The following is a 56,483-nucleotide window of genomic DNA, read 5'->3' on the forward strand; positions in this document are numbered from 1 at the left end:
AGCTGGCCGAGCACGGCATCGCCTACGTGCCCTTCTTCCCCCTCGGCGGCTTCAGCCCGCTGCAGTCCTCGGCACTCACGGCCGTAGCCACCCGGTTGAACGCGACGCCCATGTCGGTCGCCCTGGCCTGGCTCCTGCAGCGGTCGCCGAACATCCTGCTGATCCCCGGCACCTCATCGGTGGCACACCTGCGCGAAAACGCCACCGGCGCGGGACTCCCGCTCTCCGACGACGATCTCGCCGAGCTCGACAAGATCGGCCGCTGACCCCACGGCGCTCACCAGCAGCTGGGGCCGGGTCGACCGGAGGCCGCGCGGGCAGCAGCGCCGCGAATTGATCCGCAGGTCGGTCGACCTGCCGGAAGAACGGGCACAGGTCTCCCAGCGATCGCAGAGCGTCGCAACTCCATGATCACGGAGACCTGTGCCCGCCTCACTGCCCGGTGCCCCACCCGCCTGTCTGCGCAGGCTCCAAGTCCGGCCCGGGTGCGCCGCCTTCCCCGTGGTGCACGTCCTGGGCGGCCGACGGGGCGGGGATCGGCCCGGTCGGGGCGAGGCGGGGGCGCAGCAGCGGGGTGAGGGCCCGGGCCAGGGCGCCGGAGAGGAACCAGAGGAGCTGGACCCACGGTGCCCACCACACCAGGAGCAGGGTCAGCGCCCAGTAGCCGGTGACCAGCCAGGAGATGACGCTGTCGAGGCGCCGGTCCGGCTCGAGGGCCGGGGAGGAGAGGACGTCGGGGCGGCCCGCCAGGGTCTGGATGCTCGAGCGGCAGATCATGAGGAGCAGGACCACCAGGCCGAACAGCAGCGCGGCCGCCGGGTTGCCCGGGTGGTGGCCCACGATCGCGGTGGCGTACGGCAGGAACCCGGTCAACAGCAGCAACGGGAGGTGGAGCAGGGTCATCGCGCCGTCGAGCCGGACGATCCGGTCGAGCGTGGTGTGGTGCTGGCGCCAGACGATCCACAGGACCAGGAAGGCCAGCAGGTAGGAGTAGAAGGCGCCGGACTCCTGGACCAGGAAGTGCCACAGGTGGGCGGCGACCTGGGACTTGGACCTGCCGTCGGCGGTGTCGAAGTCGTCCCCCTCGGGGTGTGGGATCTCGATGACCAGCAGGGTCATGGCGATGGCGAACACCGCGTCGGTGAAGAATCCGAGCCGCTCGGGGGTCTGCCCCGGTCGTGCTGCCTGGTCCATGTTGCTGCGTCCCTCGTGGTGGTGTGCGGTCGATGCTGGTGCTGGTGCTGCCGGTGGTCAGGCGGTGGGGAGGGTGCGGTCGAGCCAGTCGAAGGTGATCTGCTGGAAGCGGGCGGTGGCCCCCATGTGGCAGTGCTCGCCGGCGCCTTCGGCCTCGCGGAGGGTGACCAGGGTGTGCGGGCAGGTGAGGGCGGCGGCCACCTGCTGGGGCTGGCCGCGGAAGAACTGGTCGTTCTCGGCGTCCAGGACGAGGGTCGGGCAGGCGATCAGCGGGGCGACGCCTTCGAGGGTGTAGTCGGCGGTGCGGCGGATGTAGTCCGCGGGAGAGTCGGCGCCGAACGCCCACGCCCCGTTGCGCAGGGCCCAGCGGAGCTGGGTGCTGCCCTGCATGAGCAGGCCCGCGACCGGGTCGGCGAGGTCGTCGCGCCCGGCCTCGACCCACTCGCTCAGGAACGGCGGCATGATCCGGGTGTGGGCGTCGTGGTAGCTGTAGAGGCCGTCGTCCAGGACCAGCGCGGCCAGCCGGTGCTCGTGCGCGGCGGCGCGGGCGGTGAGGTAGCCGCCGAGGCTGTAGCCGAGCAGGGCGAGGCGGTCGGCGGCGATCTCGGAGCGGGTCAGCGCGTAGTCGACCACGGGGGTGACCACGGCCTCCCAGTCCGGCCGGAAGACCATCCCCTGCTCGCGCAGCGCCGCCCCCTGGCCGGGCCCGTCGTACGCCAGCACGTTGTAGCCGCGGCGCAGCGCGGCCGCGCCGATGACGAAGTACGCCTCCTCCAGGGTGGAGTCGAAACCGCTGGTGAAGATGACGGTGGGCCGCGGGGTGCCGGAGTCGTCGACCAGGAACAGGTAGCCGGGCAGGGTGGTGTCCCCGTACGGGATGCGGACGGCCTCGACGGGGGTGTCCAGCAGGACGGCGGCGGTGGCGAAGGTCTCGCGGGAGAGCGCGGAGAGCGCCTTGACCTCGGGGTCGTGGGCCGGGTCGTCGCGGCGGTAGAACTCGGCGGTGCGGTAGTAGTTCGAGGCGCGCAGCAGGGCCTCGCGGCCGCTGACCCGGTGGCCGGCGGCGAGGGAGCGGGTGCCGATGGCGTGGACGCGCTCCGCGGTGCGCTTCCACTCGCGCAGCCAGGCGTCCTCGTCGCCCTCGCCGACGCTGCGGACGGTGGCCAGGACCTCGCCGAGGTCGGCCCCGCCCTCGGTGGCGAAGCCGGCCGCGCGCAGGGTCTCGAAGGAGAACGACTCGTCCTCGAACATGAATCGCATGCTGCACCCTCGTCCGATTGTCGAGACGGAACGCTTCCGTCTCGTCTGAGGAGGACAGTACGCCCTGGCTAGTCGAGACGCAACCGTTCCGCCTGGTGTAGGTTCGGGTCATGGCCACCTCCCCCACACCCCCCGCATCCGCATCCGCATCCACAGCCGCACCGGCAGCAGGGCGCCGACCGCCCGGCGGGCCGGTGCTCCAGGACTCGGTGACCGAGGCGATCGCGGCGGCCTTCTTCGAGGAACTCGCCGCGGCCGGGTACGCGCGACTCTCCCTGGAGGCGGTGGCCAAGCGCGCCGGCGCGGGCAAGGCCGCCATCTACCGGCGCTGGCCGTCCAAGCTGGAGATGACCGTCGCCCTGGTGTCCGCGGCCGCCGTGGACACCCCCGAGACCGACACCGGCACCCTGCGCGGCGACGTGCTCGCCTTCCTGACGGAGGCTGCCGCCGCGCTGCGGCACCCGCTCCCCGCCAGGATCATCCCCGACCTGCTGGCCGAGAGCGGCCGCAACCCCGAGCTGCGGCAGGCCCTGCTCACGTCCGTCCGCGACACCCGCCGCGCCCGGGCCGCCCACGTGCTGGACCGCGCGGTCGAACGCGGCGAACTCCCCCCGGACGTGGACCGCGAACTCGCCCTCGACCTCGTCGCCGGGCCCCTGTACTGGCGTCTCCTCGTGGTCGGCACCCCCACCGCCCCCGACTACCTGGACCGCCTCACCGACAAACTCCTCGCCGCCTTCACCGCCTGACGGCCCGCCGCGCGACCGCGACGGTCGGCCTGCCGGTGCGGCCCCACGGCGGAGCCGCGCCGGCGGCGGGGCCGGTCAGCCCTCGGTCGGGGCGAGTTCGGCCATGTCGGACCAGCCGTCCACCGGCGCGTCCACGTAGATGATCTGCGGCTTGGTGGCGATCCGTGCCGGGAGTTCGGCCATCGCCGCCTTGAAGTGGTCGGAGTTCACGTGCGCCGCGCCGGCCTCGGGCGACGCGAAGGCCTCCAGCAACACGTACTGGTCCGGGTCGTCGACGCTGCGGGACCACTCGAAGAAGACGTTGCCGGGCTCGGCCCGGGTGGCCAGGGTGAACTCCTCGACCAGCGACACCCACCGGTCGCTGAACTCGGGCCTGGCGGTGAACTTGACGGTGATAAGAATCATGGATGCTCCTCGGGAGACGACGGCCGCGCCCCAGCCTGCCCGAACCCGGCCGCTCCCCCAAGTCCGGCGCGCGCCGCAGCCGTCGGGCCGACCCCGCGTCAGAGGTGCTCGGTGAGCCGGTCGGCCGCCCAGTCGCCCCACTCCTCGGCCGACCGCGAACCCCGGATCCCGAACTCCAGCGCCAGCCACCGGCAGACCTGGACCGGATCGCCCCGCCGCTCGGTGCCGTCGCGCGGTGCTGGCTGCTGCTCCCGGCGATCCGGTTCGCACCGAGCCTCGCCGACCGTCCGCGCGGGGCCGCCGCGGCCTGACCCCCGGGGATCCGGGACCGTTCGCATTCACTCCAACGAGTGAGCACGACGGCATGGGACGCGGCTGCGGCCGGTGGTCGCGGGTTACGTTTCCCCGCGAACCACCCCCACCGAACGCCGTAGTCACGGAAGGATGCTGACGACCATGGGCGCGTACAAGCAGCGGACCATCGAATTCTTCGACCTCCTCGACGCCAGCCGGAGCGGCTACATCGATCCGGAGGACCTCTCGCTCATCACGGCACGCAGCGGCTCGGACGCGCAGCTGACCCCGGTCATCTCCACGTTCTTCCGCGAGCTGCTGCGGGCCGCCGACCCGAACAAGGACGGCAAGGTGGGTAAGGAGGAAATGCTCGCCTACGTCGAGCGGGCGATCCTCGGGAAGGACGCCGACGCGATGCCGGAGTTCCTGCGCACGCTGGCGGCCGGCGCGTTCCAGGTGATGGACGCCGACGGGAACGGCAAGGTCGACAAGGCCGAGTTCGAGCGGTACCTCAAGGCCCGCAACGTCACCGACCCGGCCGCCGCGAACGAGTTCGCGAAGCTCGACCGCGACCGCGACGGCTCCCTCACCGCCGCCGACCTGCGCGCCGGGATCCACGTCTTCTTCACCGAGGTTGATCGGGACGTACCGCAGCAGTGGCTGATGGCTCTCTTCTCCTAGCCGACCGGCTCCCGGTCCGGCGGGGTGGTGGCGGCGGACCGTCCTCCACCACCCCGCCGCAGCTCATCCCCCGTGCGGCCTGGACAATATGACGGTATGAACCCCCAGTCCCCGCAGGGCGCCGCAGGCCGCCTGCTCCGTGCCGCCCGGTGGTACCCGCGCCGCGCCCCGCTCACCCTCGCCTACGTCTGCCTGCTGCTGGCCGGCCACGTCTGGATCGGGCACGGGCTGTCCGCCGACCGGGCCGCCGACCTGCTGAGGCACGTCAGCACCAACCTGGACAACCTCCAGGACCACCCGGTGACCGCCCTGCTCGGGAGCGTGCTGCTCTTCGACGGCACGCTCACGGACGTCGCCTCGCTCGACTTCGTGGGGACCTTCATCACCCTTGGCCTCGGCGTCTGCTGCTTCCTGGCCTGGGCCGAGCAGCGGTGGGGCAAGCTGCGCGCCGCGGCCGTCTTCCTCGGCGGGCACGTGGTGGCCACCCTGCTCACCGCGGTCGTGATCACCGTCGCGCTGCGGCAGGGCTGGTACCCGCAGGACGTACGGCAGGCCACCGACTACGGGGTCAGCTACGGCGCCCAGACCGTGCTGGCGATCGGCACCCTCGCCCTACCCCGCTGGGGCCGCCTCCCGTGGGTGCTGTTCGTCCTCGCCTGGCCCGTCGGCGGCGCCGAATGGCCGGGCCCGATACCGGACTTCACCACGATCGGGCACCTCGTGGCAGCGGCGCTCGGCTTCGCACTGCTGGCCGTCCCGGCATTCCGCCGCCCCCGCGGCCGGGCCGACGGAACCACCGCCACCACCGCCGAACCGGCGATGCCGGCACCCGAGGCCCGGACCTCCACCTCGGCCTGAACGCGACGGGTGCCCGGGCGCCGGGGCTCAAGGGCCCGTGCCACGGCTCAGATCGGCAGATTCCAGCTCGGACCGCCCTCGGCGCCCAGCCAGACCTGCTGACCTTCCCTGGACACGGTGATCCCGAATCCGTCCTGATGGGGCATGCCCGCGGCCTGCCAGGCCTCGACGGCGTCCTCGACCTGGTCCCACAGGCGGAGCGGGCCCCGTTGGACCACCGTCCAGCCGCCGCCGGGGTCGGGCATGGTGCGGGCCTGCGACCCGGTGGCCACGTCCGAGAGGATCTGCTGCCCGCCCGCACCCATCCGCTCGGCCGAGGGCGCTGCCAGTTGGGCGACCCAGCCGCCCGTCCACGTGCTGATGACCTCCGGGTCGATCCGGGTCGGCCGCTCGTCGCCGGGCAACAGCGACAGGCTCTGCCGGGGCGGGCGGTCGTGCGGGCGGGCCATCATGAAACTCGTCCAGCCGGGCAGGAACCGGCCCGTGGCACCACCGGGCTCGGTCACGGTGAGCAGCGCGAGCCCGAAGGCGTACGACCAGCCGGACAGCGTGACCAGGATCTTTCCGCCCGGCTTGACCTGGTGCAGCCACGGGGGCGGGACGTGGCGAACCGAACAGGTGGCGATCAGCCGGTCGTAGTCGTCGCCGTCCGGGTCGCCGAGCAGCCCGTCACCGATGATCAAGCGAGGCGCACAGCCGGCGGCCTTGATCGCAGCCGCGGCGGCCCCGCCGACCACGGGGTCGTATTCGACGCTGGTGATGGCGGCGCCCCCGAGGCGGTGCGCGCCGAGGGCGGTCGAGTACCCGGTGCCGGTGCCGATCTCCAACACCCGGTGCCCGGCGCCGGTGTCGAGCTGCTGCCACATGCGCAGCACCAGTGACGGCAGGGTGGACGAGGACGTCGGAGTTCCGGTCACGGTGCCCCCGGCCACGTCGTCGGGCCGGATGCGCCCGTCGAGTTGGGTGATCAGGGTTTCGTTGGAGTAGACCTGTTCCAGCCACCCGGCCTCACCTTTGCACACGGGGTGGTAGGCGGTCGGATTGCTCCCGGCCACCGGCAGGAAGAACGACCCGGCGAACAGCTCCCGGGGCACCGCCCTGGCCGCGTTCTCCCACGCCGGATCGGCGATCCTGTCGTCCCCGGTGAATCCGTCCACCAGGGCGGCGCGCAGCTGAGCCGATGTGCTCACGAGTCGGGGCCTTTCTCCAACCGGTCGGCAAGGGCGCGGGCGATGGCATCGGCGGCACCCGCGATCTCAACGAGCGGACCAGGACTCTCGTACCGATCAGCCACGCCGTACCGGGATGCCGTACCGCACGGTCAGGTCTGGTCGAGGCAGAGGCAGAAGGGGTGGCCGGCCGGGTCGAGGAGGACGCGGACGTGGTCCTGCGGCTGATGGTCCGCCAGGGTGGCGCCCAGGGCGAGTGCGTCGGCGACCGCCGGGCCGAGGTCGCCGACCTGGAAGTCGAGGTGCATCATCGGGCGCTGCGCGCCGTCGGCTGGCGGCCACACCGGCGCCCGGTAGCCCTCGGCCTGCTGGAAGACCAGGAACGGGCCCTGCGGGGAGGCCGCGACGACGGCCGTCCCCGGCTCCTGGTGCCCGAGGTGCCAGCCGAGCAGGTCGGCGTAGAACCTCGCCAACCCGCCCGGGTCCGGCGCCTCGATCGTCGTGCCCCACCACATGCCACCGGTTCGCGATCTCATCCGGCCAGCCTGCCCGACGGCCGCGCCGTCCGCCCGGGGAACCGACGCGCGGGCCTCAGCGCCCGAACTTGGCGACCGCCGCCGGGGTGACGGGCGTGAAGAGGTTGACGAGGTTGCCGTCGGGGTCGCGGAACAGCAGCGAGCGGTTGCCCCAGGGCATCGTGGTGGGCCCGGCCACGAGGTCGGTGACGAAGCCGTCCAGCTCCTGGTGGACGCGGTCCACGTCGTCGACCAGGAACTCGGTGATCACGCTGTGGTTGTCCGCCGGGCGGGCGGAGCCCGGGGCGAACAGCGGGACGGTGCGGGTGCCGGCGATCGCGAGGGTGGCGCCCGGGGTCCTGAGCTCGGCGAAGTCCTCGGTGGCCCAGTCCGCCGCCACCCCCGTGACCCGCTCGTAGAAGGCGACGAGGCGCGCGACGTCGCTGGTGATGATCCGGATCGAGACGAAGTTCACGGGAAGCTCCTGGGGAGTCGGTGTTTCTTACGCCTCGAAGGCTAGGACGAATACCGGACGGAATCGGTCCGGTATCGGCGTAGCCTTGTCCCATGACCCGTCCCACCGGCCGCGTGCTGACCCTCCTGGAGCTGCTGCAGTCCGGCGGCACCCGCACCGCAGCCGAACTCGCCGACCGGCTGGAGGTCGAGGAGCGCACCGTGCGGCGGTACGTCGACCAGCTGATCGACCTCGACGTGCCGGTGGAGTCGGTGCGCGGCCGCTACGGCGGCTACCGGCTCCGCCCCGGCTACCGCCTGCCCCCGCTGATGCTGAGCGACGACGAGGCGCTGGCCGTGCTGCTCGGCCTGGTCGCGGGCCCGGCGGCCGGAGCGACGCCGGCGCAGCGCACCGCGCGCGAGACGGCCTCGGCGAAGCTCCGCCGGGTGCTGCCCGAGCACCTCGGCCGGCGGCTCGACGCGCTCCTGGACGCCCTCGCCTTCACCGACCGGGCCGGCTCCCCGGTCGCCCTGGACGCCGGGGTCCTGCTCGGCCTCGCCGATGCGGTGCGCCACCGGCGGCCGGTCTCGATCGGCTACACCGACCGCGCGGGACGGCAGAGCCGGCGCACGCTGCACGCGTACGGGATCGTGGCGCACGGCGGGCGGTGGTACGTGACCGGCGCGGACGCCGCCAGCGGCGAGGACCGGACCTTCCGGCTCGACCGGATCGCGGACGCCAGGACGCTGCCCGGCCGCTTCGAGGTGCCCGCGGGCCCCGATCCGGCGGAGCGGGTGCTGTCCGGGTTCGCCACTGCCGCTTACCGGTACGAGGTGACCGTGCGGGTCCACGGAACGGTCGACCAGGTCCGCGCCCACCTGCCCGTCACCGTGGCGACCGTGACGGAGTGCGACCTCGCGGCGGGCCCGGACCGGGTGGACGAACGCTGGCTGCGGGTGGAGCTGCGCGCCGAGCGTCTCGACTGGCTGCCGGCGACGCTGGCCGCGCTCGACCGGCCGTTCGTCGTCGAGCGCCCGGACGAGCTGCGCGAGCGCGTCCTCGCACTGGCCGACCGCCTCCGGGCCGGGGCCGAGACCGGGGCCGGAGCCGGAGCCGGAGAAAGGGCCACGCCGAGCTGACCGCGACCGGCCCGGGGCGGCGCGGTCAGCAGCGGTCAGCAGTCGAAGACCGACCAGCAGATCGCGTTGCGCAGGCGCTGGTCGTCCAGGACGAGGGCGCGGATCGGCTCCGGGAGCCGGTCGCGCTGCCAGCCGCACTCCAGCCGGCCGGCCTCCACGGCCTCGCCCGCGGGCACCGCCGCCCGTACGGCCTTGATCGCGTACGCTGCCGCGCCCAGCTCGTGCGCGGCGACGTGCGCCACCACCGCGGCCTGCCCGGCGGCGAAGGCCGCGTGCCGGGCTGCCCCGCCCAACACCCGTGCCGCGGCCATGGCGTGGCCGCCGGCCGAGCGGGAGTCGGACATCCGGATCTCGCCCCGGGTCCACGCCCGGACCTGCTCGATCGCCTGCCGGGGCCGGGCGTCCTCGGGCCGCACCGCCTCGAACAGGTGCAGGACGTGCTCCGCGCAGTCGGCCGCCCAGCGGGCCAGCAGCCGGTGGTCGGGGTCCGTGAGGGTGCCCCCGCGGCGGATGGTGGTGAACCTCGGGTCGCGCTCCTTTGGCAAGATCACCGGCCCACGGTACGGCGCCGCCGCGCCCGCCCTCAAGCCCCGCCGGGCCCCCACGTCGAACCGGCCGATCCCGGGCCGCCGGTGGCCAGGCCGCCTGTCTCAGGCCCCCGCTGCCGCGCGCCGGGGCAGCAGCAGGCAGAGCGGGACGGCGGCGGCCGTGAGCGCCACCGACCACCCGAAGGCGGTGTCGAAGCCGGCGGCCACGGCGGCCGGGGTGCCGGCGGCGCCGACCGCGTGCTGGAGCAGGACGGCGAGGACGGCGACACCCACGGCGCCGCCGAGCTGCTGGGCGAGGCGGGTGATGATGCTGGCGTCCGGGATCTCCCGGTGCCCCAGCCCGGTGTAGGCGGCACCCATCGGCGCGATCATGGCGGCACCGAGGGCGATGCCGCGGGCGAACAGCGCTGCCATGAGCAGGAGTTCACTGCTGGTTGCGGTGACGAAGGCGAACGGCACGGTGGTCGCGGCCACCGCCGCGAACGCCACCAGCGCGACGGCCCGCGGCCCGAACCGGTCGGTGCAGCGGCCCGCCACACCGCGGGCGATCAGCGCGCCGACCCCCTGCGGGATGAGCAGCAGCCCGGCGCCGAGCGCGTCCTCACCGCGGACCTGCTGGAAGTACAGCGGCAGCAGCATCATCGATCCGAACAGGGCGAGACCGCCCAGCAGGAGCAGGGTGGCGGAGGCGGCCACCGTACGGCGGCTCAGCAGCCGGACGTCGACCAGCGCGGGGCCGGAGCGGCGGCGCAGCGCGCGGACGGCGAAGGCGGCGATCAGGACGGGTCCGCCGACCAGCGGGATCAGGGCGCCGGCACCGCCCGGGCCCGCGCCGCCGCCGATCCGGGAGAGGCCCTGGACCAGGGCCACGCACCCGGGGCCGAGCAGGAGCAGGCCGACGACGTCCAGCCGGGGCGCGGGGGCGCCGGGTGCGGGCCGGTCGTCGGGCAGGTTGCGCAGCGCGAGCCAGCCCCCGACGACGCAGAACGGGATGTTGACGAGGAACAGCCAGCGCCAGTCCGCCAGGTGCAGGATCAGGCCGCCGAGCACCGGGCCGAGGATCGGGCCGAGGGCGGTGGGCACGGTGATGACGGCCATCACCTTGCCGATGTTGCGGCCGCCGGCGGCCTGCACCAGCAGGGTTGCCATCAGCGGCATCATGATGCCGCCGGCGAGGCCCTGGACGACGCGGAAGGCGATCAGTGCGCCGGCGTCCCGGGCCAGCGCGCTGAGGACCGAGCCGAGCAGGAAGACGCCGAGTGCACTCACCCACAGGCGGCGGCCGCCGATCCGGGACTGCGCCCAGCCGGCGAGCGGGACGGTGACGAACACGGCCAGCAGGTAGGCGGTGCTCACCCACTGGACGGTGGCGAGCGGGGCGTGCAGGTCCCGGGCGAGGGCGTCGAGGGCGACGCCGACGATGGTCGAGTCGAAGACCACCGCGAGGCCGCCCACGATCAGGGTGATCGCCAGGCTCCGGACGGTGGGGTCAACCCGGTCGGGGTCCACCGCCGTCCGCGGGGCGCCGGTGGGGTTGAGCGTGGTCATGGGCTACCGCCTTAAGATACAGAGATCTATCTAACGGCAGTCAGCGTAGGGCGCTAGGATAAGAAAGGCAACTCTATCCAAGGAGGACGCATGGCCGAGCGACGCCGCGGGGCCGCACTGGAGAAGGCCCTCCTCGACGCAGCCTGGGAAGAACTCGCGGACCACGGCTACGCGCGGTTCACCATGGACGCCGTCGTGAAGCGGGCGGGCACCAGCCCACCGGTCCTCTACCGCCGCTGGTCGAACCGCGAGGAACTGGTCCGGGCGGCCATCGTCCACACCCTGCGCGAGGCCCGCCTCGACACGCCCGACACCGGAAGCCTGCGGGAGGACGTGCTGACCCTGATGCGCGAGATCAACGCCACCCGGGTCCAGCTCATCACCGTGATGAACATCCACCTCGCCGGCTACCGGCAGGAGACCGGCACCAGCCCCGCCGACCTGCTCGACCCGCTCGTCACGGGGCGCGCGGACGCGCTCGACCTGCTCTTCGACCGCGCCGTCGAACGCGGCGAGGCCGACCCCGAACGCCTCACCGCGCGGATCAGGTCGCTCCCCTTCGACCTGCTGCGCCTGGAGATCCTCACGACCTTCGCGCCCGTGCCCGACGCCGCGCTCCAGGAGATCGTGGACACGGTCTTCCTCCCCCTGGTGCACGGGCCGGGGGCGTGACGCCGTCCCCCCGCGTCACCCCCGGGGAGCGGTGAAGCGGTAGCCGGCGGCCAGCACCGCCGGCAGGTACCGGGTGAGGGCGCCCACCGTCTGCGAGCGGTTCCCGCCGCCGTCGTGGGTGAGCACGATCGCGCCCGGCTTCAGCTCCTTGGTGAGCCGCTGGGCGATCACGTCCGTACCGGGCTCCGCCCAGTCCTGCGGGTCGACCGACCAGCCCATCGGCCGCATCCCCAGCTCGGCGCCGACCTTGAGCGTGGTGGCGGACCAGTCGCCGCCCGGGGCGCGGAACCAGGTGGGCGCCTTGCCGGTGACCCCGTGCAGGAAATCGGAGGTGCGCCCCAGCTGCTCGCGCACCTTCTCCTCGGGCAGGCTGCGCAGGTCCGGGTGGCTCCAGGTGTGGTTGGCGACCAGGTGCCCGCGGGCCGCGATCTCCCGGACCAGCTCAGGGTGCGCGGCGGCGTTCTCGCCGATCAGGAAGAACGTCGCCCGGATGCCGTACTTCTCCAGCAGCGCCAGCACCTCGGGGGTCCAGCGCGGATCCGGGCCGTCGTCGACGGTGACGGCGACCACCTTCCGGTCGACGTCCAGCTCGTTCAGCGGCTGCATCTCGGCCGCCGTCAGGGGCCGTGGGGCGGCGGCGGGCTGGGCGGCCGCCGCGGCGGCGGGCGCCTCCGGTGGGGCGGGCGCCCCCGGCACCGCCGGCGCGCCGCCCGCGGCCTCGGCGGCCGGGTGGTCGGCGGGCTCCGCACCCGGCAGGGTCCCCCGCCAGCCCGCCGCCTCCAGCAGCGACAGGCCGGCCGTGACCAGCAGCAATCTTCGCGACAAAGTCTGACGATATGACAGCACTCTGGATGCATCCCCCGCCGCGGGCCGTCCGCCCCGACGACAACCCCGGCGGGTGTACGGCACCACTCAAAAGGGCCCGCCGCCGCGCGCGAACCGCTCGACGGGCTCATTGCCGGGCACCACGGCGGCCCGGACCCTTCCGTCAGTCGGAGCCGCCGCTCCTGCGGCGGGCCCGGCGTTCCCGGGCGAGGCGCTCGCGGCGCTGCTCGACCGGACTCTCCGGTATCAGGGCCGGCACCCGGTGCGACTGCCCGTCGGCGTCCACCGCCACGAACACCAGCCCGCCGCGGCGGACCGCCACCCGGCTCCCCGGAAGCAGCCGGCGGGCCCGGCCGGCGTCGTGCCCGCGGCTTCCCGGGTTGCCGGGAAGCACGGCGGCACCAGCGGGGCGGCGGGCTCAGCGAAGGGCGGCGACCGGCTCGGCGACGGTCCGCCAGGTACGGCGGTAGCCCTCGCGCAGTGCGCCGCCGACGAGGCCGAGGACCGCCGAGGCGGCCGCGATCAACGGGCCCGGGTCCTGCGTCGCCCCCAGCCGGGCGTGCGCGTCGAGCAGCGCGGCGCCGCGTTCCGGGTCCGCCGCCAGCAGCCGGCGCGGCAGCCACTTGCCACTGCCCGTCCAGGCCCGGTGGTGGTCGCAGAGCAGATCGACGGCGGTGCTGACGACGACCCCGGCGACGGCCAGGCGCTCGAACGCGTCGGTCGTGTCGCGCAGGTCGTCCAGAGCGTCCGTCAGCGCGTAGCGCTTGGTCTCCACCGTGTCCGGAGCGAGTCCGGCCGGGCCCCTGCGGAGGTCCTCCTCCGCCCGGGCCCGGGCGCGGGCAGCCTCGCCGTCCACGTCGACCAGGACCAGACCGGTGGCGTACATGCTCGGCATCACCGCGCGCCGGGTGGCGACGTCCACCGCGCAGAGGTCGCGCAGGCCGGCCCGGGTGTGCACGAAGAGCTCGACCACCCGCCCCTCGGAGCGGACCGTCTCCCGGTAGGTCTCGCCACCGTCGGCGACCAGCACGGCGATGTCCAGGTCGCTGCCGGCGGTGGCCCGCCCGGTCGCCGTGGACCCCGCCAGGATGGCGGCGAGGGCGTCGGGAAAGCGCTCGTGGACGAGGCGCCGGGCCTGGTCGATCGGATCGTGAGACATGCCGACCACCGTCCCACGGACCTCGGGGATCGTCACACCATTTTGGGGCGACGGCGGCGCCGGCGGGCGCGGTCGCCCGGCGTCCGGAGGGGCCCGGCGGGGAGCCCGGACAGGCGTGACGGTCCGTCAAGGGGTCGGCGCGGCAAGGGATCCCCACCTCGCCCCGGGGGTAGTGGCGGATTAATACGAATTTCGCGACTCCGGCGGATTCGTGCGGGCAGGAGTCACTTCCGTCACTTCCCGCACATAATCTCAACGTTTCGGGCCAATGGAATCCGGGCAGGACCGCCAAACAGCTTGACACCTTTATTGACTCACTGGTGTCATTACTCGTCGAGATTGAGGAGCAGGCATGTCAGACAAGGCCTTGGGCATCCGGGCCGCCCAGCTGCGACGGGCCGCCGGCCTGTCACAGGCCGAGCTCGCGGGCACCAAGCTTTCGCCGAGTTACATCTCGTTGCTCGAGGCGGGAAAGCGGACGCCCTCCCTCGATGTCGTCCAGTACCTCGCCGCCCGGCTGGGGTGTGAGCCGGCGGAGCTGCTCGGGACGGAGCCCGAGGCCGGTACCGAGGACCTCGAACTCGAGCTCAGGTACGCCGAGATGACGGCGCTGAACGGTGAGCCGGAGGCCGCGTTGGCGGCCTACGAGCAGGTCCAGGGTACCGTCGACCGGGAGGAGCGGCCCGCCCTGTGGCTCGCCGCCGAGAGTGGAATCGCCCACACCCTGGAGCGCCTCGGCCGGCTCGAGGAGGCGGTCGCCCGCTTCGAGGGGCTGCGCACCGCCGCGGCGCGCTCCCCGGACTTCGTCGCGGGACTGCCGATCGTGGTGGCGCTGTGCCGCTGCTACCGGGAGCTCGGCGACCTCTCGCACGCGATCGCCGTCGCCGAGGAGGCGGTGGAGGAGCTGGACCGGCTCGACCTGGCGCCCACCCGGCTCGGCGTGGAGCTGCTGTCGACCCTCGTCGGCATCCACTGCGAGCGCGGCGACCTGCACCGGGCGGGCTACCTCGCCGCGAAGGCGATCGAGCAGGCCGGCCGCGTGTCCGACCGCAAGGCGCTCGGCGCCGCGCTGTGGAACGCCAGTGTCACCATGCACCGCAGCGGCCGGACGGCGGATGCCATCGGCCTCATCGAGCAGGCGCTGGCGATCTATGCCGAGGGGGACGACGCCCGGGCACTGGCCCGGCTGCGGAACGCCTACGCCGCGGTGCTGCTGGAGTTCGAGGAGCCCGACGTGGCTCTGGCCGAGCGGCTGCTCACCCAGAGCGCGAGCGCGCTGTCCGACGTCGGCAGCGACATCGACGTCGCCTACTGCGAGACCGCCCTGGCCCGGGTCGCCCTGCGCAGCCGGCGCCCCGAGGACTGCGTCGAGCACGCCGAGCGGGCGCTGGGCCTGCTCGGCCCCGGGCACCGGCTGCAGAGCGCGCGGACCCTCCTGGTCCTCGCCGCCGCTCGGATCTTCCAGGGCGAGCACACCGCGGCCAGGGAGGCCTACGAGCGCAGCGCCCTGATGCTGGAGGCCTCGGAGGCCGGCCGCCAGGCAGCCTCCGCCTGGGCCGAGCTCGCGGAGATCCTTGAGGCCTCCGGCCAGCCGGAGCGCGCCATCTGGGCGTACCGGCAGGGCATGCGGTGCATGGGGCAGCAGAGCCGGATCCTCCCCAAAGTGAGCGTGCCGTACGGCGAGTGATCCGGCCGGATCCCCGGCACCACGAAGAGGCGGGGCCGTCTGCCAGCAGACGGCCCCGCCTCTTCGTGTGCGCGCCGACGCGGCGCGGCCGCTCAGCAGCAGAGCGGGATGTCACCGGTCGGCGGGACGCCCTGGACCGTCGACGCCGACGTCGACGCCGACTCCGCGAAGGCAGCCGGCGCGGGTGCCAGGAAAGCCGCGAGGGCCAGCAGGACGGCGGCGGCGAAAGACTTTCGAGACATAAATTCTCCCCGGTCGTATCTTTTATCGGAACCAGCCGGGACCGAATTTGATGAACTGATAGTGACAGTCTGCACCAGACCTGTCAAGATCCCCAGTCATCGAGCGGTTCGTCCGGATTGCCCGGCTATCGACGGGGATCAACCGGCCCGTAGGCCCGACCGACCCGCCGGATGCAGGGACAGAACGGGACAAAGCGGAGACTATGACTCTCAATATTGACTCTGATGACTGAGGATGGTCATTATTCGAAGGTCCAGGGTCTTCGGGTCACGCCTGAAGAGCGGAATCTCAATCTTCACGAAGGGTGGTTCGATGGGCGACGACCTCCGCATAGGACTGGTCGGTCTGGGCTGGTTCGGCGGTCTGCACCTGCAGACGTGGTCCGGGATCCCGAACGCCGTGGTCACCGGCGTGTACGACGCGGACCCCGCGCGCGCCGCGGGCCTGGGCGCCCCGAGCGCGCAGGACGGCTTCCACGTCCACACGGGCACCGAGCCCGAACCGGTGCTGGACCCCGGCACGAGGGTCTTCTCCTCCCTGGACGAGCTGCTCGCCTCCGGGATCGACGTGCTCGACGTGGTCGTCCCGGAAGGCAGTCACGCCGAGTGCGTCCGACGCGGCCTGGAGGCGGGCGTCGACGTCATCGTCGAGAAGCCGCTCGCCCTCGACCCCCGGGAGGCCCGCGAGCTGGTCGACCTGGCGGCCGAGCGCGGCCGCAACCTCTACGTCGGCCACATCCTGCGGTTCGATCCCCGGCAGGCGCTGCTCCGAGGGCAGTTGGAAGGACGGGAGCTGCGCCACATGACGCTGCGCCGGCTGTTCCAGCCCTCGGCCCTGGAGGTGTACGGCCGCGTCCACCCGCTGGACACCGCGATGATCCACGACATCGACCTCGCGATCTGGTACGCCGGCTCCCGCCCCGACCGGGTCACCGCCTTCGCGAGCTCCTGGCACGGCCGCGCGTACCCGGACGTCGTCGACCTGGTCCTGCACTGGGACGGCGGCCTGCGCGCCGTCATCGGCAACTCGTGGCACCTGGCCGGGAGTTGCCCGTACGGCTTCACCTTCGAGTGCACGATCCAGAGCGAGGGCGCCACCTTCACCGCGCGCAACGAGCCGGACCTGCACGTCTGGGACGAGCAGGGCGTCCGGGTGCCGGACCTCTTCTTCTGGCCGTACCACTCGGGCGCGCGCCAGGGCGCGCTGCGCGAGGAGCTGCAGCACTTCGCCGACTGCGCGCGGGCCGGCCTCCCGAGCGACCGGGTACCGCTGCGGGACGCCGTCCGCGTCGCCGAGGTGACGGCCGCCGCGCGGCGCAGCATCGAGAGCAACACGACGGTCGAGGTGGCGGCATGCTGACGACGAGGAGCGCTTCCGCCGGGTCCGGCACCGGCCCGCTGCCGGTGGACGCCGTGATGGCCGACCTGGTGGTGCGGCCGATCGAGGAGTTCGCCGGGCGCAGCGCGGGCGCGGGCCTGGTGCGCACGGCCTTCCTCACCGGCAGTTACGTGAGCGGGCACTGGAACCGCCGGGGGCCGAACCTCAACGTGTACTTCATCGCCGAGGCCGGCCGGGCGGCGGACCTGCGCCTGGAGACCGCCCGGCTGTGGACCGGCGTCCGCGCCGCGCTGGCACCGCACGGGCGCACCCTGCACGTGGACTGCCACCCGTTCACGCTGTCGATGCGGCCCGAGGTCCACCACGCCGGACGGACGATCACGGTCACCAGCAAGGTCCTCGAGGGCGAGCAGCAGGCGAACCGGTACCGGCTGCCCCCCACCATCGGACCGGGCTGGGCCGCCAACTTCCGCCTGATCACCGGCGCGGCCGAGGACCTCGACTGCCTGCGGGAGCACCCCCGGCGTGACACGGGGTGGATCCGTACGGTCCACCGTGCGCTGTCGCACTACCGCAACGTCCTCGACCACCTGCCGTGGGCGGTCGACTGGCAGCACGCGCCCGCGCCCCTGGCGGTGGAGTCCGCCCGGTACGCCGAGGAGGCGCTCAAGGACGCGCTGGCGCTGGCGCTGACCGCCGACGAGCTGCACGCCGGGAAGCACATCGTCATCCTCTCCGACTGGGCCGCCACGGCCCGGCCGTTCATCACGGAGCGGTTCGGCGCCGAGGGTCTGCGGGCGGCCGACCGGGTGGCCGAGCTCAAGCGGTGCGCCGAGCGGGCGGACGACCTGACCCCGGAGGAGGCGGTGCAGGCCTGGCGGTCGGCCCAGCGGGTGATGGCCTGGGCGTGGGCGCGGTTCGTCCCCGTGGCGGACGAGATCTGCCCGGACGCCGCGGACCTCGCACGGGTGGACGCGTTCCTGTGACGCCGACCAGCCGCGGGCCGGGGCACGGGCGCCTCCCGGCCGCGGGATTCGAACTGTGCCACGGCCCGCGGCTGGTCGGCCGGCCCGCGGGCGCACCCGCGCGACAGGCCCCGCCCGCTCCGGGGCTCGCCGCCTTCGCCGCCGAGGCCCGGGAACTGCTCGGCGCCGAGCGCGTGCTCACCGACCCGACCACCCTCGGCCTGCACTCCTACGACGCCTCGCTGGACAGCCGGCGGCCGGACGCCGTGGTGGTCCCGCGCTCCGGCGACGACCTGCGCGAGCTGGTGCTGGCGGCCGGGCGCGGCTCGGTGCCCTGGGTGGTGCGCGGGGCCGGTACCGGCTACAGCGGCGGGGCGCTGCCCGACGCGGGCGGCGCGGTGCTGCTGACCCGGGACCTGGACCGCATCCTCGCCGTCGACCCCGACCGGCGGCTGGTCCGCTGCGAGCCCGGCGTGGTGCTGGCCGACCTGCGGGAGGCGCTGGCGCCGTACGGGCTGCGCTACCTGCCGGACCCCTCGTCCTACCAGGTCTGCACCGTGGGCGGGAACGTCGCCGAGAACGCCGGCGGGCCGCACGCCCTGGCGGTCGGCCCGACCTCCAACTTCGTGGTCTCGCTCGACGTGGTCCTGCCCGACGGGAGCACCGCCGAGTTCGGCGAGGAGGACGTCTGGCGGGGCGGGCTGGACCTGCGCGGCCTGCTGGTCGGCTCGGAGGGCACCCTCGGCGCGGTCCGCGGCCTCACCCTGCGGGTCGCACCGGAACCGGAGTGCTCGCAGGTCCTGGTCGCGCGGTTCGACGAGCAGGACGCGGCCGCCGCCACCGTGGAGCGGGTGCTGGGCATCGGCCTGCTCCCGAGCGCCATCGACATGATCACCAGCGCGTACGTGCCGGGGGCGCCGGTGCTCGGGGACCCCTCGCTGCTGTTCATCGAGGTGGAGGGGACGGCCGGGGAGGTCCGCCACCAGGCCGCCGCCCTGACCGAGGCGGCGGCGCAGGCCGGCGGACGTTGCGAACTGCTGTCCAGCCGGGCCTTCATGGCGACCCGCGCCCGGCTGGTCAAGGAGAAGGTCCGCCGCATGGTCACCACCAGCGGGCGGCCGTGCTACTACCTGTTCGACGCGGTGGTGCCGCGCAGCCGGCTCACCACACTGATGGCCGCCCTGCGGCGCCGGGCGGACCAGCACGACCTGCCCATCCTCAACACGTTCCACGCGGCGGACGGCAACGTCCACCCGGCGCCGTTCTACGATCCGGCGGATCCCGACTACCGCACGAAGCTGCGGGGGTTCCTCGCCGACGTGCTGGCCGACTGCGCCGCGCTGGACGGCTCGCTCTCCGGGGAGCACGGAGTCGGGCTGGAGAAGGCGGAGTTCATGCCGCTGTTCCACAGCCCGCGCGAACTCCTGGTCATGCGGGGGATCAAGGACGCCTTCGACCCCGCCGGGCTGTGCAACCCGGGGAAGATCCTGCCGGAACCCGACCCGGAGCCTGCGCCGCGGCCGGCCGACCACGGCGCGGGCGCCGTACGCGGCGCCCGCCGGGCGGCCCCCGGCGGCTCCCCCGCGCTGCGCGTCCGTGCCGGGGACGGCGCCGTGGACATCGGCTCCCCCGAGGTGAGCTTCGCGGCGGTCGCGCACGCCCTGCGCGACACCGGACTGGAGCTGGTCCACGAACCGCTGGGCGGCGGACCGGAGTCGTCCGTCCTCACGGCGATCGACCGCGGCCGCCCGGCGCTGCGGGAGACCCTCGCGGTCCGCGCCCGCGATCTGGTCCTGTCGGCCGGCCTCGCGGTCGGGCGGCAGGAGGTCCTGACCGTCGGCGGGTCCTGCACCAAGGACGTCTCCGGCTACGAGCTGCGCAGGCTCGCATTCGGTGGCCGGGGCCGGATCGGCCGGCTGACCTCGGTCTCGCTGCGGCTCCTGCCCAGCCCGACCGACCGCCGCTCGCTGGAGGTCGAGGCGGCCGATCCCGGGCAGGCCGCCCTCCTCTGCCGCGAACTGCACCGCCTCGGCCTGCCGTTCACCGCGCTCGGCGTCCTCCTGGACCGGTCGGCCCGGGTCCTGGTGACCGGCCTCCTCGAGGTGCGCGGCGGGACCCTGGACGAGCACGCCGCCCGCCTGCGGACCGCGCTGCGCCACCACGGCTTCGAGCTGCGGGCCTGCTGGTCCCCCCTGGACTCCCCCGCGGTCACCGCCCTGGCCGGCGCGTCCGACCTGGAGCACCGGGCCGGTCAGCCCTGGCAGTCGGTGGAGGTGCTGCGGCGGCTGCACGACGCGGGCGGGCCGGCCTTCGCCTCCGTGGGCCCGGGCGCGCTGTGGTACCCCCGGGGCGTCGTGGCAGGACCCGACCGCCCCCCGTCCTGCGGCACGTCCTCCCTGGGGTCCAGGGTCGCGGCCGCCTTCGAGGTGTGATGTGACGATCGCCGGCACGACCCTGGACCGCTGCACCCGCTGCGGCCTCTGCCTGTCCTCCTGCCCGACCTACCTCGAGACCCGGATGGAGCACGACGGGCCGCGCGGACGGGTGTGGACCCTGCTCGCCGCGGTGCGGGACGGGGACGCACCCCCCACCGTGGACCCGACCTTCTGGGACTGCACCGGCTGCGGCCTGTGCGTCGCCCCCTGCCCGACCGGGGTCGACCTGCCGGCCGAGCTGGACAGCCTGTGGTCCGCGCTGAACCGCGGGGGCCCCGCGGCGGACCCGGGCCCGCCGCGGCCGCCCGCGAGCGCCGCCGAGCGCGGCCTCGAAGCCGTCCGCGCGCAAGCGGTCGCCCGCCTGCGCCGCCTCGACCCGGAGCTGCCCGAAGCGTCCGGCCCGACCGCGGGCGCGGGGCCCCTGATCGCCTTCAGCCCCTACCTCACCGCGCTGCGGCCGGACGCCCCGGCGCGGGCCCGGCGGCTGCTGACCGCGCTGGACGGTGGCGGCGGGCCGACCGAGGGTCACGAGGTGTGGGAGCGGTGGGCCGCCGCGGCCTGCGGGCTGCTCGCCGACGACGGGCGCCCGGCGGACGACCGCCGCGCCGTCGAGGCACTGCGCCGGGCCACGCCCGGCGGGTCGACCGTCGTCCTGCTCGACCTGGCGGCGAGCCGGCTCGCCGCCGTCCTCGCACCGGCGGGGGTGGAGGTCCTGCCGCTGCCCCGGTACCTGGCGCAGCGTCACCCCGGCCGGTGGAGGTTCGAGCCGGCCACCGGCACCGAACTGCTCGACACCGCCGTCCCCGAGGACGACTGGTACGCCCCCCTGCTCGACACCCTCCCCGAGGACCACCCGCGGCCCGTCCTCCTGCCGCGCCGGTACGCCGGTGTCGCGGGACGGGACCTCCAGCACCCCCGCACGGTCGCCTCGCTGCGCCGCCAGGCGGAGGGCAAGGGGCGGTGGCTGGACGGGCGCGGCCTGCTCACCGCGGATCCGCGGAGCCTGGCCCGGCACTCGACCGCGCGCTTCTACCTGGAAGGACTGCACCATGACTGACCTCGCCGTACCGGCGCCGAGCCCGGCGCCGACGGGCACCGTCCCCGCCCTGCCCGACGATCCGGTCGTCCGGCTGTGCGCCGAGCTCATCGCCGCCCCGAGCGCGAACCCGCCCGGCGACGAGGAGCCGGTCGCCGCCGTCGTCCAGGACCGCCTGGAGCGGGCCGGCTTCGCCGTCCGGCGGCGTTACGCCCGCCCGGGCCGGCCCAACGTGCTCGCCACCCTGGAGCGCGGCGAGGGCCCGCACCTGATCCTCCAGGCACACCTCGACACCAAGCCCGCCGCGCCGCCCGGGGCGGATCCGGTGGGCTGGAGCAGCGACCCGCTGGTCGCCCGGATCGCGGACGGGCTGCTCCACGGGCTCGGCGCCTGTGACACCAAGGGCGGTCTCGCCGCCATGGTGGTCGCGGCCGAGCGGCTGGCCCGGCGGGACGACTGGTCGGGCCGGCTGGAGGTGCAGGGGGTGGCGGACGAGGAGGACGGCTCCGGGCTCGGCGCCGCGTTCCTGCTGTCGGAGGGCCTGCTCACCGCCGACGCGGCCATCGTCAGCGAGCCCACCGGCTGCCTGCCGTCGGCCGCGCAGCTCGGCAACGCGTGGGCCGAGGTGACCGTCACCACCACCGGGGCGCACGCCGGCACGCCGTCGCGGGGCCAGGACGCCGTCGAGGTCGCCCGCCGCTTCATGGCGGAGGTCGACGCGCTGCTGACGCGGATGCCGACCGATCCCGCGTTCCCCCACCACCCCCGGCTGAACGTGGGCCACCTGGCGGCCCCCGGCCATCCGGGCACGCTGTCGAGCAGCTGCGTGCTGCGGTGCGACGTGCGGGTCCTTCCCTGGCAGCGGCACGACTCCGTGATGGAGGTCTACACCCGTGCCGCGTCCGCCGTCGCCGACGCCTGTCCCGGCAGTGCGCTGACCGTCCGGCCGTACCAGGGCGGCGGCTGCGAGTCGCACGCGGTGGCGGACGACCACCCCCTGGTCCGCGCCTTCGACCGGGCCTCGGCCGACCGGTCCGGCGAGCGCTGCTCGTTCGCCGGCGGCAGCGACGCCCGGTTCTTCGCCCGGGCGGGCACGCCCGCCGTGGTCCACGGACCCGGGCACCTCGACCAGGCGCACGCCCCCGACGAGTACGTGCCGGTCGGGCACCTCGTCCTGGCCGCCGACCAGCTCGAAGCGGTCGCGGTCGGCTTCCTCCAGTCAGTCGACCGGCGCCGAGCCGGCCGGTAACGCCCAGGGACAAGGAGTTCCTCCGCCATGATCAACCTCGAACTCATCCGGACCGACCCCGACGCGGTCAAGCGGGCGGCGCACGCCAAGCGGGTGGATATCGACATCGACCACCTCGTCGAGCTGGACCGGGAGGTCCGCCGGTCGACCGAGCAGCTCGACACCCTGCGGCACGGCCTGAAGCAGGCCTCCAAGCAGGTCGGCGCGGGCGGCGAGGGCCGGCAGGTCGCGAAGGAGCTGGGCGACCGGGTCCGCGCGGCCGAGCAGGCCAACCGGGAGCTGCGGGCCCGCTTCGACGCGCTGCTGGCACGGGTGCCCAACATCCTGGCGCCCGAGGTGCCCGAGGGCGACGACGACCGCGACAACCTGGAGGTGCGGACCTGGAGCACGCCGCGGACCTTCGACTTCCCGGTCCGCGACCACCTGGAGCTGATGCTCGGCCTGGGCATGGTCAACCTGGACGGGCCCCGGAAGTTCGCCGGCGGCCGGTCGTACGCGCTGACCGGACCGGGCGCGCTGCTGGAACTCGCGGTGCTGCGCTACGCCCTGGACACCGTGGTCGGCCGGGGCTTCACACCGGTCATCCCGCCGGTCATCGTGCGGGAACAGGCGCTCTTCGGTACCGGTTTCTTCCCCGGCAGCCGTGAGGAGACCTACCAGCTCCCGGCCGACGACCTGTACCTGGTGGGCACCAGCGAGGTCGGTCTGGTGGCCATGCACAGCGACTCGATCCTCGCCGAGGAGCAGCTGCCGCTGCGGTACGCCGGCTGGAGCACCTGCTTCCGGCGCGAGGCCGGCGCGGCGGGCCGGGACAGCCGGGGCCTGTACCGGGTCCACCAGTTCACCAAGGTCGAGCAGGTGGTCATCTGCCACGCGGACCCGGCCGTCTCGGAGCGCGAGCACTACGGTCTGCTCGACAACTCCGAGACGATCCTCCAGGGTCTGGGGCTGCCGTACCGGGTCGCGCTGGCGTGCTCCGGCGAGACCGGTCTCGGGCAGTACCGCAAGCACGAGGTCGAGACGTGGATGCCCGGCCGGGACAGCTACTCCGAGACGCACTCGTGCTCGACGCTCCTGGACTTCCAGGCCCGGCGCTCGCGGATCCGCTACCGGGCGGGTGCGCGCAACGAGTTCGCGTTCACCCTGAACAACACCGCGGTCGCCTCGCCGCGGATCCTGGTGGCCATCGTCGAGAACTACCAGAACGCCGACGGCTCGGTGACCGTGCCCGAGGTGCTGCGGCCGTACCTGAACGGGCTGGAGGTCATCACCCGGTGACGTCCGCGGCCGCCGTACCGCCCCTCGCACCGGTGCCCCTCGGGGCCACCGGTGTGCGGGTGTCCGAAGTGGCGCTCGGCACGCTGAACTTCGGCCTGCCCGGGCGACCGTCCGCCGCGGACGCCTGTTGCGGGCGGATCCTCGGCGCGTACCGGGAGGCCGGCGGCAGCGTGCTGGACACCGCCCCGACCTACGCGGACGGGGAGTCGGAGCTGATGCTCGGCCGGCTGCTGCGGGGCTGCCGCGACCAGTTCCTGCTCGGCACCAAGTTCGGGCTGCGCGGCCCCGGGGCACCGTTCACCGGCGGCCTGTCCCGGCGCAGCCTGGTCGAGTCGCTCGAGGGGAGCCTGCGGCGGCTGCGGACGGACCGGGTGGACATCCTCTGGGTGCACGCCTGGCAGCACGGCACCCGGGTCGAGGAGTTGCTGCCCGCCCTCGACGACCAGGTCCGGGCGGGCCGGGTGCTGTACGTGGGCGTGTGCAACACCCCGGCCTGGGTGGTGAGCCGCTACCAGACCGCGGCGCAGCTCAGGGATCGCGCGCCGTTCACCGCCATGCAGGTCGAGTACTCGCTCGCGCAGCGCGACAGCGACCGGGAGCTGCTCCCGATGGCCCGGGACCTCGGCCTGCCGGTGTTCGCCTGGTCACCGCTGGGCCGCGGCCGGCTGCTGCGCCCCGCGGGGGCGGACGGGGAGCCGGGGAGCAGGGCCCGGCTGACCGCCGAGGCCGCGGTGGAGCTCGGGGTCCCGGCGGCCGCCGTGGCGGTCGCGTTCGTCCGGGCCAAGGGACTGATCCCGGTCGTGGGCGCCTCCAGCGCCGCCCACCTGGCCGAGAGCCTGCAGGGGGCGCGGCTGCGGTTGCCCGGGCCGGTCCTCGACCGGCTGGAGCGCGCCTCGGCCGTGCAGCCCGGTTGGCCGCACGCCTTTCTGGAGTCGGTGCAGCCCCGCATGTCCGGCTGAGCGGCCGCCGCCGTCCGGCCGCCCATCGGAGACTGATTATGACAAATAATATTGACTAGCAGTCATGTTCTGTCATACGTTCCTTGTGCACCGCATGAACGAGTGTCAGGCCGCAGGCCGAGAAGGGGGATGACCATGACCGGCACGACTGTCAGCATCCTCATTCCGGCGCGGAACGAGGAACTCACCCTGCCGTCGACGCTGCCCGGCATCCTGCGGGCCGCCGAGCGGCTCGACGAACCGTTCGAGCTGCTCGTCGTCACCCCGACCACGTCGCCGATGCTGCACCGCCCGCCGATCCGGGACCGCCGGATCCGCTGGCTGGCCACCGAGCGCCCGGGCAAGTTCCAGGCGCTGCGCGTCGGCGCGGCCCACGCGGGCGGCGACGTCCTGGTCCTGGTCGACGCGGACGTGCGGCCCGAGCCGGCGGCGTTCACCGAACTGACGCGGACGATCCGCGCCGGCACGGCCGATGTCGCGGCCGGCCGGATCACCTTCGGCGCCGCCGCCGGCCCGCCGGTCGCCCGGCTGCTGACCCACTGGGCCTCCATGTCGGCGGACGCCTGGAACCTGCTGCGCTCGGAGCGGCCGGAGCACCGCTGGGCGCTCCCCGGCGCGCTCTACGCGCTGCGCAGCGAACTCCTGCCGGAGAGCCTCGACGTCGCCCTGGTGGACGACGCCTCGATCGGCCTCGCCGCCGAACGCGCCGGCGCCCGGTTCGCGTACGCGGCGAACGCCAGGGTGGAGGTGTCGGCCCCGCGGACCTACCCCGAGTGGTGCCGCCAGAAGTTGCGCAGCCGGCGCGGCTGGGCGGCCCTGGCGGAGCGCGAGCCGGCGAAGGTCCGGGCGCTGGAGGCCTGCATCGCACGCTACTTCGCGGCGTCCACGGCCGGCTGCCGCACCGCCCGGCTGATGTGGGCGCAGGACCGGATCCTGCGCGGCGTCGCCCGGCTCACCCCGCGCCCCGAGGCCTGCGCGAGCGGCTCCTGGACGCCGCAACGCGCCACCGCGCCCCGCCAGCTCGCGATGGCCACGCATCCCCCTACCCGAACCCCCGCCGAGTGAGAGGCAAGGACGACGTGCTGGAACACCTGCGCTCGACCAGGGACGAGGGCCACCGACCGCTCACCGACGGCCTGGTCGAACTGCGGGCGCACCTCGCCCCGCTGGAGCGCCACGTCGTGGACCTCGACGTCCTGGGCTACACGGTCGTCGAGAACGCCCTCTCCCCGTCGGCGCTCGCCGACCTGCGCGGCGGACTGCTGTCCGCCGCGGCCGAGGACGACGCCGCCCGCGGCGGCGCGGCCCCCGTGGACCTGCGCTCCGGTGCGAGCCACCGTGACCGCACGCAGGAGGTCGTCATGCTGCTGACCCGCGGCGGCCGCGCCTACGAGGAGTTGCTGGTCCGGCCCGAGCCGCTGCAGCTGATCACCTACCTGCTCGGCCGCAACCGGGTCCTGAGCAGCATGACGGGCTACGTGAAGGGTCCCGGGAGCACCGGGCTGGGCATCCACTCGGACACCGCGTACGTCCCCGACCCGGTCGCTCCCTACGCCCAGCTGGCCAACGTCAACTACTGCCTGAGCGACTACACCCGGGCCGACGGCTGCCTGCGGATCGTCCCCGGGAGCCACCGCTACGGACACCGTCCGCGCGGCGACCTGGCGGCGGAGTCCGCGGTGCCCGTCGAGGCACCGGCCGGCTCGGCGATCGTCTTCCACGGCAACACCTGGCACGGCGCCCACCCGCGCACCAACGACGGCCTGCGGCTCACCGTGTCCGTCCTGTTCGCCCGGAGCTACCTGCGTCCGCAGGAGCACTACGGCCCCGCGCTCACCCCCGGGTTCCTCGACCGGAACCCGCCGATCGTCCGTGACCTGCTGGGTCTTGACCTGCCCACCGGCTGGTCGACCCCGGCCGAGGCCGCGGACGTCGTCCGGCTGCGCAGGGAGAAGGCACCGTCCTTCTACCGCTCCCGGGCCCAGCACACCTGACCCGGACGCCCTGACCAGGACGACCTGACGAGGACGGAGAGCATGCTCCTCAGCAGCGACATCGGCGACGTGATGGCCGCCGAGAACTTCACCGACCCCTACCCCCTGTACGCCCGGCTGCGCCGGCACGCCCCGGTCCACTGGAGCGACAGCGCGCACTGCTGGCTGGTGACCAGGCACGAGGACGTCCGGCGACTGCTGTCCGATCCCGGGCTGCGGTCGCGGGACAAGACCGCCCAGGTCGCGGCCATGGAGCCGGGCCTGCGCGCGGCGGTCGAACCCGTGGAGTCCTGGCTGAACCTGTGGATGGCGTTCTGCGACCCACCGGTGCACACCCTGCTCAAGTCCCCGCTGAAGCAGGCGTTCACGCCCGCGGCCGCGCGGGCGGACGCCGCCGGCCTGGACCGGCTCGCCCGGACGCTCGCCGCAGGGTTGGGGCCGGGGCGGCACGACCTGCTCGCCGACTTCGCGGTGCCCTTCGCGGTCCGCGCGACCTGTTCGATGCTGGGCGTCGAGTCGGCCGAGGAGTCCCAGGTCCTGGCCTGGTCGGCGGCCGTGATGGGCTACCTGACCAGCCCGGGGTTCCAGGTCCCCGCGGCCGAGGGCGTCACGGCGGCCCTGGGCCCGCTCCGGGCCTACCTGACCGACGTGCTCATGCCGCGGCGCGGCAGCCAGGTCGCGGGCATCATGCACGACCTCTGGCGCACCGGGGAGTTGTCGCTCGACCAGGTGACGGCGCTGTTCGCGCAGCTGCTGACCGGCGGGGTCGAACCGGTGAGCACCGCGATCGCGGTCGCCGCACTCGGACTGTTCGCCGATCCGCTGCTGGTGGAGGCCGTCCGGTCCGGCGAGGTGCGGCCGGAGGCGGTGGTCGCGGAGGCCCTGCGCCACGACGCGTCCTTCCACTTCGCCTCCCGGATCGCCGTCGACGGGCTCGTGGTCGCCGGCCACCGGATCGCGGCCGGCGCCCCGGTCAAGCTGGTGATCGCCTCCGCCAACCGGGACGAGGCCGTCTTCCCCGACGGCGAGCGGTTCGATCCCCGCCGGCCCGAAGGGGCGGGGGCCGCGTTGACCTTCAGCCGCGGGATCCACCACTGCCTCGGCCGCTCGGCCGCCGTGGTCCAGATCGAGGCGACCGTACGTGCCCTGCTGGACCTTCCGGTTCCGCCCCGGCCCGACGGGCCGGGCGAGCGGCTGCCGAGCTTCGGCTCCACGGCGTTCGCGGCCGTCCCGTTCCTGTTCTGAGCCCTTCCCCACCCCTTCGAACCATTCGAGCAACTCCACCGCGGATGTCTCCGCACGCGATTGGCCCTGTGCGGCCGGCGCCGGTGGTCGGGAATTCCAGAATTCCCGGCCGCCGTTTCCGGCCGCTTCAGCATGCCCATTTACCGGGGTCATCGGAATTCCGATAATTCGACGCTCCGGGGCTTGCCAGCAAGGCTCGTACGGTTCTATGGTTTTGACATCCGGTCAGCCCGACCGGAAATGCAAGAAACACCAGCTTTCCCGCACCGTACGACGTGGTGCTGTCGCGGCCTGCGCGGTCCTCCTCGGCCTTCGGCCGGGTGCCGCCCTTCCGGGCCGGCTCTCCGCAGAATTCGAGGAAATCGCCGCGGTCGCGGCGGAACCGGGTCCGCGGCGCGAGAAAGCTCCTTCGGAAAGGAAACGTCATGACCAACTTCAACGACATCGACATCACCGAGCTCTCCGACGAGGAGCTGGACGACATCGTCGGCGGTCAGTTCGCGATCGCCGCGCACTGCGCCATCTGACGCCGGTGCCACCCGGCCGGGCGGTCCTGCCGCCCGGCCAGCTGCGGCGGTGGTGGGCGCGAGCCCACCGCCCCGAGGTCCCGGTCGGCGGGACACCTCAGTGACCGGCGTGTGTCGGGAATTCTTCCCGGCACACGCCGGTGATGTACGAGAAAGGGATCGGGATCGATGACCGGTGAATCGCGCTTCCGGCCCGAGGCGCTCGACCACCACCGCAGGCGCGACGGCCTGGGGCCGGTGCTCGGCCACATGCCCGTCCCGCCCCGCGGGTTCGCCGAACGGCTGACCGCCGTCCGCGAGCGGATCCCCTTCCCCGGCCGCTCGGCCGCCGCTCGGCCGACCGTCTGCTTCCAGACGCAGGTCAGCGACTGCGGCCCGGCCGCCCTGGTGACCGTGCTCCGGTACCACGGCGTCGACGTGTCCCTCGACGAGATCCGCGCCCGCGCCGACTCCGGCCGCAACGGCGCCTCCGCCCGCACCCTGCTGGAGATCGCCCGCGAGCACGGCGTCAAGGGCCGCGGCGTGCGCGCCGACCTGGACGCCCTGCGGCGGCTGCGGCCCGGCGCGATCCTGTTCTGGAACTTCAGCCACTTCGTCGTGCTGGAGGCCGCCGGCAAGGAGTACGTGGACGTCGTCGACCCCGCCTACGGGCGCCGCCGGCTGAGCATGGCGGCGGTCGCGGAGTCCTTCACCGGCGTGGCGCTGGAGTTCGAACCGCCGCTGGAGCGCGGCGGCCCGGCCGTCCGCGGCACCGGGACCAGTAGCCCGTGGCGCCGGCTGCGCCAGTTCCTGCCGACCCACCGCGAGTTGGGCCTGCTGCTGGCGGCCTCGGTCGCACTGATGGCTTTCGAGCTCGCCCTGCCGCTCACCGCGGGGATCCTGGTCGAGCGGGTGGTGCCGGACGGCGCCGGCAGCACCCTGGCGGGCGCCGGAGCGCTGCTCGCCGGGCTCGCGGTCCTGTTCCTCGTCCTCCAGCTGACCAGGTCGGTCCTGGTGGCCAAGCGCCAGGCCGTGATCGAGAAGCGGCTCACCCTGGGCATCGTCGGTCACCTGGCCGACCTGCCCTACGACTTCTTCACCGTGCGCAACCCCGGTGACCTCGCCATGCGGGCCCGCGCCAGCAGCGTCCTCATCCAGGTGCTGAGCGTGACCGCGGTCTCGGCCGCGCTCGACAGCCTGCTGGTCCTCGCCTACCTGGTCGCGCTCACCGTGGCGAACCCGGCGATGGCCGCGCTCGTCGCCGCCCTGGTCGCCGTCCAGACCGGCCTGCTCGCCCTGACCTGGCGACGGCAGACGGAGCTGAGCCAGGAGGTCCTCGAACGCCAGACCAAGGCGCAGGAGGAGCTGGTGGAGATGCTGGAGAGCATCTCCTCGCTGAAGTCCAGCGGCCTGGCGGACACGGCCGCGGAGCGCTGGTCGCACACCCTGGTCCACGAGGTCAACAAGCGCCTGAACGCCCGCCGCAGCCTCGCCGTCTTCTCCTCGCTCAGCCGGACCGTGCAGTTCGCCGCCCCGCTGGCCGTGCTGCTGGCCGGCATCCGGCAGGTGCTGACCGGCCACGACTCGCTCGGCGAGGCGATGGGCTTCATGACCCTGACCATCGCCCTGTTCATCCCGATGCAGGGGATGTTCGACGCCGGCTCCCAGCTCGCCGCCATCCGGCCCACCCTCGCCCGGCTCGACGACGTCCTGCGCGCCGCGCCCGAGCCGCGCGGCCTCCTGGTCGGGACGGGCGTCGCCGAGCCGGGCCGGATCGCCGCCCGGGCGGTCTCGTTCCGCTACCCCGGCGCCCCGAGGCCCACCCTCTCCGGGATCGAACTGAACATCCGGCCGGGCCAGTTCGTGGCCGTCGTGGGCCGCTCGGGATCCGGCAAGTCCACCCTCGGCATGCTGCTGGCCGGGCTGTACGTCCCCACCGACGGCACGATCACGGTCGACGGCACCTCCCTCGCCGAGCTCGACCGGCCGACCTACCGCCGCCGCATCGGCTACGTCAACCAGAACGCCCACCTGTTCGGCGGGTCGATCCGGGACAACATCCTGCTCGGCAGCGAGGACATCGGCGAGGACGAGCTGAAGAAGGCCGTGCAACTGGCGCACATCCACCAGGAGATCACGGCCATGCCGATGGGCTACAACACGCTCGTCGCCCCCGGCGGGCACGGGATGTCGGGCGGGCAGCGGCAGCGGATCGTCCTGGCCCGGGCCCTGGCCAAGCGCCCCGGGCTCGTCATCCTCGACGAGGCGACCAGTGCCCTGGACCCGGCGCTGGAGGAGGCCATCATGCGCGACCTGCTGGCGGCCGGGATCACCGTCGTCGTCATCGCCCACCGCCTCACCGTCCTGGACGACGCCGACCAGGTGATCGTGATGCGCGACGGGCGGATCGTCGAGGCGGGCGAGCCCGCCGCGCTCAAGAAGACCGGGGAGGAGTACCTGTGCCTGATCTGACCCCGGACCGGCCGGCGCCCGCGGCCCCGGTCCCCTTCACCTACGAGCAGGACTGGTTCCACACCAAGACCCGCACCGACGCCTGGGCCCACAAGAACGTCCGGCTCGGCTTCGAGATCCTCGGCGACCTCGACACCGACGCCCTGCTGACGGCGGTCCGGGCCTTCGTGACCCGGCACGACGCCCTGCACCTGCAACTGCCCGCCGACCCCGGCCCGGACCCCGAACAGCGGCTGCGGCCCATCGGTGCGACGGAACAGGTGGTCGAGTGCCAGAAGGTCGCCGCCGCCTCCCCCGAACAGTTCAACCGCTACGTCTCGGCGATCCTCTCCCGCGACTGCGTCGCCCCCTGGCGGTACGGCGAGCAACGGCCGTTCGCCATCCGGCTGCTGCGGTACGACGCGGGCCGGCACGCCCTGATCGCGACCTTCCAGAACCTCGTCTTCGACGGGCGCGCGCACCACCTGTTCGCCCACGAGGTCTGGCGCGACTACGAGGCCGTCCGGCGCGGCGACCCCGTCCCCGACCGTGCTCCGTCCTTCGCGGAGGCCGCCGCCCGCCAGCGGGCCGGCACCACCCCCGCGCAGCGCGAACGGGCGCTGGCCGACTGGCGCGAGCGGCTCGGCCGGCTGGCCCGCACCCGCTGGCCCTCGTCGCCGGACCGCACGCCCGCCGGCGAGGGCACCCGGGAGCCGGCCGCCGAGGGCGGCATGCTCCGGGCCGAGCTCGACGCCCGGACCACCGCCGCACTGCGCGCCGCCTGCGCGCAGGCCCGCCTCGGGCTGCTGCAGTGGACGGTGGGGTCCTTCGTCCACGCGCTGGCGTCCCGCACCGGCAGGACCGAGGTGGGCCTGTGGACCTCGATGGACTCCCGCCCGCCCCGGGACCGGGACGTGGTCGGGATGTTCGCCGCCTCCTGCCCGCTGGTCGTCGCCGACCCGGCCGGCGACCCGGACGCGGTGCGGGGCCGGGTCCGGGCCGGGCTGCTCAACGCGCTGAAGCACCAGCGGCTGACCGCGGCGGAGATCACGGCGGTGACGCGGGAGGCCGAGGCGCAGCACGGCGCCCCCGTCGGCCGCGACATCTACGTGAACCTGCGCCGGTTCGAGGGCGATCACGCGAGCGTCCGGGACACCGGGGCGCTACGGATCACCGCCGACGCCTACGAGCTGCGCCGGATCGCCGTCACGGACCTGCACGCGCTGCACCTGCGGTGCACCGAGTACCGCGACCGCCTGCTGATCGGCCTGCGGTACGACGGGCTGCGGGTGGGCGGGGCGACGGCCCGGGCGGTCCTCGACGACGTCCTGGCGGCCGCCGCGGCGCAGGCGGCCGAACCCGCCGGCTGAGCCCGCCCCCTCCCCCGACCGGGTCCGTCCCGGACACCGCCCCTCAGCCACCCCTTGGAGGTGTCATGCCCCCCGCACCGATCGACGCGGTCCTGGCCGCGGCGAGCGAGGTGTTCGGCCACCCGGCCGAACCGACCGACGACTTCTTCTCCCTGGGCGGCGACTCGATCGCCGCGGTCGAGCTCGCCGTCCGGCTGGAGGAGGCCCTGGGCATCGAGGTCGACGCCGACCTGCTCGTGCAGCTCCCCGACTTCGCCGCCCTGGCCGCCGCCCTGGCCGCCGTCCCCGCGCCTCCCGTCGCCTCGACCCCCGAAGGCTGAGGAACCATGCGCCCCCACCTCTGGGACCCGTGGGCCACCGCGAGGACGGCCCCCGACCGCACGGCCGTCGTCGCCGACGACGAGAGCTGCACCTTCGCCGAGTTGACCGCCCGTGCGGACGCCCTGGCGGGCGCCCTGCGGGCCCGGGGCGTGCCCGACGGCACGGTCTTGTCCACCGACATCCCCACCGGGCCGCGCTTCTTCGCGCTGGTCCTCGCGGCGCTGCGGTACGGGTACGGCCTCTTCCCGGTCGCCCCGCGCCTGCTCGCGCTCCCCGAGGGCCCGGGCCTGCTGGCGGGGGTGAACGGCGCGCTGCACATCACCACCGGCTCGCCCGCCCCGGGCGGGCCCGCACTGCCCTGCCCCGTGGTCGGCGACGACGAGCTGCTCGCCGCCGTGGCCCCGGCGCCCGCCCCGGCCGCACCGCCCGCCGCCGGGCACCTCGTGTTCGCCACCTCCGGCACCACCGGCGTCCCGCAGGCCGTCGTCCGGACCAGGCCGGTGCGCCCCTACAAGGGCGTGGCCGTCGCCGAGCGGTACGGCGCGGGCCCGGAGCTCGGACCGCACCTGATGGCCAATCCCACCTACCACCTCGGCACGCTGGGCCCGGCCCTGTACGCGCTCCAGGCGGGCAGCCCGGTCGTCGTCCAGCGCACCTGGTCGACGGACGGGTTCGTGGAGCTGGCCGACCGGTACGCGGCGGACAGCGTGTTCCTCAGCCCGGACCGGTTGACCGAGCTGGTCGGGGCGGGCCGGGCCCCACGACGACCCTTCCGGGTGGTGTTCCACGGCGGCGGTGCGTGCCCGCCCGCGGTGAAGCGCGCGGCCGTCGAGCTCTTCGGGCCGGTCCTGCACGAGTACTACGGCACCTCCCGGAGCGTGCTGACCGAGATCACCACCCCGGAGTGGCTGCGCAAGCCCGGGTCGGTCGGCCGCCCGTTGCCCGGGATCCGGATCGAGGTGACCCGGGACGGCCGGGTGCTGCCGCCCGGCGAGGCCGGCGAGATCGAGGTCCGGCTGCGCGCCGCCGACCGCGGCCAGGCCGAGGCGCCGGTGCACGTCACGGGCGACGTCGGTCTGCTCGACGCGGACGGCTACCTGTTCCTCATCGGCCGGGCCGGGAGCCCGCAGGAGCTCGGCGCCGCCCGGCTCGAACACGGCATCCGGCTGCTGCCCGGCGTCACCGACGCGGTCGTGCTGGCCGGCCCGCCACCGCTGTGCTTCGTGGAGCACGGCGAGGGTGACGCGCTTCCCGACCCGGTCCCGGCCATCGAGGCCTCCGCCCGTCAACTCGGTTTGCCCGCACCGCGGGTCGTGCTGGCGGCGTCCGGCTCGCTGCCCCGCACGCCCAGCGGCAAGATCAGGCGTGCCGCGCTCGCCGAGGTGGCGGAGGATGCGGACGAGGGCCGCGGATGACCCCGGACGAGCCGCCCGCGACCGCGCACGACCGGCTGCTGCGCCACGCGCTCGACCGACCCGACGCGGTGGCGCTCACCTGCCTCGACGGCATCGACGAACAAGAATTGACGTACCGTCAACTCCTTTCGCTCACCCAGTGGTTCGGCAGCAGGCTCGCCGCCCTGGGGGTGCGGTCGGGCGAGCGGATCGTCCTGGTGCTGCCGAACGACGAGTCGTTCGCCGTCGCCCTGCTCGCGGCCATCGGCCGAGGGATCGTGCCGGTGCCCGCCGCCACCCCGGCGACCACCCGGTCCGAGGGATTCGCCCGACGGCTGCGCGGCATCGCCGCCGACTGCCGTCCCGCCCTGGTCGTCACCACCGCGGCGTGGCGCGGCGCGGTCCGCGACGCGCTGGGCGGGCTGCACGTCCCCGGCGGGGTGTACCCCTGGCCGGAGCCGGTCGGGGCCGACGCCGACCCCGACCCGGCCCCGACCCCGGCGGGCGGGGCGACCTGCCCACTGTCGCCGGACGCGCCCGCCTTCCTGCAGTACACCTCCGGCTCGACCGGCGCACCCAAGGGCGTCGTCGTCAGCCACCGGGCGCTGCAGGCCAGTTGCGCCCAGGCGGCCCGCGTCTACCGCGAGGGCCCGGCGGACGTCGCCGTGACCTGGGTGCCGCTCCACCACGACATGGGACTCGTCACCGGGCTGCTGCGTCCGCTGTTCGGCGGGTACCGGTCCGTCCTGATGGCGCCCGAGGCGTTCGCGCGCCGCCCGGGCGCCTGGCTCTCGGCCATCACCGCGCACGGCGGGACGCTGTCCAGCGCACCGGACTTCGCCTACGCCCTGTGCGCCCGCAAGGTCACCGACCACGAGCTGGCCGCCCTCGACCTGCGCACCTGGCGGGTCGCCCGCAGCGCCGGCGAGGTGGTGCGGGCCGCCACGGCGGACCGGTTCACGGCGCGGTTCACCGCCGCCGGGCTCCCGCCCCGGAGCCTGTGCCCCTCCTACGGCATGGCGGAGGCCACCCTCACCGTCACCGCCTGCACCCCGGAGCGCCCACCTGTCCGGCTGGCCGTGCGCACCGACGCGCTGCGCGCGGGCGAGGTGGTCCCGGCCGCGCCGGGGGAACGCGCCACCGTCCTGCTCTCCTCGGGGACACCGCTGCCCGGCACCGAGCTGCGGGTGCACGGCGCCCCCACCGGGCCCGACGGCGGCGCCCGCATCGGGGACCTCGCCGTCCGCGGGCCGCAGCTGTTCAGCGGGTACTGGCCGGCGGCGCACCGCCCGGCCGACTGGCACCCGACCGGGGACCGCGGGTTCACCCGCGACGGCCACCTGTACGTGGTGGGCCGCAGCGACGACGTCCTGGTCCAGCACGGCCGGAACTTCTACCCGGCCGATGTCCTCGCGGTCTGCGAGGACGTCCACGGCCTGCGGCCCGGTCGCTGCGCGGCGGTCCGCGTCACGGACCCGGACCCGGACCCCGCCGGGGACGCGGTCGAGCGGGTGTGCCTGGTCGCGGAGTTGGCGGACGGCCCCGGCACGCCCCCGCCCGCCCAGGTGGCGGCCCGGGTACGGCGGCGGCTCGCGAGCGCCCTGGACCTGTACGTCGCCGAGGTCGTCCTGCTGCCCCCGGGCGCCCTGCCCGTGACGACCAGCGGGAAGGTGCGGGCCGGCGAGATCCGCCGGCGCCTCGCCCGGGGGACGCTCCCCCGCCTGTGAGCGACCGGTGCGGCAGCCCCGCCCGGCGGAACGAATCAGCGGACATCAGCGGACATCAGTAGGGAAGAGGAACCGTGCACGCTCCGACTTTGGCCCCGTGGGTCGGCGACCCCGCCGCCTTCAGCACCGCGTACTGGCGCCGCCGGCCGGGCGTCTTCCGGCCGGACGGGGGCCTGCGCAGCCCGTTCACCCTGGCCGACGTCGACACCGCGCTCGCCACCGGCTTCCTGCCCGACCCGTACGTGGAGATGACGCGCGCCGAGGACCCGCTCGGCCCCGACGCCTACCTGTCCCCGCGAGCGGTGCACGGCTCCTCGTACGGGGGGTTCGCCGACGAGACCAAGATCCGGGCGCTGCTGGCGGACGGCGCGACCCTGCTGATGCGCCGGATCGACCAGTGGCACGGCCCGACCCGGGACCTGCTGGCCCGGCTCTCCGCCGAACTCCAGCTGGCGGTCGAGGCGTTCTGCTTCGTGACGCCCGCCGGCACCCAGGGCGTGCCGCTGCACCGCGACGACGCCGATGTCCTCGTCCTCCAGCTGAACGGCAGCAAGTCCTGGCGCGTCCACGAGGGGCCGGCGGACGGGAACTGGCGGCACGGCCGGGTCGAGGGCGAGCCGCCGGCGGAGGTGCTGCGGACCACCCTGCGCGCCGGTGAGGTGCTCTACATCCCCCGGGGCTACGCCCACCAGGCCGTCGGCGACGAAGGCCTCTCGGTGCACCTGTCGTTGACCATCCGCGAGATCCACACCGGCGACCTGTTCCGCACCCTGCAGAAGCTCTCCGCGCGGTCGATGGCCATCGAGAGCCGGCCGCTGGACGACGACGCGGTGCTGGCCGCGGCCACCGCGATGCTCGACCACGTCCGCGCGGCCGTCGCCGCCCTCACCCCCGAGGACCTGGTGCGGCACGCCCGGCGCGGGAAGCTGGCCACGCTGCCCGCCCCGCGCTCGCCGATCTCGCTGACCGCAGCGGCGCTCGAGGCGGCGGCCGCGGACCACGCCGTCCTCGTCTGACCGGGCTGCGGCGGGCCGGGTCAGAGCAGGGTGAGGATGCGGGGACCGTCGTCGGTGACGGCGACGGTGTGCTCGATGTGGGCGGCGCGGCTGCCGTCGGCGGTGCGCAGGGTCCAGCCGTCGGGGTCGGTGCGGTAGTCGTTGCGGCCGCCGGCCATCAGCATCGGTTCGATGGCCAGGGTGAGGCCGTGGTACAGCCGGAAGCCGCGGCCGGGCCGGCCGTGGTTGGGGAGGTGCGGGTCCTCGTGCATCCGGCGGCCGATGCCGTGGCCGCCGAAGTCGGCCGGCATCCCGCAGGCGGCGTCGCGGGCGACCGTGCCGATGGCGTGCGAGATGTCGCCGATGCGGTGGCCGACGGTGGCGGCGGCGATGCCGGCGTCCAGGGCCTGCTGGGTGGCGGCGATCAGGGCGAGGTCGGCGGGGCGGGGGGTGCCGACGGTGAAGCTGATCGCGGCGTCGCCGGTCCAGCCGTCGAGTTCGGCCCCGCAGTCGACGCTGACCAGGTCGCCGTCGCGCAGCCGCTGGTCGCCGGGGATGCCGTGGACCACGGCGTCGTTCACCGAGGCGCAGATCACCGCCGGGAACGGGGTCGGGGCGAAGGAGGGCCGGTAGCCGAGGAACGGCGAGCGCGCCCCGGCCTCGGCGAGGACACCGCGGGCGGCTTCGTCGAGTTCGCGCAGGCGCACCCCGACGGCGGCCGCGGCGCGGGCGGCGGCGAGTGCGCGGGCGACCACGCGGCCGGCCTCGCGCATCGCCTCCAGCGCCGTATCGGTCTTGATCTCCACCATGGTCGGGTCTCCTTGCGATGCGATGCCACCCAATACTTATACCGGTATTAGTATCACGGGCATGGTGAGAGTTCCGTTGAGTCCGCAGGAGCGGCAGCGCGGGGAGCGCTTCGGGCGGCTGCTCCGTGAGGCGCGAGGCGACCGCAGCATGGTCGAGGTGGCGGCGGCCGCCGGGGTGTCCGCCGAGACGCTCCGCAAGATCGAGACCGGCCGGGCCCCGACCCCGGCCTTCTTCACGGTCGCGGCGCTGGCCCATGCGCTGCGGCTGTCGCTGGACGACCTCGCGGCGGCCTGCGCGCAGGACACCGCCGACGAGGAGGAGGCGATCCCGGCCTGACCCCCCGACCACCCGCTCGACCGCCGGTACCCGGCCCACCGTGCTTGTTGCGCGAAGGCGCCGGGTGAACCAGGCTCGTAGCCAGATGCAGGGCCGCGGCTCCCCGGCTCCCGCACGGGCGGCCCCGCGCGGGTGTCCGACCCGGGACCGGACCGGTGAGGGTGGACGAGAGATGACGAGTGGACCGGAGGACACCGGCCGCAGCGACGCCGCCCCCGACCGGGCGGCGGGCGCCGATCGGCCCGCCGCCCCGGACGGCCCGCGCGGGCCCGCCGGTGCGCAGCGCCGCGTCGAACGCGCCACCGGCCTGCTGATGGCCCGCTTCGGACTCGCCGCGCCGGAGGCCTCCGACCAGCTCGCCGCCGTCGCCGACGCGCTCGGGCAGCGGGCCGAGGAGCTGGCCGAGAGCCTGCTGGAGGGCGCGGACCGCGCGGCGCCCGCCGCTGTGCAGCACCCCGTCACGGAGCCCGGGGCGCAGGACGACCTGGACGAGATCGCCGGCGCGCTGCTGCGCAACGGGCTCGGGCCGCTCGGCGCCTGCGGGATGCTGCTCTGGCGGCGTGAGGCGGCCGACTGCCTGGAACTGGTGGGCGGGGCCGGCCACAGCCGGCTGGAGCGGGCGCACTGGCAACGGATCTCGCCGCTCTGGGACGGCCCGCTGCGCCGCGCCTTCGCCACGGGGGACGAACTGTGGCTGCCCGACGGCCCCGAGGATCCCGAACGGCTGCCCGGCCCCGCCCGCCGCAGCGCCCGCGCGGTGCTCCCGCTGCGTGCCGGCCTCGGCCGGCCGCTGGGCGTCGCCGTGGTCTGCTGGCCCGGGCCGACCACGCTGGACGAGGAGCTGCGCCAGCAGGTCGCCGCCCTGGTCGCGGTCGCCGTCCAGGTGCTGGCGGTACGGGAGCGGCGGGCGCCGTACCGGGTGACCGGCCGGCTCGCCCGGCCGGTGCTGACCTCGCTGCTGGACCTGCTGGCCCACCCCGCGCTGCTGCTGCGCCTGCCGGGCGACGGCGGCGGGCCGCTGGTGGAGCACGCGAACCGGGCGGCCCGGCAGGTCTGCACCGCCCCGGCCGGGCCCGGCCCGCGCCCGCTCGCCGAGGCGCTCCCGTACGCGAGCCGGCAGCTGGCCGACCTGTTCGTCCTGGCACTGGAGAACCAGGTCCCGCAGGTCGAGTCGCGGGTGCCGGCCGTGCACCACCCCGGCGAGCCGGGAGCCCTGGTGAACGTCCGGATCCTGCCGGTGGACCCGGAGCACGCGACGCTGCTGTGGCACTCCGGCTCGCTCGACCACAGCTTCTCGGTGCTCCGGGTCGCCGGCGGGCTCGGCGCCTTCGAGGACGACCTCACCACCGGCACCAGCCGCTGGAGCACGGCCGCGTTCGGCTACTTCGGCCTGCCGGGCGACGCCGCCCCGGTGCCGCTCGCCGAGCTCGGCGCGCTGGTCGATCCGGCCGACGCGGCGGATCTGGCGGAGGCCACCCGGCGGCTGCTCGGCCGCCGCCAGAGCCTCAAGCTGGTGGTCCGCCCGCGGCGGCCGGCCGGCGTCGAGCGCCGGGTGCAGATCGTGGCGGAGCCGCTGCTCACCCACGGCACGCTGACCGGCATCACCGGGATCTACCAGGACGTCACCGCCCAGTACCGCACCGAGGCGGCGCTGGCCGCGACCTTCGACCGGCTCACCGACGTCCAGGAGGAGTCCGACACCCGGCACCGGCTCGCCCTGCTGATGCAGCGGGCGCTGGTGCCGGAGACACCGCAGCCGCAGCCGCTGCCCGGTCTGGAGGTGGCCGCGCGCTACCGGCCGGCCGCCCAGGTCTACCGGGTCGGCGGCGACTGGTACGACGTGCTGCCGCTGCCCGGCGGCCGGGTGATGGTCGCGGTCGGGGACCTGGCCGGCCACGGGATCGAGGCGACCACCGGCATGGTCGCGCTGCGCAACGGGCTGCGCGGGCTGGCGCTGACCGGCGAGTCGCCCGCCCGCCTGCTGCACTGGCTCAACGAGCTGACCGTCCGGCTGGCCGGACCCCCGACCGCCACCGCGCTCTGCGCCGTGCTGGAACCCGGTGCCAGGAGGCTGACCTGGTCGAGCGCCGGCCACCTGCCGCCGCTGCTGCTCCGGGACGGCCGCGCCGAACTGCTCGACTCGGCCCACAACATCCTGCTCGGCGCCACCGCGGGCGTCACCTACCGCGAGACCACCACCATGCTCCGCCCCGAGGACACCCTGCTGCTCTACACCGACGGCCTGGTCGAACGCCGCCGGACCGAGCTGCGCGATTCCTTGGCGCAGCTCAGCCGGACCGCGGAGGAACTGGCCTCGGCCGAGCCGGACGAACTGGCGGACCTGATCCTGGCCCGCGCCACCGGGGACACGGCGGACGACAGCAGCCTGATCGTGCTGCGGTTCAGGTGACCCGCAGGGCGCCCGGGGGCGAGGCCGGCCGCCACCAGGTCCGGTCACGCGGTGCGGCGGTGGGGCACGCCGGGGCAGGGATCGGGCGGGCGCCGTTACTCCGCTCCCCGGGTGGGTAGGCGCGACCTCCGCCGAATTCCCCCGGAGGATCCCATGCTGCTGCTCGGGCTTCTGCTGATGGCCGCGGCCGGTGCCTTCACCGGCCTGCTGATCGCCGACAACCTCTCCGGCGGCCCTGAGTACCAGGTCGCCGTGCTGGGTCAGGACCTCACCACCACCAACACGCTGGAGGCCTTCCTCGCCGGGGCCGCCCTGGCGCTGATCTTCGGCTTCGGGCTGCTGCTGCTGATCATGGCCGCCGGCCGCTCCCGTCGCCGCCGGCGCACCGCCACGGCGGCGACCCGACGCGCGGCCGGGCCCGGCACGGCCGCAGTGAACGACGTGAACGACATGAACGACCTGGACGACCTGGACGCCGTGGACCACGGGGCCGCCCCGGCAGGCGAGGCGTCGGACCTGGGAGCGGACAAGGAGCCCGCCCGCCGGTGGCACCTCCCGTCACGCCAGCGGCTGAGTCACTGAGACGGTCGCACCGACGGCGCGCCCGCGGCCTGCGGCTCCGCCGCCAGCGCCCGGGCCGCCGCCGCGGGCAGGCCGACGACGGCGAGCGGGCCGATCGGGCCGGCCACCCGCCCGGCCCGTCCGGTCGGCGGCGCCACCAGGACGGCGGCCACCCCGGCCGCCCGCGCGGCCAGGGCGTCGCGCGGGTCCGAGCCGATCACGGTCGTACGGCGGGCCGGCACCGCGAGGCAGTCGTGCGCCGCGCTGACCAGGCCGGGCGCGGGACGGCGGCAGGCGCAGCCGTCCGCTTCGCCGTGCGGGCAGACCGCCCAGACGTCGAAGGGCCCCAGCAGCTGCTCGCAGCGCCGCCGGACCAGGTCCACCTGGGCCCGGCTCAGCAGGCCGCGGGCCACGCCCGGCTCCTCCACCAGGGCTCCGACCGCGACCCCACGGGCCCGTACCGCGGCGACCACGGCGGCCGCGCCCGGCAGTGGCCGGACCCAGCCGGGGTCGCCGTTGTTCGGCATGTCGGCGATCAGCGTGCCGGCGCACCGGAAGAGCACCGCCGTCCGGTGCGCCGGCGCGGCCAGCGGTTCGGTGGATCCGCCGCGCGTGCCGGTCCAGATCCAGGGCTCGGGGCCGGTGCCGGGGGTCCGGTCGATCGGGCGGCCGCGGTTGTCGCAGAGCGTCGTCCACTCGGTGCCGTTCATACCGGGCGGCTGTCCGAACGGGCCTGCTTCAAACGGCGGCCGGGCCCGGCCGGACCTGCGGCGGGCCGACCGCGTACCCCGGAATTGCCGGAAGATTCCTGTGCATGGTCCACCCGGGACGGGGCAGCCGAGGGCCGACAACGATTCGTGGAGGTCGGAAATGGTTCCTCTTCTTCTTGTACTGCTGCTGGCTCTGATCCTCTTCGGTGCGGGTTTCGCGCTCAAGGCGCTGTGGTGGATCGCCGTCGTCGTGCTGGTGGTCTGGCTGGTGGGCTTCGTCGCCCGCGGCACCGGGGCGTCCGGCACCCGGGGCCGCTGGTACCGCTGGTAGGTCCGGCCGCCCACGGCTACGGAGCGGGGTGCGCGGTTGCGCACCCCGCTCCGCCGTGCGCCTGGTACGGGCGGCGCCGGGACGGCCCGGCGGGCGGGCGGACATGACTCGGCCCCGAGCGGTTACACGATGCGTATGACTCATCGACAGACCTACCAGAGCGCACCGCGGCCGGTGGGCGTGCGGTCCACGGCCGAGGTCGAGCAGGCGTTCGGCGAGCTGGAACGCGGTGCGGCCGCCCCGAACCGCCAGACGCAGCTGTCCCGGGGCTCGCTGGCCGCCTACCTGTGGGCGCTGGGCCGGGGCGACACCGCACCGGTCACCGGCGCCCGCGGCACCGGCCGGCCCGATCTGCTGGCGCTGACGGCGGAGGTGGACGCGGCCATGGTCGAGCTGGAGTACCAGTCCCAGCGCACCGTGCCGCGCGACTACACCCAGGGCGTGCACGACGCGCTGTCCTGGGTCTGCGGCCACACCGACGACCACCCGTGAGCGCCGTCGGGGCCGTGGTCGGCGGAGCGGTCACCGTCATCTCCGGACCGCGGAAGAAGAGTTCGCCCTCGACGGACCGGGTAAGGTAGCGTCCCCGGCGGTACGTTCAGGTGTCGGCGACGGCCCGCGCACCCGGCCCGACGGCCGAGGACGGGAGCCGGGACGGGCATGGTCGGTGACGGGCCGGTGGCCTGGCGCTCAACGAGGAAGGCTACGCCCGATGGCTGGCTCGACGAAGCCCCCGGCTACCCGCCGGGGTGATGGCGACAGCGCCGCCCAGGTCGGCGAGCCCGATCTGCGCCGCCTGCTGGCCGGTTTGACCGCCGTCCGCGACGGTGACTTCCGCACCCGGCTGCCGGACGACGCGGACGGGCTGCTCGGCGAGATCGCGACCGTCTTCAACGGCATGGTGGACCAACTCTCGCTGTTCACCTCCGAGGTGACCCGGGTGGCCCGCGAGGTGGGCACCGAGGGCCGGCTCGGCGGCCAGGCGGAGGTGCCCGCGGTCTCCGGGACGTGGAAGGACCTGACCGACTCCGTCAACGCGATGGCGGGCAACCTCACCACCCAGGTCCGTGACATCGCGCAGGTGGCGACGGCGGTGGCCAAGGGCGACCTGTCGCAGAAGATCATCGTCGACGCCCGCGGCGAGATCCTGGAGCTCAAGAACACCGTCAACACGATGGTCGACCAGCTCTCCGCGTTCGCCGGCGAGGTGACCCGGGTGGCCCGCGAGGTCGGCACGGACGGGCGGCTCGGCGGCCAGGCCGACGTCAAGGGTGTCTCCGGCACCTGGCGCGACCTCACCGACTCGGTCAACTTCATGGCCGGCAACCTGACCGCGCAGGTCCGCTCGATCGCCCAGGTGGCGACCGCCGTGGCCAAGGGCGACCTGTCCCAGAAGATCACCGTGGACGCCCGCGGCGAGATCCTGGAGCTGAAGGAGACCATCAACACGATGGTCGACCAGCTCTCCGCGTTCGCCGGCGAGGTGACCCGGGTGGCCCGCGAGGTAGGCACCGAGGGCCGGCTCGGCGGCCAGGCCGACGTCCGGGACGTCTCCGGCACCTGGCGCGACCTCACCGAGTCGGTGAACGTGATGGCCGACAACCTGACCGCGCAGGTCCGCTCGATCGCCGAGGTCACCACGGCGGTGGCGCAGGGCGACCTGTCGCAGAAGATCCGGGTCGACGCGCGCGGCGAGATCCTGGAGCTGAAGGAGACCATCAACACGATGGTCGACCAGCTCTCCGCCTTCGCGGACGAGGTGACCCGGGTGGCCCGCGAGGTCGGCACCGAGGGCAACCTCGGCGGCCAGGCCACCGTCCGCGGCGCCTCCGGCACCTGGAAGGACCTCACCGACAACGTCAACGTGATGGCCTCCAACCTGACCGGGCAGGTCCGCTCGATCGCCCAGGTGGCGACCGCCGTGGCCAAGGGCGACCTGTCCCAGAAGATCAACGTGGAGGCCAAGGGCGAGGTCGCGGCGCTCGCCGGGGTCATCAACACGATGGTCGACACGCTCTCCGCCTTCGCGGACGAGGTGACCCGGGTGGCCCGCGAGGTCGGCACCGAGGGCACCCTCGGCGGCCAGGCCCGGGTGCCCAACGTGGCCGGCACCTGGAAGGACCTGACCGACAACGTCAACTTCATGGCGCACAACCTGACCAGCCAGGTCCGCAACATCGCCCAGGTCACCACCGCGGTCGCCCGCGGCGACCTGACCCGCAAGATCGACGTGGACGCCCGCGGCGAGATCCTGGAACTCAAGACCACCATCAACACCATGGTCGACCAGCTCTCCGCGTTCGCCGCCGAGGTGACCCGGGTGGCCCGCGAGGTCGGCAGCGAGGGCCGGCTCGGCGGACAGGCCGAGGTCGAGGGCGTCTCCGGCACCTGGAAGCGGCTGACCGAGAACGTCAACGAGCTGGCCGGCAACCTGACCCGCCAGGTCCGCGCCATCGCCGAGGTGACCAGCGCGGTCGCCGCCGGCGACCTGACCCGCTCGATCACCGTGGACGCCTCCGGCGAGGTCGCGGACCTCAAGGACAACATCAACTTCATGGTGGAGTCCCTGCGCGAGACGACCAGGGCCAACGAGGACCAGGACTGGCTGAAGTCGAACCTGGCCCGGATCTCCGCCCTGATGCAGGGCCGGCGCGACCTCCCGGTGGTGGCCGAACTGATCATGGACGAGCTCACCCCGCTGGTCTCCGCCCAGTACGGCGCGTTCTACCTGGCCGAGGACACCGGCCACACCACCTTCCTCAACCTGATCGGCTCCTACGCCTTCCCGCCCGGCGCCACCGCGACCCGCTTCCGGCTCGGCGAGTCCTTCGTCGGCCAGGCGGCCCGCAGCCGGCGCACCATCGCCGTCGACCGGCTGCCGGCCGGCTACGTGAGCGTCTCCTCGGGCCTCGGCCGTGCCGAGCCGCTCTCGCTGATCGTGCTGCCGATCGTCGTCGAGGAGCAGGTGCTCGGCGTCATCGAGCTGGCCACCGTGCACGACTTCACCCCGGTGCACCGGGCCTTCCTCGGCCAGTTGATGGAGACCATCGGCGTCAACGTGAACACCATCGTGGCCAACGCCCGCACCGACGAACTCCTCGGCGAGTCCCAGCGGCTGACCTCCGAGCTGCAGGTCCGCTCGGCGGAGCTGCAGGCCCGGCAGGAGGAACTCCAGTCCTCCAACGCCGAACTGGAGGACAAGGCCGCGCTGCTGGCCGCGCAGAACCGCGACATCGAGACCAAGAACCTGGAGATCGAGCAGGCCCGCCAGGAGCTGGAGGACCGGGCCCACCAGCTCTCGGTGGCCTCCACCTACAAGTCCGAGTTCCTCGCCAACATGAGCCACGAGCTGCGCACCCCGCTCAACAGCCTGCTCATCCTCGCCCAGCTGCTCGCCCAGAACCCGACCCGCAACCTCACCGCCAAGCAGGTCGAGTACGCCGGCATCATCCACTCCGCCGGCTCCGACCTGCTCCAGCTGATCAACGACATCCTCGACCTCTCCAAGGTCGAGGCCGGCAAGATGGACGTCACCCCGGAACGCATCCCGCTGCGCAAGCTGCTGGACTACGTCGAGGCCACCTTCCGCCCGCTGACCGGCCAGAAGAACCTCACCTTCCAGGTCAGCACCGCCGCCGGCGTGCCGGCCGAACTGCTCACCGACGACTACCGGCTGCGCCAGGTGCTGCGCAACCTGCTCTCCAACGCGGTCAAGTTCACCGAGAAGGGCAGCGTCGACCTGCGGATCGAGATCGCCGACCCGGCGGGCGTCCCGGAGATCGCCCGCCGCGAGCACGGTCCGGTGGTCGCCTTCCACGTGGTCGACACCGGCATCGGGATCGAACCGCAGCACCTGGAGGGCGTGTTCGGCGCCTTCCAACAGGCCGACGGCACCACCAGCCGCAAGTACGGCGGCACCGGCCTCGGGCTGTCGATCAGCCGGGAGATCGCCTTCCTGCTCGGCGGCGCCATCACCGCGCAGAGCACGCCGGGGCAGGGCAGCACCTTCACCCTCTACCTGCCGGTGGCCCGCACGGAGTTCCTCGAACTGAGCGGTCCGGGCCCGCGCGAGCTGCCGGAGGCCGGCCCGGCCGAGCCGGCGCCGCCGGGCCAGGAGGAGACCGGCGGGCACCCGGGCCCGCCGGAGACCGGCCAGCCCAAGCGCCTGCTGGTCATCGAGGAGCGCCCGCGCGGCCTGCTCTCGCTGGTGGCGGAGAGCGCCGTCGCCGACCTCGGCGGCAACCCCGGCCTCGGCGACCCGCGGGCGACGGTGGAGGTCATCACCACGGTCGGCGCCCAGGAGGCCGCCGAGACGCTCGCCACCATCCCGTGCCACTGCGTGGTGCTGGAACTCGACCTCCCGAACGGCGCGGCGCTGGACTTCCTGGAGGACATGGCCCGCGACGCCGCGCTGCACAGCGTGCCGGTGCTGGCGCACAACAACCGCCGGCTCGGCGCCGAACAGGAACGCGCCCTGCAGGAACGTGCCACCGCCCAGCCGCTGGAGCTGCTCTCCAGTCTCGACGAGCTGCGCGAGCGGATCGCCCTGCACCTGAGCGTGGACCAGCCCGGCGACGTACTGCCGCTGGTGCGCACCGAGGACACCGCCACCCCGCTCGCCCAGGACGTGGACGGCGCCCTCGCCGGCCGCACGGTGCTGGTCGTGGACGACGACGACCGCAACCTCTACGCCCTCACCGGGATCCTGGAACTGCACGGCATGCGGGTCCTCCAGGCGGAGAACGGACGCGCCGCGATCGACACCCTGACCCGCAACGCGGGGATCGACCTGATCCTGATGGACGTCATGATGCCGGAGATGGACGGCTACGCGGCCACCACCGCGATCCGCGCCATGCCCGAGCACGCCGGGCTGCCGATCATCGCGGTCACCGCCAAGGCGATGATGGGCGACCGGGAGAAGAGCCTGGCCTCCGGCGCCAGCGACTACGTCACCAAGCCGGTCGACGCCCGCGATCTCATCGCCTGCATCGAACGGTGGATCAGGCCGTAGTCCGTGCCGGCCGAGCCACCCCGACCACCGTGCGACCCGAGGAGAGAACCATGCGCGACCGCCAGCCGCCTCGGGACACCGGTTCCCCCGCCCGGACCGTGCCCGGTGCGGAGGTGTCGGTCGTCGCCCAGCGCGGGCCGGCCGTCCCGCCGTCCACCGCCGGGCCGGCCGGCCCGGCCGACGGCGGCGTCATCGGCCGGCTGACCTCCACCGTCGAACGGCTGCGCGGCGAACTCGCCCGGGTGCGGGCCGAGGCCGACGGCCGGGCCCTGGTGGAGCTCGCCAAGGGGATCCTGGTCGAGCGGCTGGGCTACGGCCCCGCCGACGCCGCCCGGCAGCTGGAGGACCTGGCCGGACAGTCGAACCTGTCGGTCCTGGAGCTCGCCGCCGACCTGGTCAACCAGGCCGCCCGGGACCGGATCACCGACGTGGCCCGCGAGTTCGTGGCCGCCGCCGGCGATCCGACGGCGGCCGGTGGCCCCGCCGGGCCCGGCGGGCCCTCGGTGGCGGTCCGGCTGCGCAGCGCGGAGACCGGCATGCTCGGCGCGGGTGACGTGCAGGCCGTCGCCCACTCCGCCCTCGACCACGCGCTGCGCCCGCTCGGCGCCTCGGCGGTGGCGATCTGGGCGGCCAACGCCGACCAGTCCCTCACCCTGGCGGGCAGCGCCGGGTTCGGCGAACGGGAGGCCTCGCTGTGGCGGCACGTCCCGCCCGGCGTGCCCACCCCGGCCCGGCAGGCGCTGATCGCGCGGGCGGCCACGGCGTACGAGTCGCAGGCCGCGGCCGGACTGCCGTCCATCGGGCAGCACGAGATCACCGGCGGCCGGCTGGCCGTCCCGGCGGGCACCGGCGGCCGGATCACCGGTGTGCTGGAGATCTGCTGGCCGGACGCGCTCCCCCGGCGCTCGCAGTCCCTGCAGCGGCAGTTCGAGGCGCTGGCCGAGCTGTGCGCCACCGCGCTGGAGTCCCGCCCCGCCGCCGGCGCGGGCCCCGGGGAGGCCGTGCAGAGCGCCGAACTGCTGGAGCTGGTGCACGGCCTGCCGGACCCGTGCCTGGTGCTCGTGCCGGTCTTCGACGCCGCCGACCTGCCGACCGACTACCTGATCCGGCACGTCAACCCGGGCTTCGTGGACTTCGCCGGCCGCCCGCGCAGCGCCATCGCCGGGGCCCGGCTGCTGGAGGCCTACCCGCTGGCCGCCGAACCGGGCGGGCTGCTGGAGAAGATCGAGCACGTGCTGGCGACCGGCGAATCGTTCCGCTCCCCCGCGATGAGCCTGTCCGCGCTGGTCGACGGCGTCCCGCTGACCACCGAGGCGGCGGTCGACATCAGCCGGCACGGCTCCCAGGTGGTGGTGATCTGGCGGACCCAGGACGACGCCGCCCGGGTCGCCAGCCTGCTCCAGCACGCCCAACGGCTCGGCCGGATCGGCGGGTTCGAGGAGAATCTGCGGACCGGCGAGATCGCCTGGAACGACACCCTGTTCGACCTGCACGGGCTGCCGTACACCGCCGAGCCGATCTCGATCGAGCACCTGGCGGCCAACGCGCACCCGGACGACGAGCACACCATCGGCCGGTTCCTGCGCACCCTGCTGCACCACCAGCGCCCGGCCTCCACCGCGTTCCGGCTCAAGCGGGCCGACGGGATCGCCCGGCACATCCGGGTGGTCGCCGAGCCCGTCATCGGTGCGGACGCCCGGATCACCGCCGTCCGCGGCGCCTACCAGGACGTCTCCGCCCAGCACTGGACCGAGGTCGCGCTCGCCGCCACCCGCGACCAGCTCGCCCACAGCGAGCAGCAGTCCGCCGAACGCAGCCGGCTGGCGCTGCAGTTGCAGCACGCCATCATGCCGCCCAGCCGCGGCCCGCTCACCCTGCACGACCTGCGGGTGGCCGTGCGCTACCGGCCGGCCGAGAAGGAGCACCTCGTGGGCGGCGACTGGTACGACGCGGTCGCGCTGCCCACCGGTCAGGTCCTGCTCTGCGTCGGCGACGTCGCCGGGCACGGCATCGACGCCGCCACCGGGATGGTCGCGCTGCGCAACGCCCTGCGCGGGCTGGCCGCGACCGGCGCCGGGCCGGCCCAACTCCTGTGCTGGCTGAACAGCGTGACGCACCACCTGACCGACAGCGTGACCGCCACCGCCGTCTGCGCGCTCTACGACCCGCGGACCCGGGTGCTGCGCTGGGCCAGGGCCGGGCACCTGCCGCCGGTGCTGCTGCGGGACGGGCTGGCGAGCGAGCTGACCAGCGTCTCCGGCATCCTGCTCGGCGCGATCGACCAGGCCGACTACGAGGAGGGCGAGGTCCGGATGAAGACCGGGGACACCCTCATGATGTACACCGACGGCCTGATCGAACGCCGGGACCGCTCGCTCCAGGAGTCGCTGGACGATCTGCGGACCACCGCGCAGAAGCCCGAACAGTCGGACGATCCGGCCGAGTTGGAGCACCGGCTGGACCACCTGCTGCGGTACAGCAGCGCGGACACCGACGACGACACCTGCCTGATCGGGATCAAGGTCCGCTGACCGGCCGGCCGCGGTGCGACCCGCCCGCCGCTCGCGCTCAGTGGCGCAGCGCGCCGTCGAGCCGCTCGCGGAGGGCTTCGAGCCGGCCGCGGCCGGGGGCGGGCGCGGGCAGCTGCCGCAGGATCCCGCGCACCGCGGGCGGGGCCTGTTCGACCGCCCACCGGAGTTCGGCGTCCCCGGCGCCGAGGTTGCCGCCGGCCGCCAGCTCACGGGCGAGCGCCGCGTGGATCGCCGGGGCGTGGACGTGCCGCGCCTGGTGCGGGGTGGCGAGCGCGTGGATGTACGGGGCGGCGGCCGCGTAGCAGGCGGCGCGGGCGGCCGCGGTGGCCACCGGGTCGTCCGCCTCGCCGGCCGCCTTGAGCGCCGCCCAGGCGGCGGAGCGCAGCTGCGCGGTCCGCTTCCCGGTGCGGGTGAAGGCGCCCAGGCTGTCGAGCGCCGCCCGCGGGCGGCCGTCCTCGGGGGCCCGGGCCTCGAACAGCGGCAGGACCCGCTCCGCGCAGCCGGCGGCCCAGAGGCCGAGCAGCCGGCGGTCCTCGTCGGTGATCGTCACGTCGTCCACGGCGCCATCCTCCCGGACGCCGGTACGGGCAGGGCCACGGGGTGGGGTGGCCGGCGCCGGCCGCCCCACCCCGTGGCCGGGGTCAGCGCAGGGCGGCGCGGACGGCGTCCGCCATCACGCGCTCACCGGTGGCGTTCGGGTGGAACGGGACCGCCGGGGAGCCGGGGAGCGCGCCCTCGATCCAGCGGTCGTCCGAGCAGATGTCGTGGCCCCTGCTCGGGGTCGCGGTGTCCACGTAGCGGGCGCCGTTGGCGGCGGCGGTGGCGCTGAGCATGGTGTTGAGCCGGTCGAGGACGCCGTGCAGGTATCCGATGTCGCCGGGGGTGATCGGCTGCTCCAGGATGCAGGACGAGCCGTCGGCCGGGAGCACGGACGGGTAGCCCACCACCAGGACCCGGGCGGCGGGGGCCTTGGCGTGGATGCGGGCGAGCACGTCCGCGAGCCGGGGTGCGGCGGCCTGGATCCGGCCGGCGAGGTCGTCCTCGCCGTACTCCCAGGACCAGGACCAGCCGGTCCAGGCCCAGTGGCCGTGGTTGTAGACGTCCCGGCAGGGCGTGCCCAGCGGGTTGGCCACCGCGCCGCCGACGCAGGTGGCGATCACCTCGGCGATCCCGAGCGGGCCGACGCCGAGGTCGTTGCCGCCGATGCCGATGGTCACCAGATCGGTGTCCGGGGTGACGGCGTCCAGCTGCGGGGCGCCCCCGTCCGGCAGGCCGGGGTACTGGGCCCCGGTCATCGCGCTCACCTTGGCGGCGGAGCAGGTGACGTCGGTGTAGGCGCCGGCCCGCAGGGCGGCGGCCACCAGGCTGCCGTAGTTGTGGTCGGAGCGCAGGCACAGCCCGGCGGACTGGCCGGGCACGCCCGCACCGGCGGCGTAGGAGTCGCCGAGGGCCACGTAGTGGTGCGGGGCCGGGGTCGCGGCCAGGGCGCCGGTGGAGGTCAGCGCGAGGGCCGCGCCCAGCGCGAGGGCGCCGAGCCGGGCGGACAGGTGGGAGCGGGCGGACAGGTGGGGGCGGGACGGGCGGTGCTTTCGGGCATGGCGGAGCACGGGTTCCTCCTGGGGGAGAGGGAACGGGTGGGGGCGCGCGAGCCACAGCTGCTGCTACTCACCGGTAAATTACCGCCAGGTTTCGCCTCCGTCCATGCCCCCGGTGGACATTTCCGAAAGAGCGTCAGATGGGATTCTTGAATACGCTCCGCCGCGTATCGGAGGAATTTCCGAAACGCATCGGAGCGGAATTCCCCCACCCGGCGCAGCCGCCGGCCCGCGGCGGATGCGGGAGCGGGGCACCGCGCGCAGCATGAGTGCATGAGCAGGCACCACGCATCGGGCCGGCACCGGCCGGTCCGGGACAGGAGACCAGCACCATGAACCTCGCGTCCGACTACCCCCTGCTGAACGTGTTCTGGACCATGTGCTGGTTCTTCCTGTGGATCCTCTGGTTCATGCTGCTGTTCCGGATCCTCATCGACCTCTTCCGCGACGACTCGCTGAGCGGCTGGGCCAAGGCCGGCTGGGCGATCTTCCTCATCCTGCTGCCGTTCCTCGGCGTGTTCGTCTATCTGATCGCCCGCGGTCGCGGCATGGGTGAGCGCGAGATGGCGAAGGCGCAGAAGGCGGACGAGCAGTTCCGGGCGTACGTGCGCGAGTCGGCCGGCACCTCCGGGGAGGGCTCGACCGCCGACCAGCTGGCCAAGCTCACCGAGCTCCGATCGGCCGGGCACATCTCGGACGAGGAGTACGCCAAGGCCAAGGCCAAGATCCTCACCTGACCCGCCGTCCGGCGCGGGAGCTGAGGACGATGACACGCTCGCACACCGCCGCGGCGCCGGCCCGGGCCCGGTTCGACGCCCGGCTCGCGCTGGTGCTCGCGGCGGGCGCGGCCGTGGCCCTGGTGGCCGCGAGCGGTCCGGGCGGCCTGCTCGTGCTGGTGGTCGGGGTGGCCGGCGCGGCACTCACGGCCATGGGCACCTGGTGGGTGCTGGCCCACCACGGCGCGGCCCGGGCGGCGGGGGCGCTGCTCGCGGTGGCCGCGCCGGTGGCCATCCTGGTGATCTACACCCGGGCGGGCGTGTGGGCCGCGGCGCTGATCGGCATCGCGCTGTGGGCCGCCGCCGCGGCCTGCGCGCGGTCGGCGCTGCGCCGGCTCCGGCCGCCCCGGGGCATGACCGCGGTGGCCGCCGCCCGGCCCCGGCAGCCGGTGCTGATCATGAATCCGAAGTCCGGCGGCGGCAAGGTCGGCCGGTTCGCGCTGGTCCGGAAGGCCGAGGCGCTGGGCGCCCGGGTGGAGCTGCTGGATCCGGCGGTGCACACCGATGTCGCCGCGCTCGCCCGCCGGGCGGTGGCGCAGGGCGCTGACCTGCTCGGGGTGGCCGGCGGCGACGGCACCCAGGCCCGGGTGGCGGAGGTGGCGGCCGAGCACGACCTGCCGTTCCTGGTGATCTCCGCCGGGACCAGGAACCACTTCGCGATGGACCTCGGACTGGACCGCGAGGACCCGTCCCGCTGCCTGGACGCGCTGACCGACGGCGAGGAGCTGCGGATCGACCTCGGCGTGGTCGGCGGCCACGCCTTCGTCAACACCGCCTCGTTCGGCGTCTACGCGGACATCGTGCAGCGCCCGGAGTACCGGGACGCCAAGGCCGGCACCGCGCTGAACGCCCTGCCCGACCTGCTGCTCGGGTACACCGGGCACGCCCTCGACGCGGCCACCGACACCCTGCGGCTGGAGTCGCTCCAGGCGCTGCTGGTCAGCAACAACCCGTACGCCGCGCCCGAACCGGCGGCCGGCGGACGGCGGCCCCGGCTGGACCTCGGGGTGCTCGGGGCCGTCGGGATCCGGGTGGGCAACGCGGCCCAGGCCGCCGACCTCGCCCTGCGGGGTGCCCGGGCCGCCGGGCTCACCGTGCTGACCTCGGGGCAGATCGTGGTCGGCTCGGACGCGGAGCGGATCCCGGTCGCGGTGGACGGCGAGGCCCTCACCCTGCCGACCCCGGTGGTCTGCTCGGTCCGCCCCCGGGCCCTGCGGGTCCTGGTGCCCCGGGACCGCCCCGGGGCACCCGCCGCCGCCCCGCCGATGCACTGGCGCGACGTCCTCACCCTGGCGCTCGGCCGGAGCCCGGCGGACGGCTGACCGGCCCCGACCACCCCGACGGCCGGCCAGGTCGGCCGGTCAGCTCGGCCGGTCCGCTCCCCCGCCGGCCAGCCCCGCCGGATCGTGCACGGCCCGGCCGCCCAGCACGGTGAGGACCGGGAGCAGCGCCGCCAGGCGGTCCTCCGGGCAGTCGAACGGGGACTCGGGCCACACCGTCAGGTCCGCCAGGGCGCCGGGCGCGAGCACGCCGCGCCGGCCCTCCTCGCCCAGCAGCCGCACCGCGGCGGTGGTGTGCAGCGCGACCGCCTCCGCCCGGTCGATGGCGTGCTCGGGACCCTGGACGCCGGCGGCGGTCCGCCGGGTGGTCATCCCCCAGACGGAGACCATGGCGCCGTACGGGCCCACCGGGAAGTCCGAGCCGGCGGCGATCAGCGCGCCCTCGTCGAGCCACGCGCGCAGCGGGAACAGCTGCCGGACCCGTTCCTCGCCCCAGGCCCGGATCTGCGGCGCCGCGGCGTCGTGCAGCAGCGGGTGCTGGACGGTGACCGGGATGCCGAGCCGGATCGCCCGGGCCCGCTGCTCGGCGCCGGCCAGGCCGCCGTGCTCGATCACCAGGGTGCCCGTCGGCAGGCCGGGGTGGCGGGCGAGCACCCGCTCGTAGACGTCGAGCAGGACGCGCAGCCCCCGGTCGCCCCAGGCGTGCACGCCGACCCGCCAGCCCCGCCGGACCACCCGGTCGACCGCGGCGACCAGCGCGTCCGGCTCCCAGAGCAGCAGTCCGTGGTAGCACTCCCGGTCGGCGTAGGGCTCCTCCAGCGCCCCGGCCTCGATGCCGCCGTCGATGCCGAACTTGACGCCCCACACCCGCAGCCAGGGGTCGTCGCGCCCGCGCCACGGCTCCATCCGGTCCAGCAGCCGGTCGGTGCCGGCCGCATCGCGCAGGCCGAGGCCCGACACCAGGGCCCGGACCCGGACGGCCAGTGCGCCCGCCCGGTGCGCGGCGTCCAGCACCGGCAGGTCCTCGATCGGGACCATGCAGTCGCGGACCGTGCCGATACCGGTGGCGGCGTAGGCCCGGGAGGCGGCCCGCAGGCCGTCGATCCTGGTGGCCCGGTCGGGGGGCGGCAGCAGCCGCTCGGCCAGCGTGACGGCGGTGTCCACCAGGCGTCCGGTCGGCCGGCCCCGCGGGTCGCGCAGGATGTGGCCGCCGGGCGGCTCGGGGGTCCGCGCGGTGATCCCCGCCCGTCGCAGCGCCAGGGAGTTGAGCTGCACGTTGTGGCCGCCGCGCTTGACCAGCACCGGGTGGTCGGGGGCCGCCAGGTCGAGTTCGGCGAGGGTGGGCATCCGCTGCTCGCGGAGGTTGAGCTCCTGCCAGTTGGTGGTGGTGCGGATCCACCCGCCGGCCGGGGTCGCGGCGGCCCGCCGGCGGATCAGGTCGAGGAACTCGGCGAGCGTGCCGGCCCGGTGCACCGGCACGTCGTGGATCCCGTGCGCGGCCAGCACGAGGTGGGTGTGGGTGTCGTCGAAGGCCGGCAGCACGGTGGCGTCCGGCGCGTCGACGACGGTGGTGCGCGGCCCGACCAGGTGGTCGAGGCCGCCCGGCCGGGCCGCGAGCGCGGTGATCCGCTCGCCCGTGACGGCGACGGCCCGCCGGACGGGCGCTCCGGCGTCCAGGGTGTGCACGGCCGCCGCCCGGATCAACAGGTCGGCGGCGGGTGGCTGGGGCATCAGCGGTCCTCTCGGGTACGTCCGGCGGGATCGGTGGGGTGCCGCGCCCGGGGCACCCCATGACGGTGGGTCCCCCGGGCGCGGCGGCCCGCTCAGCCCCGGCCGGGCAGGTCGAAGCCGACCGACAGGCGGCGGTCGGCGACGCTGCGCCCGGCCTCCACGCGGTACACGCCGGGCCGCGACCGCCAGGAGCCGGCCGCCTCGTCCCAGGTCTGGAACGCGCGCAGCGGGATCCGGGTGCGCGCGGCCACCCGCTCGCCGGGCGCGGCCTCGACCGTGCCGAAGGCGGCCAGCTGGCGGTCCGGCCGGGACGGGTCGGAGCCGTCGTGCGCGAGGTAGACCTGCACCGTCTCGCGGCCGGCGCGCCCGCCGGTGTTGCGCAGCCAGACCGTCACCTCCGCCGCCGCGCCGTACGGGTCCCGGTCGGAGCCGTCCTCGACCCGGCGGGTCTCCAGGCCCTCGTACGCCCAGTCGGTGTAGCCGAGGCCGTGGCCGAACCAGTAGGCGGGCGCGGTGCTGCCGCGCTCCCAGGCGCGGTAGCCGATGAACAGGCCCTCGGTGTACGGCAGGACGCCGTCCTGCGGCTCCACCCGCAGCACCGGGGCGTCGGCCGGACCGGCGGGCCAGGTGGTGGGCAGGCGCCCGCCGGGCTCGGTGCGGCCCAGCAGCACGTCGGCCAGGGCGTGCCCGGCCTCCTGGCCGGGGAACCAGGTGAGCAGCACCGCCGCCACCTGCTCCCGCCAGGGCATCAGCACCGGGGCACCGGCGTTGACCACGACCACGGTGTTGGGGTTGGCCGCGGCGACCCGGGCGACCAGCTCGTCCTGGCGGCCGGGCAGGGCGAGACCCGCACGGTCGACGCCCTCGCTCTCGACCTCCTCGGTGGTGCCCACCACGACGATCGCGACCTCGGCCGCGCGGGCGGCCGCCACCGCCTCCTCGATCAGCTCGTCGCCGGTCCGGCCGGGGGCGCCGTGGCCGAGGGTGAAGGAGACCAGGCCGAAGCCGGCGACCCCGGCGGCCTGCGGCAGCACGTGCTCGAGCGAGACCTCCACGGCCTCACCGGCCGCCAGCTCGACCGCGAACTCCCGCTCCGGCGGGGCGAGGAAGGCCGCCGCCGGGTCCTCGCCCTCGGCGGCGAGCACCTCGTCGAAGAGCACGGCGTCGCCGACCCGCAGGCGGTAGTGGCCGACCCCGCGGACGGCGAAGCGGTGCTCCCCGCTGCCCTGCGGCACGAGCAGGCCGGTCACCTCGACGGACGCCAGGTCGGCAAAGTCCACGCCGGCGGGCAGCTGGCCGATCCAGCGCACCGCGCCGTCGGCGGCCACCGTGGTGCCCAGGGTCGCGCCGCCGGCGTCGCGCAGCGCGGCGGTGAGCGGGATGCCGATCGGCGCCAGGTGGACCAGCGGGTCGGCGCCCATCGCGTACTCGACCTGGACGCCGGCCGCGCGCAGACCGTCCAGCGGGCTGATGGTGCGGGTCGGGAAGACCTGGGCGCTGCCGCCGCCGCCGATCCGGGCCACCACGGCGGCGGCCCCGATCAGTGCCACCGGGCCGGTGGCGGCCAGCGGCAGGGCGCCGCCCTCGTTGCGGACCAGGACGAAGGAGCGGGCGGCCAGGTCGCGGGCGAAGTCCTCGCCGTCGATCCCGGCCGGGAGCCGGTCGGCGGGCACGGCCGCCGGAGCGCCCTCCAGCAGGCCGACCCGGGCGGCCAGCCGCAGCACCCGGCGGGCGA

At 74.8% G+C, this 56,483-nt stretch carries 50 protein-coding genes (1 of these 50 running past the window's edge); 32 read left to right on the forward strand and 18 right to left on the reverse strand.

What is annotated here, in order from left to right; translation table 11 throughout:
- Window positions 1-266 (forward strand): aldo/keto reductase (locus ABT014_RS28475; RefSeq protein ID WP_350642078.1); only part of this gene is annotated, 266 nt, incomplete at its 5' end.
- Between the two features lie 166 nt (window positions 267-432).
- Here ABT014_RS28475 and ABT014_RS28480 read toward each other — a convergent pair.
- Window positions 433-1,194 carry a TMEM175 family protein gene (locus tag ABT014_RS28480; RefSeq protein WP_350642079.1) on the reverse strand — a complete coding sequence of 254 codons (762 nt, stop codon included), beginning with the start codon at window positions 1,192-1,194 and terminating at the stop codon, window positions 433-435.
- Window positions 1,195-1,251: 57 nt separating this feature from the next.
- Window positions 1,252-2,445, reverse strand: a complete 1,194-nt coding sequence (locus tag ABT014_RS28485; protein ID WP_350642080.1) for an alpha/beta hydrolase family protein — start codon at window positions 2,443-2,445, stop codon at window positions 1,252-1,254.
- Between the two features lie 218 nt (window positions 2,446-2,663).
- Here ABT014_RS28485 and ABT014_RS28490 point away from each other — a divergent pair, with 218 nt between their 5' ends.
- The gene (locus ABT014_RS28490) at window positions 2,664-3,203 is read left to right on the forward strand and encodes a TetR-like C-terminal domain-containing protein (RefSeq protein WP_350642081.1); all 540 of its coding nucleotides are present in this window, start codon (window positions 2,664-2,666) and stop codon (window positions 3,201-3,203) included.
- 75 nt (window positions 3,204-3,278) lie between these two features.
- Here the strand turns inward: ABT014_RS28490 and ABT014_RS28495 are convergent, their stop codons facing one another.
- Window positions 3,279-3,608, reverse strand: a complete 330-nt coding sequence (locus ABT014_RS28495; RefSeq protein WP_350642082.1) for a putative quinol monooxygenase — start codon at window positions 3,606-3,608, stop codon at window positions 3,279-3,281.
- Window positions 3,609-4,052: 444 nt separating this feature from the next.
- Here ABT014_RS28495 and ABT014_RS28500 point away from each other — a divergent pair, with 444 nt between their 5' ends.
- Both ABT014_RS28500 and ABT014_RS28505 read left to right on the forward strand, forming a co-directional pair.
- Window positions 4,053-4,583, forward strand: a complete 531-nt coding sequence (locus ABT014_RS28500; protein ID WP_350642083.1) for an EF-hand domain-containing protein — start codon at window positions 4,053-4,055, stop codon at window positions 4,581-4,583.
- 96 nt (window positions 4,584-4,679) lie between these two features.
- Complete coding sequence (locus ABT014_RS28505) at window positions 4,680-5,441, forward strand: rhomboid-like protein (protein WP_350642084.1); 762 nt, start codon at window positions 4,680-4,682, stop codon at window positions 5,439-5,441.
- A gap of 47 nt (window positions 5,442-5,488) precedes the next feature.
- Here the strand turns inward: ABT014_RS28505 and tgmC are convergent, their stop codons facing one another.
- The 3 genes from tgmC to ABT014_RS28520 all read right to left on the reverse strand — a co-directional run bounded on the left by tgmC (window position 5,489) and on the right by ABT014_RS28520 (window position 7,600).
- Complete coding sequence (gene tgmC, locus ABT014_RS28510; protein WP_350642085.1) at window positions 5,489-6,631, reverse strand: ATP-grasp peptide maturase system methyltransferase; 1,143 nt, start codon at window positions 6,629-6,631, stop codon at window positions 5,489-5,491.
- A 131-nt stretch (window positions 6,632-6,762) separates the two neighbouring features.
- Window positions 6,763-7,146, reverse strand: coding sequence for a VOC family protein (locus ABT014_RS28515; RefSeq protein WP_350642086.1), 384 nt, complete (start codon window positions 7,144-7,146; stop codon window positions 6,763-6,765).
- 55 nt (window positions 7,147-7,201) lie between these two features.
- Window positions 7,202-7,600, reverse strand: coding sequence for a VOC family protein (locus tag ABT014_RS28520; RefSeq protein ID WP_350642087.1), 399 nt, complete (start codon window positions 7,598-7,600; stop codon window positions 7,202-7,204).
- A 92-nt stretch (window positions 7,601-7,692) separates the two neighbouring features.
- Here ABT014_RS28520 and ABT014_RS28525 point away from each other — a divergent pair, with 92 nt between their 5' ends.
- Window positions 7,693-8,718 (forward strand): helix-turn-helix transcriptional regulator, encoded by a 1,026-nt coding sequence (locus tag ABT014_RS28525; RefSeq protein WP_350642088.1) that lies wholly within the window; start codon window positions 7,693-7,695, stop codon window positions 8,716-8,718.
- 35 nt (window positions 8,719-8,753) lie between these two features.
- On the opposite strand, the gene ABT014_RS28530 is transcribed toward ABT014_RS28525, so the two are convergent.
- Window positions 8,754-9,269 carry a putative immunity protein gene (locus ABT014_RS28530; protein WP_350642089.1) on the reverse strand — a complete coding sequence of 172 codons (516 nt, stop codon included), beginning with the start codon at window positions 9,267-9,269 and terminating at the stop codon, window positions 8,754-8,756.
- A gap of 99 nt (window positions 9,270-9,368) precedes the next feature.
- Window positions 9,369-10,814, reverse strand: a complete 1,446-nt coding sequence (locus tag ABT014_RS28535) for a DHA2 family efflux MFS transporter permease subunit (protein WP_350642090.1) — start codon at window positions 10,812-10,814, stop codon at window positions 9,369-9,371.
- A gap of 90 nt (window positions 10,815-10,904) precedes the next feature.
- Here ABT014_RS28535 and ABT014_RS28540 point away from each other — a divergent pair, with 90 nt between their 5' ends.
- The gene (locus ABT014_RS28540; protein WP_350642091.1) at window positions 10,905-11,486 is read left to right on the forward strand and encodes a TetR/AcrR family transcriptional regulator; all 582 of its coding nucleotides are present in this window, start codon (window positions 10,905-10,907) and stop codon (window positions 11,484-11,486) included.
- Window positions 11,487-11,501: 15 nt separating this feature from the next.
- Here the strand turns inward: ABT014_RS28540 and ABT014_RS28545 are convergent, their stop codons facing one another.
- From ABT014_RS28545 to ABT014_RS28555, 3 genes are all read right to left on the reverse strand, one after another.
- Window positions 11,502-12,311 (reverse strand): polysaccharide deacetylase family protein, encoded by an 810-nt coding sequence (locus ABT014_RS28545; protein WP_350642092.1) that lies wholly within the window; start codon window positions 12,309-12,311, stop codon window positions 11,502-11,504.
- Window positions 12,312-12,474: 163 nt separating this feature from the next.
- On the reverse strand, window positions 12,475-12,633 hold the full coding sequence (locus ABT014_RS28550; protein WP_350642093.1) for a hypothetical protein: 159 nt from the start codon (window positions 12,631-12,633) through the stop codon (window positions 12,475-12,477).
- Between the two features lie 96 nt (window positions 12,634-12,729).
- The gene (locus ABT014_RS28555) at window positions 12,730-13,470 is read right to left on the reverse strand and encodes a nucleotidyltransferase domain-containing protein (RefSeq protein ID WP_350642094.1); all 741 of its coding nucleotides are present in this window, start codon (window positions 13,468-13,470) and stop codon (window positions 12,730-12,732) included.
- Window positions 13,471-13,822: 352 nt separating this feature from the next.
- Between ABT014_RS28555 and ABT014_RS28560 the strand changes: the two genes are divergently transcribed.
- A complete protein-coding gene (locus ABT014_RS28560; protein ID WP_350642095.1) occupies window positions 13,823-15,157 on the forward strand; it encodes a helix-turn-helix domain-containing protein in 1,335 nt (444 codons plus the stop codon).
- Between the two features lie 92 nt (window positions 15,158-15,249).
- Here ABT014_RS28560 and ABT014_RS28565 read toward each other — a convergent pair whose 3' ends face one another.
- Window positions 15,250-15,399, reverse strand: coding sequence for a hypothetical protein (locus ABT014_RS28565; protein WP_350642096.1), 150 nt, complete (start codon window positions 15,397-15,399; stop codon window positions 15,250-15,252).
- Window positions 15,400-15,712: 313 nt separating this feature from the next.
- On the opposite strand from ABT014_RS28565, the gene ABT014_RS28570 reads away from it, so the two are divergent.
- The 16 genes from ABT014_RS28570 (at window position 15,713) to ABT014_RS28645 (ending at window position 36,684) form a co-directional block, all read left to right on the forward strand.
- Window positions 15,713-16,759 (forward strand): Gfo/Idh/MocA family protein, encoded by a 1,047-nt coding sequence (locus tag ABT014_RS28570; RefSeq protein WP_350642097.1) that lies wholly within the window; start codon window positions 15,713-15,715, stop codon window positions 16,757-16,759.
- Window positions 16,753-17,724, forward strand: coding sequence for a hypothetical protein (locus ABT014_RS28575; protein WP_350642098.1), 972 nt, complete (start codon window positions 16,753-16,755; stop codon window positions 17,722-17,724). The genes ABT014_RS28570 and ABT014_RS28575 overlap by 7 nt, the downstream gene beginning before the upstream one ends.
- Window positions 17,721-20,135 carry an FAD-linked oxidase C-terminal domain-containing protein gene (locus ABT014_RS28580; RefSeq protein WP_350642099.1) on the forward strand — a complete coding sequence of 805 codons (2,415 nt, stop codon included), beginning with the start codon at window positions 17,721-17,723 and terminating at the stop codon, window positions 20,133-20,135. Before ABT014_RS28575 ends, ABT014_RS28580 begins: the two co-directional genes overlap by 4 nt.
- Window position 20,136: 1 nt before the next feature.
- Window positions 20,137-21,195 carry a 4Fe-4S dicluster domain-containing protein gene (locus ABT014_RS28585; protein ID WP_350642100.1) on the forward strand — a complete coding sequence of 353 codons (1,059 nt, stop codon included), beginning with the start codon at window positions 20,137-20,139 and terminating at the stop codon, window positions 21,193-21,195.
- The gene (locus ABT014_RS28590; RefSeq protein WP_350642101.1) at window positions 21,188-22,423 is read left to right on the forward strand and encodes a M20 family metallopeptidase; all 1,236 of its coding nucleotides are present in this window, start codon (window positions 21,188-21,190) and stop codon (window positions 22,421-22,423) included. The genes ABT014_RS28585 and ABT014_RS28590 overlap by 8 nt, the downstream gene beginning before the upstream one ends.
- 27 nt (window positions 22,424-22,450) lie before the next feature.
- Window positions 22,451-23,701 (forward strand): serine--tRNA ligase, encoded by a 1,251-nt coding sequence (gene serS / locus ABT014_RS28595; RefSeq protein WP_350642102.1) that lies wholly within the window; start codon window positions 22,451-22,453, stop codon window positions 23,699-23,701.
- Between the two features lie 59 nt (window positions 23,702-23,760).
- Window positions 23,761-24,660 carry an aldo/keto reductase gene (locus tag ABT014_RS28600; protein ID WP_350642103.1) on the forward strand — a complete coding sequence of 300 codons (900 nt, stop codon included), beginning with the start codon at window positions 23,761-23,763 and terminating at the stop codon, window positions 24,658-24,660.
- 135 nt (window positions 24,661-24,795) lie between these two features.
- Window positions 24,796-25,725, forward strand: coding sequence for a glycosyltransferase family 2 protein (locus tag ABT014_RS28605; protein ID WP_350642104.1), 930 nt, complete (start codon window positions 24,796-24,798; stop codon window positions 25,723-25,725).
- On the forward strand, window positions 25,722-26,654 hold the full coding sequence (locus tag ABT014_RS28610) for a phytanoyl-CoA dioxygenase family protein (protein ID WP_350642105.1): 933 nt from the start codon (window positions 25,722-25,724) through the stop codon (window positions 26,652-26,654). The genes ABT014_RS28605 and ABT014_RS28610 overlap by 4 nt, the downstream gene beginning before the upstream one ends.
- A 42-nt stretch (window positions 26,655-26,696) precedes the next feature.
- Window positions 26,697-27,899 (forward strand): cytochrome P450, encoded by a 1,203-nt coding sequence (locus ABT014_RS28615; RefSeq protein ID WP_350642106.1) that lies wholly within the window; start codon window positions 26,697-26,699, stop codon window positions 27,897-27,899.
- Window positions 27,900-28,594: 695 nt separating this feature from the next.
- On the forward strand, window positions 28,595-30,877 hold the full coding sequence (locus tag ABT014_RS28620; protein WP_350642107.1) for a peptidase domain-containing ABC transporter: 2,283 nt from the start codon (window positions 28,595-28,597) through the stop codon (window positions 30,875-30,877).
- Entirely contained in the window at window positions 30,865-32,226 is a 1,362-nt protein-coding gene (locus ABT014_RS28625) for a condensation domain-containing protein (RefSeq protein ID WP_350642108.1), read from the forward strand. Before ABT014_RS28620 ends, ABT014_RS28625 begins: the two co-directional genes overlap by 13 nt.
- 65 nt (window positions 32,227-32,291) lie before the next feature.
- The gene (locus ABT014_RS28630; RefSeq protein ID WP_350642109.1) at window positions 32,292-32,546 is read left to right on the forward strand and encodes an acyl carrier protein; all 255 of its coding nucleotides are present in this window, start codon (window positions 32,292-32,294) and stop codon (window positions 32,544-32,546) included.
- 6 nt (window positions 32,547-32,552) lie between these two features.
- Window positions 32,553-33,962, forward strand: a complete 1,410-nt coding sequence (locus tag ABT014_RS28635; protein ID WP_350642110.1) for a class I adenylate-forming enzyme family protein — start codon at window positions 32,553-32,555, stop codon at window positions 33,960-33,962.
- Window positions 33,959-35,668 carry an AMP-binding protein gene (locus ABT014_RS28640; protein WP_350642111.1) on the forward strand — a complete coding sequence of 570 codons (1,710 nt, stop codon included), beginning with the start codon at window positions 33,959-33,961 and terminating at the stop codon, window positions 35,666-35,668. Before ABT014_RS28635 ends, ABT014_RS28640 begins: the two co-directional genes overlap by 4 nt.
- A gap of 74 nt (window positions 35,669-35,742) precedes the next feature.
- Window positions 35,743-36,684, forward strand: coding sequence for a JmjC domain-containing protein (locus ABT014_RS28645; protein WP_350642112.1), 942 nt, complete (start codon window positions 35,743-35,745; stop codon window positions 36,682-36,684).
- A gap of 20 nt (window positions 36,685-36,704) precedes the next feature.
- On the opposite strand, the gene map is transcribed toward ABT014_RS28645, so the two are convergent.
- Complete coding sequence (gene map, locus ABT014_RS28650; RefSeq protein WP_350642113.1) at window positions 36,705-37,472, reverse strand: type I methionyl aminopeptidase; 768 nt, start codon at window positions 37,470-37,472, stop codon at window positions 36,705-36,707.
- Between the two features lie 61 nt (window positions 37,473-37,533).
- On the opposite strand from map, the gene ABT014_RS28655 reads away from it, so the two are divergent.
- The 3 genes from ABT014_RS28655 to ABT014_RS28665 all read left to right on the forward strand — a co-directional run bounded on the left by ABT014_RS28655 (window position 37,534) and on the right by ABT014_RS28665 (window position 40,801).
- A complete protein-coding gene (locus ABT014_RS28655; RefSeq protein ID WP_350642114.1) occupies window positions 37,534-37,809 on the forward strand; it encodes a helix-turn-helix domain-containing protein in 276 nt (91 codons plus the stop codon).
- A 172-nt stretch (window positions 37,810-37,981) separates the two neighbouring features.
- Window positions 37,982-40,219, forward strand: a complete 2,238-nt coding sequence (locus ABT014_RS28660; protein ID WP_350642115.1) for a SpoIIE family protein phosphatase — start codon at window positions 37,982-37,984, stop codon at window positions 40,217-40,219.
- A gap of 153 nt (window positions 40,220-40,372) precedes the next feature.
- Window positions 40,373-40,801 carry a hypothetical protein gene (locus tag ABT014_RS28665; protein WP_350642116.1) on the forward strand — a complete coding sequence of 143 codons (429 nt, stop codon included), beginning with the start codon at window positions 40,373-40,375 and terminating at the stop codon, window positions 40,799-40,801.
- Here ABT014_RS28665 and ABT014_RS28670 read toward each other — a convergent pair.
- On the reverse strand, window positions 40,795-41,490 hold the full coding sequence (locus ABT014_RS28670; RefSeq protein ID WP_350642117.1) for an HAD-IIIA family hydrolase: 696 nt from the start codon (window positions 41,488-41,490) through the stop codon (window positions 40,795-40,797). The two genes, ABT014_RS28665 and ABT014_RS28670, sit on opposite strands and share 7 nt — an antisense overlap.
- A gap of 160 nt (window positions 41,491-41,650) precedes the next feature.
- Between ABT014_RS28670 and ABT014_RS28675 the strand changes: the two genes are divergently transcribed.
- From ABT014_RS28675 to ABT014_RS28690, 4 genes are all read left to right on the forward strand, one after another.
- Entirely contained in the window at window positions 41,651-41,821 is a 171-nt protein-coding gene (locus ABT014_RS28675; protein ID WP_350642118.1) for a hydrophobic protein, read from the forward strand.
- Window positions 41,822-41,956: 135 nt separating this feature from the next.
- A complete protein-coding gene (locus tag ABT014_RS28680) occupies window positions 41,957-42,313 on the forward strand; it encodes a hypothetical protein (protein ID WP_350642119.1) in 357 nt (118 codons plus the stop codon).
- Between the two features lie 220 nt (window positions 42,314-42,533).
- Window positions 42,534-46,835: a HAMP domain-containing hybrid sensor histidine kinase/response regulator gene (locus tag ABT014_RS28685; RefSeq protein ID WP_350642120.1), complete on the forward strand. Its 4,302-nt coding sequence runs from the start codon at window positions 42,534-42,536 to the stop codon at window positions 46,833-46,835.
- A 50-nt stretch (window positions 46,836-46,885) separates the two neighbouring features.
- The gene (locus ABT014_RS28690; RefSeq protein ID WP_350642121.1) at window positions 46,886-49,366 is read left to right on the forward strand and encodes a SpoIIE family protein phosphatase; all 2,481 of its coding nucleotides are present in this window, start codon (window positions 46,886-46,888) and stop codon (window positions 49,364-49,366) included.
- Between the two features lie 37 nt (window positions 49,367-49,403).
- On the opposite strand, the gene ABT014_RS28695 is transcribed toward ABT014_RS28690, so the two are convergent.
- The gene (locus ABT014_RS28695) at window positions 49,404-49,925 is read right to left on the reverse strand and encodes a putative immunity protein (RefSeq protein ID WP_350642122.1); all 522 of its coding nucleotides are present in this window, start codon (window positions 49,923-49,925) and stop codon (window positions 49,404-49,406) included.
- Window positions 49,926-50,007: 82 nt separating this feature from the next.
- Complete coding sequence (locus tag ABT014_RS28700) at window positions 50,008-50,973, reverse strand: SGNH/GDSL hydrolase family protein (protein WP_350642123.1); 966 nt, start codon at window positions 50,971-50,973, stop codon at window positions 50,008-50,010.
- Between the two features lie 320 nt (window positions 50,974-51,293).
- Here ABT014_RS28700 and ABT014_RS28705 point away from each other — a divergent pair, with 320 nt between their 5' ends.
- Together ABT014_RS28705 and ABT014_RS28710 are read left to right on the forward strand one after the other, a co-directional pair.
- On the forward strand, window positions 51,294-51,698 hold the full coding sequence (locus ABT014_RS28705; protein ID WP_350642124.1) for an SHOCT domain-containing protein: 405 nt from the start codon (window positions 51,294-51,296) through the stop codon (window positions 51,696-51,698).
- 29 nt (window positions 51,699-51,727) lie between these two features.
- Window positions 51,728-53,059 (forward strand): diacylglycerol/lipid kinase family protein, encoded by a 1,332-nt coding sequence (locus tag ABT014_RS28710; protein WP_350642125.1) that lies wholly within the window; start codon window positions 51,728-51,730, stop codon window positions 53,057-53,059.
- 39 nt (window positions 53,060-53,098) lie between these two features.
- Here ABT014_RS28710 and ABT014_RS28715 read toward each other — a convergent pair whose 3' ends face one another.
- On the reverse strand, window positions 53,099-54,748 hold the full coding sequence (locus ABT014_RS28715; protein ID WP_350642126.1) for an amidohydrolase: 1,650 nt from the start codon (window positions 54,746-54,748) through the stop codon (window positions 53,099-53,101).
- Window positions 54,749-54,840: 92 nt separating this feature from the next.
- Window positions 54,841-56,483, reverse strand: partial view of a beta-glucosidase H gene (locus tag ABT014_RS28720; RefSeq protein WP_350642127.1) — the 3' portion only. It continues 877 nt past the right edge of the window; 1,643 of the gene's 2,520 nt are visible here — the last part of the coding sequence; its start codon lies off the right edge, out of view — the gene reads right to left on this strand; the stop codon is at window positions 54,841-54,843.

This window comes from Kitasatospora sp. NPDC094015 (assembly GCF_040304075.1).
GTDB lineage: Bacteria > Actinomycetota > Actinomycetes > Streptomycetales > Streptomycetaceae > Kitasatospora.

What these genes read in the sequence shown, in the direction of transcription:
- serS (WP_350642102.1), top strand. Translation starts at nt 22,451, where the DNA reads ATGATCAACCTCGAACTCATCCGGACCGACCCCGACGCGGTCAAGCGG.
- ABT014_RS28590 (WP_350642101.1), top strand. Translation starts at nt 21,188, where the DNA reads ATGACTGACCTCGCCGTACCGGCGCCGAGCCCGGCGCCGACGGGCACC.
- ABT014_RS28655 (WP_350642114.1), top strand. Translation starts at nt 37,534, where the DNA reads ATGGTGAGAGTTCCGTTGAGTCCGCAGGAGCGGCAGCGCGGGGAGCGC.
- ABT014_RS28500 (WP_350642083.1), top strand. Translation starts at nt 4,053, where the DNA reads ATGCTGACGACCATGGGCGCGTACAAGCAGCGGACCATCGAATTCTTC.
- ABT014_RS28620 (WP_350642107.1), top strand. Translation starts at nt 28,595, where the DNA reads ATGACCGGTGAATCGCGCTTCCGGCCCGAGGCGCTCGACCACCACCGC.
- ABT014_RS28540 (WP_350642091.1), top strand. Translation starts at nt 10,905, where the DNA reads ATGGCCGAGCGACGCCGCGGGGCCGCACTGGAGAAGGCCCTCCTCGAC.
- ABT014_RS28630 (WP_350642109.1), top strand. Translation starts at nt 32,292, where the DNA reads ATGCCCCCCGCACCGATCGACGCGGTCCTGGCCGCGGCGAGCGAGGTG.
- ABT014_RS28515 (WP_350642086.1), bottom strand. Translation starts at nt 7,146, where the DNA reads ATGAGATCGCGAACCGGTGGCATGTGGTGGGGCACGACGATCGAGGCG.
- ABT014_RS28640 (WP_350642111.1), top strand. Translation starts at nt 33,959, where the DNA reads ATGACCCCGGACGAGCCGCCCGCGACCGCGCACGACCGGCTGCTGCGC.
- ABT014_RS28675 (WP_350642118.1), top strand. Translation starts at nt 41,651, where the DNA reads ATGGTTCCTCTTCTTCTTGTACTGCTGCTGGCTCTGATCCTCTTCGGT.
- ABT014_RS28715 (WP_350642126.1), bottom strand. Translation starts at nt 54,748, where the DNA reads ATGCCCCAGCCACCCGCCGCCGACCTGTTGATCCGGGCGGCGGCCGTG.
- ABT014_RS28660 (WP_350642115.1), top strand. Translation starts at nt 37,982, where the DNA reads ATGACGAGTGGACCGGAGGACACCGGCCGCAGCGACGCCGCCCCCGAC.
- ABT014_RS28535 (WP_350642090.1), bottom strand. Translation starts at nt 10,814, where the DNA reads ATGACCACGCTCAACCCCACCGGCGCCCCGCGGACGGCGGTGGACCCC.
- ABT014_RS28605 (WP_350642104.1), top strand. Translation starts at nt 24,796, where the DNA reads ATGACCGGCACGACTGTCAGCATCCTCATTCCGGCGCGGAACGAGGAA.
- ABT014_RS28635 (WP_350642110.1), top strand. Translation starts at nt 32,553, where the DNA reads ATGCGCCCCCACCTCTGGGACCCGTGGGCCACCGCGAGGACGGCCCCC.
- ABT014_RS28575 (WP_350642098.1), top strand. Translation starts at nt 16,753, where the DNA reads ATGCTGACGACGAGGAGCGCTTCCGCCGGGTCCGGCACCGGCCCGCTG.
- ABT014_RS28690 (WP_350642121.1), top strand. Translation starts at nt 46,886, where the DNA reads ATGCGCGACCGCCAGCCGCCTCGGGACACCGGTTCCCCCGCCCGGACC.
- ABT014_RS28670 (WP_350642117.1), bottom strand. Translation starts at nt 41,490, where the DNA reads ATGAACGGCACCGAGTGGACGACGCTCTGCGACAACCGCGGCCGCCCG.
- ABT014_RS28560 (WP_350642095.1), top strand. Translation starts at nt 13,823, where the DNA reads ATGTCAGACAAGGCCTTGGGCATCCGGGCCGCCCAGCTGCGACGGGCC.
- ABT014_RS28705 (WP_350642124.1), top strand. Translation starts at nt 51,294, where the DNA reads ATGAACCTCGCGTCCGACTACCCCCTGCTGAACGTGTTCTGGACCATG.
- ABT014_RS28565 (WP_350642096.1), bottom strand. Translation starts at nt 15,399, where the DNA reads ATGTCTCGAAAGTCTTTCGCCGCCGCCGTCCTGCTGGCCCTCGCGGCT.
- ABT014_RS28495 (WP_350642082.1), bottom strand. Translation starts at nt 3,608, where the DNA reads ATGATTCTTATCACCGTCAAGTTCACCGCCAGGCCCGAGTTCAGCGAC.
- ABT014_RS28485 (WP_350642080.1), bottom strand. Translation starts at nt 2,445, where the DNA reads ATGTTCGAGGACGAGTCGTTCTCCTTCGAGACCCTGCGCGCGGCCGGC.
- map (WP_350642113.1), bottom strand. Translation starts at nt 37,472, where the DNA reads ATGGTGGAGATCAAGACCGATACGGCGCTGGAGGCGATGCGCGAGGCC.
- ABT014_RS28710 (WP_350642125.1), top strand. Translation starts at nt 51,728, where the DNA reads ATGACACGCTCGCACACCGCCGCGGCGCCGGCCCGGGCCCGGTTCGAC.
- ABT014_RS28685 (WP_350642120.1), top strand. Translation starts at nt 42,534, where the DNA reads ATGGCTGGCTCGACGAAGCCCCCGGCTACCCGCCGGGGTGATGGCGAC.
- ABT014_RS28680 (WP_350642119.1), top strand. Translation starts at nt 41,957, where the DNA reads ATGACTCATCGACAGACCTACCAGAGCGCACCGCGGCCGGTGGGCGTG.
- ABT014_RS28570 (WP_350642097.1), top strand. Translation starts at nt 15,713, where the DNA reads ATGGGCGACGACCTCCGCATAGGACTGGTCGGTCTGGGCTGGTTCGGC.
- ABT014_RS28480 (WP_350642079.1), bottom strand. Translation starts at nt 1,194, where the DNA reads ATGGACCAGGCAGCACGACCGGGGCAGACCCCCGAGCGGCTCGGATTC.
- ABT014_RS28665 (WP_350642116.1), top strand. Translation starts at nt 40,373, where the DNA reads ATGCTGCTGCTCGGGCTTCTGCTGATGGCCGCGGCCGGTGCCTTCACC.
- ABT014_RS28525 (WP_350642088.1), top strand. Translation starts at nt 7,693, where the DNA reads ATGACCCGTCCCACCGGCCGCGTGCTGACCCTCCTGGAGCTGCTGCAG.
- ABT014_RS28555 (WP_350642094.1), bottom strand. Translation starts at nt 13,470, where the DNA reads ATGTCTCACGATCCGATCGACCAGGCCCGGCGCCTCGTCCACGAGCGC.
- ABT014_RS28505 (WP_350642084.1), top strand. Translation starts at nt 4,680, where the DNA reads ATGAACCCCCAGTCCCCGCAGGGCGCCGCAGGCCGCCTGCTCCGTGCC.
- ABT014_RS28615 (WP_350642106.1), top strand. Translation starts at nt 26,697, where the DNA reads ATGCTCCTCAGCAGCGACATCGGCGACGTGATGGCCGCCGAGAACTTC.